We start from the raw sequence: 56,744 nt of genomic DNA, 5'->3' as shown, positions 1-56,744 counted from the left end.
AATACCCGGTCCCGTCGTTCGGGGCCAGCGTCGCGGCCCGGACCCAGTCGCTCAACGCGTTCTCCCACGCCAGCACCGCGGTGAACGCGTTCGCCGCCGCCACCGAGCGAGACGGGATGGAGCGGTGAGCGCCGCGGCCGAGATGACGATGCCGTCGACTGCCGTCGTCGAGCACGGCCAGGCGGTGACGCTGGCCAAGGTCATCGCGCTGCACCCGTCGCGCCCGGAGACCACGACCGAGCAGACCGATCCGGCCGCCCGCATCGCGCAGCTCGAGGCGATGGTCGCCGACCTGCAGGACCGTAACCGCGAGCTTGCCAGCGACTTGGACAACGCCCTGGACCAGTTGGCCGGGCACGCCCTGCACGACCACCAGGAGCGCCTGGTGCGCACGCCTGTCAACGCATTCGCCGCGATCGAGTGGCGGGAAGGACTGGACCGATGAACACCGTGTCTACCGCTGGACAGCCCGTCAAGCGCCCGTCTACCGGCGGTATCGACTGGGCCGAAGGCACCGCATTGGCGATGACAATCGTTATTGCTTTGGGTGCGTTCGCGTGGTCGTTCGCAGCGCTGTCGGATTTGGCGGTCATGGCCGGGATCGACGCCCGTCTAGCGTGGGTCGGCCCGATCTTCGTCGACGGTGCGATTGTCCAGTCGGCTGTCGCGCTGGTGTCGTTGCAGCGCCGGGCCGCCCAGCGCATCGAGATCCCGACCGCGACGAAGGTGTTCTTCTGGGGTGAGCTGTTCGCCGCCGAGCTGATCAGTGTGGTCGGAAATGGCCTGCACGCTGCGGAATCCGGTCAGCGCTTGCTCCCTGCTGCCGTCGCGGCCGCAGTCGCCGGGGCGGCCCCGCTGTTCGGTCTGGCCGCCACGCACGGCCTGACCGCCCTGATCGAGGTACCGCGCACCGCCCCGAAGCCGGTAGACAGCCCCGCGACCGGACTGGACAGCGATTCGACACCGGTAGACGCCGAGTGGACAGCACTGGACACCGACCGGACAGCACTGGACAGCGGCTCGACAACCGGGCTCGCGGCACTGGACAGCGCCCCGGCGCCGGACCCGCTCGCCGAGCGCGATGCGGATATCCGCCGCCGCCACGCAGCCGGTGAGTCCACCCGTCAGATCGGTGCCGCGGTCGGTCTGTCGCACTCGCGTGTAGCGCAGATCCTGGCGTCCACCGAGCCGGTGGACACCGGAGCGGAGGTGCTGACGCTCATTCGCTGACCGATCGCTGACGGGGCGGGCGACCGCGTCCGCCCCGTCGAACTTCCCGACTTCTCAACACACGCACCACTCCGAAGGAGCACCATCATGACCAGCACGCTGACCGACCTGGACCAGATCAACGCCGAGATCATGACCGCGGGCGCGACCAACCCGTTCGGCAAGGACATCGAGCCGGGCACCGGGGTGTCGGGCGAGATCATCGCCGTGATCCGCCGTCACCGCCGCAACAGCAAGGGCCTGCCGCTGTACTGGGTCGACCGCAAGCCGATGGCCGTCGAGGCCGGCGACCCGGTGATCGACTCGCAGCTGGTCGTCGAGATCGACCAGGCCGAGCTCGTCGACGCCCAGGACGAAGGCCTGCGGCTGATCACCCTGGACCGCGACGTGCAGCGCGCCCTGCGCGCGGGCCTGCGTAAAGCGCGCGTGGCCGGTGTCGCGGTCGGCGGCCGGATCGAGGGCCTGCTCTACGTCGGTCCGGTCGAGGGCGGTGGCTACGGCCGGATCTACGACCTGGGCGCCTACGTCCCGCCCACCGCGTAACCGCGGTCCCCTCGAGGAAGCCCCCGACCTACTGGGTCGGGGGCTTTTTCGTGTCCGGAGTCGGTCGGCTGCCGTGGAGCGGCACGCTTTCCTCACCGACTGTTCCCCGGCCCTTCCTCCGAAGGCTTCGTTAGCCCGGTGGTCGGGTCGGTCAAGGGTGGCCGCCAGGCCATCGGCGAAGCCGACGCGCAGCGCCCTTGAGGGGCCCGGGCGCCGGGCGCACAATGTCCGGCCGAGGAAGGGCCCGGCTCGTCGTGTTTTCGACGATCGTGGAGTCGATCTTGCTGCAGGTCAGCAGCGCGAAAAACTAGCCAATCTCTCGGCAAACGCCGAGACAACATGTGTCAGGACTTGTGGTTACCTTTTGGCGCCCACCACCCACCACCTCACCCTCTCTGACCAGCGCGTTCGCGCACAGATTTTCGCTCGATTCCCCCCACCCCCTTCCACATCTCACCGCCACTTCGTGACAGTGAGATGTGGAAGGGGGTGGGGGAAATCAATCAAAAATCTGAAAAAGAAGTCAGAGAGGGTGAGGTGGTGGGTGGTGGAAAAGAGAAAAGAAAAAGACATGGGTTGCGTTGGGGATACCTCGGAAAGTTGGGAGCGTGGTGCTTTGGGCAACGGTGGCGGTGGTGGCGTCAGGTGCGCGTGGCTGCGGTCTAGAGCCGCGGCTGTGGAGGTGGGTGGTGTGGCGTAGCGCGTGTGCCGGTGGGTGCGTGGTGCGCGGGTCGTGCAGCTGCTCGGCGAGGCCGGAGCGGTGGCACGACCGGAAGGGTATCGCGACCTGCGGTCGCGCGGATCATCGCGGGGGACGTGGTGTCTGTCCCTCTCGGCGTGGCCTGATCTGGGGCTATCACACGGTCACCGAGCATCAAGGGCGCCTGCGGCGTCGCTGCGCGATGGCTGCGCCACCCTTGACGCCCGGCGCCCGCGTGATCGAGACGCCCCAGGCCACACCGAGAGGGACAGACACCACAACAGACCAGGCCATCGCTCAGATCCGGAGATCGCGCCCAGGGGGCGCGGAAGGGCATCCGCTCGCCGCGGGGGCAGGCCGCCCAAAAGGGTGGGCAAGGCACCGACCGATAAGCCGGTCTACCGCAGCCACAAGGAGGCGGCCCAGTCGTCGACCGGGCTGGGTAACGAGTCCGCCAGCAACCTTGCAGCGTCGAAGTCAGTTACCGATGGGCGGTCTACCGCAGCTCCGTACATTCGGACAGCAGCCCGGCCGGGTCGCATTTGGCGGCGCGGCCTGCGAATGCCGCCGGCGACGAGATCGTGTGATGGGAGGACTGGTACGACCGCGGCGTCATCGTGGACACGGTGCCGCGCAGTCCGGCCGATCCAACCCGGAGTCTCCTGCGGCGTGTTCGGGACGAGCAAGCTGGGCCGGTACGCGCTCACCATCTCCGTCGCTACCTGGGGCAGTAGCCGGTGCGCGTATCGGAGCATCCGTAGATGACTGGTGCTCCGTGACCCACGACACAGCGCAATTATGACTTGCATCACGCTCCGATAGGCGATGGTCCTCGACTTCTTAGTGGCGCTGGTTCAGCCACTGCCGGTAGGCAGGCGGACTGCGAAGTCCAGGTCACCGCGTGCGGCGCTGGTAGGCACTATTCAGTCGGAGCCGTAGTGAGCGAGCCCACATGCAGGTGTCGGTGGCACCGTCCTTTCACCGCCCTTTGGCGCCTGGCTTGTATACCTTCGCGGCCTGAATCTGCTCCAATATGCGGAGCCGTCCGAGCACGCCTCAATCGCCTCGAAAACGGCGCTGCCCCCGTCCTGCTGGAACAGGACGAGGGCAGCTGGTTCCACCAATAGCAATACATGAGACTGCACGCCACGAGCGCCGAGTGATCACTCGGCGGATAGGAACTTGCCTTGACCATATCGACCTTTCCGGCGGGCGCCAACAGCGAGCCGCCGAGAAATCGACCGAACGCCGATCCGCGTGTCGTTCTCGCGTTGGCCGTCACGCTTGCGGGCGTGTGCGGGGTGGCTGGTGACTGGGCCACGGCCACCTTGGTGTTGAGCCAGGTTCTGGCTCTGTTCACGCTGCCGGCGGCCAGGCGGTAGCCGAAGTCCGCGCCGGACCTGCTGATAGGCGAAGTGACGGTCAGTCACTTCGCCTGCAGTTCTCGGGAGCGGATCATGTTGTCACTCCGTGAGTGCGCCATCAATGCGGAGGACCCGATGCCGATGCCCATTGCCTCGGCGTCTACCCGTGCGCCGCGTGCTGGACTATCGGGGAGTGATCTGAATGGAATTGGGGTCCAGTGTCTTTCGGCCACGCGGTGCGGATGTCAGCCGAACTTCGCAAAGTAGGTCGATGATTGCTCGTTTCGCAACCAGGTCCGCCGCCTCAAAAGCCTCTACAGGAGAAGGTGCTGACAGGATCGCGGAAGCGGTCGGTCCTGCGGTGATGACCATCCGCTCTGCTTCGAGGCGCGCGATTTCTGTTTCGGCCTCATCGCGAATCTCGGAATAGAGATCACCGTCGATGAGTTCAGCCTTATAGTCCGCGCGAGCGCGCTTGATTCGATCACGTTGCGCGGCCACCTGTTCGGCGAGATTGGAGACCTGTTCGTCGTCAGTCTCCACTAGTAGGTCGGCGAGGTCAGTCCGCGCGAGTCGTAGGCGAACGAACCCGAGAACCACCGCATCGACGACCGATCGCGATCGCATGACGTGGCCCGCGCAGCGATAGCGAGTGCCGTGCGACTTCACGAGCGAGTCGCACACTGCGCACATGTAGAGGCCTGAACCGAGGTGCCGTCGATCAGTTCCAACGCGATTCGTAGCGCGGTTCGGATCGTCCAAGCGACGCTGGACCTCGAGCCAGACGCCGTCCGGCACGATTGGCTCCCACTCAGCACGGACTGGTGCGCCGGTTTCGTCGCGAACTATCTCACCGTCAAGCATGCTCCATCCGGCATATCGTGGATTCCGAAGGATTCCGTGAACCGTCGACGGATTCCACGGCTTTCCCGTGCGAGTTGGTAGCACCGGCACGGAGCTGGGAAGGTCTTGGACCAACGTCAGGTCGCCAGCTGCGCGAACGACGGGTTCGGCCCCGGACAGTGCGGCGGTGATCGAGCGCAACGATGCGCCCTCAGCAAATGCCTCGAACACCGCGCGGATGGCTGCGGCTTCCTCAGGCACCAGCTCGCCGTTGAGCGTGTATCCGGTGGCTCGAATTCCTCGGGGTGGCCGGCCTTTCGCAGCCCGCTGCAACTGGGCACGGCTCTGGCGGGCGCCCTTTCGTTCCATCTCGGCTCGGGCTACAGCCGCCTTGATTCGGGCGTACATCCGGCCGCCGTCGGTTTGCAAGTCCGCCTCGCCGTTCGCAGTGACCAAGCGCAGGCCTTGGCTTTCCGCGGCGTCGATCCAGTCCTCAAGCTGACGTGGCTGCCGCGTGAGTCGGTCGAGGTCCCACGTCACCAGGGCGTTGAACCGGCCAGCCGTGAAGTCTTCGACCATCCGGTCATAGGCCGGACGTGACTTGACCTTGTTGAACGCCGAGATGCTGTTGTCGGTGTAGACCTCGACGAGTTCCCAGCCGCGGCTGCTGACGATCTGCATGCAGTCCTCGCGTTGGCGCTCAACGGCCAGACCTTCGCCAGTATGGTCGAGGCTTACGCGCAGGTAGATCGCCGCACGGACGGGGATGAGAGGCATAGAGGTTATTCTACTTCGCGACTCGGTCGAGTTCCGCTTCAACGTGTAATCCATTGCGCCTGAGCTGACTGAAGGAGACCGGCGTCGATCATCGACGCCGGCCTCGGATAGATGCGCTGAATCAGCGTGCGTTTACGTGCGCCTTCTCGCTCGCCTGTTGCCGACGCTGCGCCATCAGAACCACGGCCACCGCCGCGCTTGTGAAGACCGCGCTGCACAGCCATGCCGTGGCGGGACGGGCGGTGAGGTCGACGACGAGGCCGGCGGTGATCGGGCCGAGAACCGCGCCGACGTTGAATGCGGTGGTTGCCAGGGCGCCTGCGATGCGCGGCGCGGTGGGGGCGGCGGTTCGCACGATTGTGGCGATCAGCGTCGATCCCACGCCGAACGCGACCGCGCCGGTCACCACTGCCATGATCATGACCCCGATCAGCAGGTGCGCGGTGAGTGCGGCCAGTAGCCAGACCGCGAGGAGCGCAATTGTTCCGGTGGTGATGATCCGTTGGCGATGGGTGTCGCTGTAGCGGCCCGCGATCGTGACGCCGGCGAACGAACCGAGGCCGAACAAGGCGAGGCCGAGGGGAACCCACCGGCCGTTCGCGGCGGCGTCGTTCGTGATGGTGCCTAGGTAGGTGAACCCGGCGAAAGTCGCTGCGTTGACGAGGATTCCGGCGGTGACAGCTACCTGGACCTCTGGCAGCCGCACGACCGACCATTCATGACGCATCGACAGCGCTTGCGGGTCGGGCCGGTCGTCGCGACCGAGCATGAACCACACCGGAACCAATGCGGCCGCGCTGATCACGGCAACAGCCCAGAACGTCGATCGCCAGCCCCATGCCTGGCCCAGAAGAGTGCCCGCGGGCACACCGGCGATGCAGGCGACCGTCACTCCTGAGATCACCACAGATGTCGCTCGGCCGACCGACGCCGGGCCGACCAAGCGCGGCAACGCGGCCAGGGTGACCGCTAGGAACCCGGCGTTGGCGACGGCGGCGACCACCCGCGTCACCAGCAGCACCCCGAACCCGGTCGCGACCGCCCCCACCACGTGGGCGGCACAGAACAGCGCCAGGAACGCGGTGACCGAATACCTGACCGGCATCCGGCCCGCCGCCGTCGCCATCACCGGTGCGCCCAGCACCATGCCTGCCGCGAACAGGGAGGTCAGCAGACCTGCGGCGCCGAGGGAAATTCCCACGTCACCCGCAATCTGCTCGAGCAATCCCGACACCATGAATTCGGATGTGCCCTGCGCGAACACCGCGACAGCCAGCACGAAAACCACAACGGGCATAAGAGAAGACTCCCCGGAAACAAGGGCACCACCATCACCACGACGGCACCCGGGATGAGTGCGGAAGCGGGTGATCGGTCACCCGTCCGCGAGAAGCGACATCATCCGGCGTCGCGAGATGGGCGAATACCGCCGGGCGCACGGCGACCAGCGGGAACCACACTCACAACGCCGCCCGGCACAGGCCGAGCGGCTACCGTCTTGACGCCTCCGGGGAATTCACGCCGCCACCTTAGCAATCGGCGAGCCGGCCTGCCGAAGACGACGTCGAGGAATTCCGTTTCGTCGTCAAGCGTTGACAGGCGCTGTGGAATCCGAACGCTTACCTCGTTACCGCTTGCTGACCGGCCCCGACGACTCGAGTTTCTGCCGACGGGTCAGTGAAGCGCTGGATATGGGCTACGAGTTGCACGGTGGACCGGCCGCGACGCATGACGGGGAGCGCGTCGTCGTGGCTCAAGCTGTCATCTGGACGCGCGACGAGCCGACGCCTGGCGCGTGACTGCCAGGGCACCATATGGCCGAGACGCGTCGAAAGCGTGTGGGGTGAGGCGGTCGAGTTCGGTGAAGCCTGCGGAGGTGAGGACCTCGGCGAAGGTGTCGACGGGCCAGCGGTAGGCGGTTGTCACCTTGTGTGGAAACGGTTCGACAGCGGTTTCATCGGTGAAGAAGCCGACGACGAGTCGGCCCCCGGGGCGAAGAATTCGCCGGAGTTCCGCCAGCACGCCAGGGATTTCGTCCGGCGGCAGATGGATGAGGGAAAACCACGAGAGCAAGCCGGCAACGGATTCGTCCGGCGCGTCCACGGCGCGGATCGAGCCGACCTCGAACGGAATCCCGGGGTAGGTCGCGCGGGCGTGCTCGATGAATTCGGGGACCATGTCGAGGCCCTCGGCCGCGATACCGGCTTCGGTGAGGATGTGTGTGAAATGCCCCGGCCCGCAGCCGAGGTCGAGGACGGGACCCTCGGTGAGGTGGCGGAGGACGAAAGCGGAGTCGTCGGGGTCGACGGCGGCGGGAGAGCCGCAGACCTCGATGTAGAGCTCGTGCAAGTCGCTGTAGGCCGCGCGGACGGTGTCATCAATCACGATGCGACCGTATCAACGCGAAACAGGGCGGTCGGTCTGTTGTTCGTTTGTGCGGAGGGGGACAGGGTAAGGCGGGAAGCGAGGAACCGACAAGCCAGACGAAGGGACCCGACCATGCCGATCAGGCCTGTCCGCCGCATTGCCCGCACACTGCTGGGGACGACGTTCATCGCCACCGGAGTGAACGGTTTGATGAATCCGAAGCCGCGTGCCGAGGCGGCCGCCGCCCTTGCCGACAAGGGGCGCGACAGCCTGCCCGACGCGCTGGCCGCCAAGGTCCCCGACGACCCCGGCAAGATGGTGCAGATCAACGCGATGGTGCAGGTGGCCGGTGGTCTGCTGCTGGCGAGCGGCCGCGCACCCCGCCCCGCCGCCTTCCTGCTCGCCGCGACCGTCGTCCCGGGCACCGTGACCGAACAGGACTTCTGGTCCGAATCCGACCCCGATCGTAAGGCGGTGAAGCGGGCGGGGTTCCTGAAGGACCTCGGCCTGCTCGGCGGCCTGATGATCGCGGCGGCCGACACCGAGGGCAAGCCGTCGCTTAGCTGGCGGGGTCGCCGTGCCGCCCACAAGCTGATGGATCGCAGCCCGAGCCTGGCCGAGCAGGTGCGCGACGAAGGAGTGGTTGTCCTCGACGCCGCCAAGACGCGCGGGTCGCAGCTGGCCGAGGTCGCCAAGGAACGTGGCCCCCAGCTGGCGGAGCTGGCTCGCGCCCGCAGCGAGCAATTGGCCGAGCTGGCCAGGGAACGCGGCCCGCAGATCGCCGAAGCCGCCCGCGAACGTGGTGCGCACCTCGCGGAGGTCGCCCGCGACCGGGGGCCGGAGGTGGCCGACGAGGCGCGCGGTCGAAGCTCGCACCTTGTCGAGATCGCCAAGGAGCGCGGGGCACAGCTGGCCGAGGTCGCCAGGGAACGGGCCGAGATCGCGCGCGAACGTGGCGCGGAGGCGGCCGAGGTCGCGCGTGAACGTGGCGAGGAAGCCAAGGTTCGCGGCAAGCGCGCCGCCAAGCTCGCGCGCAAAGAGGCCAAGATCCGCGGTAAGTACGCCGCCGAGGTTGCCCGTGAACGCGGTGAAGAAGCCAAGATCCGTGGCAAGCACGCCGCCGAACTGGCCCGCGAACGCGGTTCGGAGCTGACCAACGGCAAGCGCCGCCCGCTTCCCTCCGCAGCCGCCGACCTCGCCGACCTTGTCGAAAAGACCACCGCCACAACGGCATCCGCCGTCCGCGAGCGCTCCGCCCGCCGTTAGAATCCGGCGAAGGCCGTAGCGGCGACGGCTGGCTGCCGCTCGACTACCGCACCGCAGCACCCAACCGCCGCACCGCCCCGAGCCGGTGCGGCGGTTGTGTGTTGCCAGCTGTTGGAGACCGAACCCGCGTGGCAGTTGGTTGCACCCCGATCCGACCGCCTTGCCGCCGTGAACCTTTGGGACAACGCACAACGATCTGCCCCGATATCCGTGGTCTGTCGGACCGGTCCCGCATGGCGGACCATGGAACTCGCGCGGGAGATCGGGTAATCCCGGCGAATCGGGTTTGATGCCGCGCTCAGGTGTGAATACTGGGCTTTCGCAGTTGTTTTCGGAGAGTGGGATTCATCAGATGTTGTCCGGTCGTGAAACGTCCAAGCCGTATGCCGTTCGAGTCGCGTTGGTCGCGGCGGCGGTGACGATCGGGGTGCTCGGTTCGGCGGGCCAGGCGGCCGCGCTACCGGGCTCGGGTTCGGCGAGCGGGTCGGCCGATCTGGCGACCGGGTCGGCCACCGGTTCGGCGAACCTGGCGACGGGTTCGGCGGCGGGCTCCTCGGATACCGGTGCCGCGGGCGGCTACTTCGCCTGGCAGTCGTCGCAGTTCCTCAACAACACCCTGCGGTTCCTGCTGTCGCTGCCGCAGGGAAACCTGCGGTAGGGGCCACCTACTTCCAGGCCTTTTCCCAGCGCTCGGCGGCCCAGTCGCGCACATCGGGGCTCACCAGGATCGCGGGTAGCAGCAGGGCGAAACCGATCGCGAGCACCGCGAGCCGCACCCACACGCTGAGTTCGGCGAGCGCGCGCAACAGCGCGGGCAGCACGCACAGCGCCGCGAGGACGACCAGGATGATCGCGGCGAGGTTGCGGCCGGGGCCGGCGATCAACGCCGCGCAGGTACCGAAGCACAGTCCGAGTACGAGCCCGACGACGCCGACGAAGTAGTTGTCCCAGGCCAACCAGCCTGGGCGCGCTGTTCGTTGCGTGGCCACGGCCGCAGCTTAACTCGAGCAGCTATTGGTTTGCGGCGTCTCGGACGGAGCCGTCGAGAAGCGGGCAGAAGGTGACGAGCGACCATTCCCGCCGGGGCACGATCGAGTCGTGCACCTGCATGGTCATCGCTACGGCCGCGCCGGTGTCGGGGTGCCGGAACCGCTGCACGGGCCGGTCGAGGTGGGAGGGCACGTCGGGCTCGGTGGTCCAGAACCGTTCCCATTCCTCGGCGACCGCGCAGGCCGCGAAGAGCCGGTCGATCCGCTCCTTGGGCACGACGCCGGGACTCATCACCCGGAATCCGTAGACGCACAGGTGAACCTGCTTGTCCCAGTCGAGCATCACCTCGCGTGAACGCGGGTCGAGCAGCATCCATTCCAGCAGCGTGGTGCTGGTGTCGAGGCCGGGAAAGTACCGTGTCCAGGCCGAATTCGTGGCGACCACGTCGTAGGTCGTGTACATCTGCAGGCTGGCGGGATACGAGATCGAGTTGAGCAGCACGAGATCGGCGGTGGGGATGTCGCTCGGAATGTCGACCGCCGGGCTGCCGTAGCGGTCGGCCAGCGACAGCGACACCAGGTGATCGCGGAAAAGAGCCGGCACGTCGAGTGCGTCGAACAGCGCGGTGAGCGCCTCGAGGGTCGGTGTGCGCGAACCCTGTTCGATCTTCTGGATCAGGGCGGGGGAGATGCCCGCCCGCGCGCTGAGTGCGACGCGGGTGAGTCCTGCCGCCTCGCGACGTTCGCGCAGGTACCTGGCGATCGCCAGGTGCGGGTCTTCCACGTCCGATCCTCTTTCCTGCGGTGGGACAAACTGGGACAGTCGTCTAGCTTGACCGACCGTACGGCGTTCGCGAAAATTCTCACAGCCGGGCGGGGCAGCGCCGGGCCGACTAGTTCCGGAGCGGAACGGTCGCCGGAGGGGACGGCACGCGTGGTTGTCGCGCGCGCCGAGAGCGCCGTTGCCTGTCGAGGCGTCGATACCCGGGTGGCGCAGGGGTCCACCCGGTGATCACGATCCGCGTCCGCTCCGGGACCACGCCGCGAGATTCTTCCGTATACAGGGAACCGTCGGCCCTCGCGATTCGTCTAATGAAGCAGAGACCGATGAAAGCGGGGGGCGATGACGCAGCTGCAGACCGGGCGGACCGGGCGCGGTTCCAGATGGATCCTAGGTATTTCCGGGGTGCTCGCGGCCACGGCGGTGCTGGTCGCCGGGCTGGTGTGGTGGCAGCACGACTGGGGTGAGCCGTTCCCGGCCCTCGACAGCGAACACCTCGACGAACAGCAGATCGCGCTGGTCGACGTGTTGCGCCGCGAATACGAGAAGCCAGGTGACGGGCCCAAGTACGCCGAGGGCGTGAAGGAGGCGTGGTGCGCCGACTTCGTCAGCTGGACCATGCGCGAAGCGGGCAGGCCACTGAGCAACCCCAACTCCGGTTCCTGGCGCATCCCCGGGGTGTACACGCTGCAGGAGTACTACGAGACCGTCGGCCGATTCACCCGTCCCGACGTGGGGTACCGGCCGCGCACGGGCGACGTGGTGCTCTACGGTCCCGACAGCCCGCTCGGTCAGCACACCAACATCGTGTTGAAGGCCGAGGGTGACACGATCACCACCATCGGCGGCAACGAGATGGGCACCATCCGGATCCGCACCATCGAGGTGAGCGAAACGCCCGACCTCGTGGGGTACGGGCGATTCTGAAAGTTACTGTCGCGCAAGGTAACCGACCCCACCGACGCGGCACGACCGGGCCGGTGCACGTACGATGGACCACGCGGCGCCCGGCAGCGCCGCAGCCGACCCCTCCGTCCTGCTTCCCCCTCATCGGCAGGACGGGGGAGTTGCGCCGACACCTGGCCGCGCACTCCGATCACGTACCGTGTTCGATGTGCGTGTGAAGGTGACCGGAGAAGCACGTCGTGACCCGAAGCGAATCGAGTACGCCGATTTCGGCGAGCGATTCGTCAGGTACGCGGTGACCGAGGACCGGATCGCCGCCGCCGTCGCGGGCATGACCGGGCGTGGTGTGCAGATCGGCCCGTTCTCCCTCGGCCCGGCGGGATTGGCCGGCTTCGCCGCCGAAGGCACCCTGGGCACCCCGGTGGTCACCCGCAATCCCGGTGACGCGCTCACCTTCGGCGTGAAGGTCCCCCTGAAACTCGCGGTGAACCTGATTCTCGGCGGCCGCAAACTCGGTGTGGCCGCCCTCGTCGAGATCGCCCTCACCCTGCACGCCCGCACCGCCGCACCGCTGCTCCTCGTCATGGATGTCGGCACGGTGACGGCCAAGGACGTGAGTTTCACCCTGCGGGCCGAGGCCATCGACACCGCCTGGGAAATGCTGCTCGACCCCATCGCGGGCCTCGTTCAGCGCGAGGTCGCGGGCCGGGTGAACGCCATCATCAGCGATCCCAAGGCGCGAGCCGAGCGCGTGTTCGACATCGAGGCGATCCTCGACGGTTACCGCTCCCCGCACCGCAACGACACCGTGTTCGACTGGATCGACCACCGCGAATTCGGTCTGCGCTTCTTCACCCAGATCGTCACCCGCGACCGCGTGCACAGCGTGGTCGCTCAGATGGCGGGCGGGGAGATCGCGATCGGACCGCTGTCGGAGGGCCCGCGCGGCGCGGCGACGGTGACCGTGCGTGGCGCGATCGAGCAGCCGCGCGTGGTCGAGCGCGGCGCGGCCGTGCCCGGCGAGCTGCGGGTGTTCGACATGACCCTGCCGGTCGGCCTCGACATCACCGTCGACGTGCTCAAGGCCAACCACTACCGCGCCGACCTCGAGATCCCCCTGGTCCTCACGGCGCGCGCCGCCGAACCGCTGCAGATCGTGATCGAGGTGCCGCCGCCCGCCATCGAGGACATCTCGATGGAATTCACCGCGAAGGGTTTGCGCGCCGCGACGCTCGCCCGGCTGGCAGGCATCAAGAAACAGGTGATGGCCCAGGTCGTCGCGGTGGTGAGCACCGAGCTCGCCGACCCGTCGGGCCGCACCATCGACGTCGGCGCCGCCATCGACGGCGCGACCTGAGCTGTGACCGATGGTGCTGCTGTGATTACTGGGTCTAGCGGTGCCGGTGTGGGCTGTGGTGAAATGAGTCGCACGTTCTAGGCTCCCGGCGCGTACGGGGTTGACGCGCCGGGCTCGCTTGCCGGTTGTAGTCGGGTTGCGCGAAGGAGTCCTGTGATGCGTTCTGGTTCGGTCACCCGGCGTGAGTTCTTCGGATTCGCCGCCGCCGCGACAACTCTCGGCCTCGGACTGGCTGCCACGCCTGCCGCGGCACAGTCCTACGGCACCCTGGTCGACTACGCGGCGGGCGTTCCGTCGGCCGCGGCGATCAAGGCCGCGGGCCACATCGGTGTGATCCGCTACGTCTCCGACCGCAGGCCGGGCGCCGAGTGGATGGAAGGCAAACCGCTGCTGCCCGGCGAGGTGGAAGACCTGTGGGCGCACGGGTTGTCGATCGTGTCGAACTACCAGTTCGGCAAGGGCCCGACCGCCGATTGGCGCGGTGGCCTCGAAGCGGGCAAGCAACACGCCGAACGTGGCTGGGAACTGCACACCGCCGCAGGCGGTCCCGACACCGCCCCGATCTACGCCTCCATCGACGACAACCCCTCCGAGCAGGAGTTCGACGAGATGATCGCGCCCTACATCGAGGGCTGGCAGTCGGTGCTCGGCCCCGACCTCGTCGGCATCTACGCCAACACACCGACCATCGACCGCGCCCTCGCCGCAGGGCTCGGTTCCTGGTTCTGGCAGCACAATTGGGGCACCCCGAGAGGTTTCGTGCACGACAACGCCCACCTGCACCAGTTCGAGATCGACAAGCGCGCCATCGACGGCGTAGGCGTCGACGTGAACACCGTCCTGGCCTCGGACTACGGCCAGTGGTGACCCCCTGAAACAACGCGAGCCCGGCGCCGTTCGTGAGAACGGGCCGGGCTCGAGTGCTGCTTTGCCTAGACGGTGAAGAAACCGAGGGTCGGCATGAAGTTGCAGGTGCGCGGGGCGGCGCCCTCGGCGGCGGTGGTCAGCGACCCGGAGATCACCGCGACCACCCGGCCGTGACCGGTGTTGGCGATGGTCGACAGCGTGGCGGGCCCACCGGGGTTGATCTTCGCCTCGTCGGTGAGCGTCTGCACGCCCGACTGACGGGTGTCGAGGTTGAGCCACTGCACCGTCATCGGCGGGTTCTGTTCGGTGGTCGGCGCCTTGGTGCCGAGCGCGGTGAACACGAAACCGGCCTGGCCGGCGGCGGGTCCGGGCGGGGGCAGCTGCGCCGGACCGGGGACCGCGAGCGCGGTGCCGACCGAGTCGGCGCCGTCACCGATGCACGCCTTGCCGATGGTCGGGTAGAGGAACTGCGCGATGACCGGGCCGTTCTCGGGGATGTCGGGGCCACCGCCGCCGCTGCCGTCGAGGAAGGTGATGATCCGCTCCAGCGTCGCCTTGATGGCGGGCGGCAGATTCATGGTCGCCAGCAGCATCCGCGCCTGATCGAGCAGGGCGGTCTGCGGGCTCGCGACATCGGCGGGACCGGCGATCAGGCCGGTCACAGCGGGCGCGAAAGCGGCGAGCGCGTCGACCGGGACGCCCTCGGGCACCATCGGCACGCTGACCGGGGCCGCCTGCGCGGCGGGCGCGGCCGTTGTCGACGCGGGCACGGCGAGCATGGCGCCTGCCGCGAGGGCGAGAGCGGTCGTTGCGATCCGCGATGCTCGGCTACGAAGCACTTGTCCAGCCGTCCTTACCTCGGTGTTGCGATGGGCGAGGGTTGTCGGTCCCCATGACGGGGTCACTCTAAGGACAACGCTGCCGTGTTGTACAGCCGCCGGGCCCGTGGAGACTTCCCGGCCGAAAATACTCTGCATCGAAGCTAGCCCTGTGAAGTGTTACACATGGGGACGTTGATGCAACTGTGACCAGCGGTGTCGCGCAGGAGCATCACTGGATCCGGTTTTCGGCCCGCCTCGATTCTGGAGCGACGGAGCGAAGGAGCGAAGCGACTGAGCGGAGGAGTGAAGAATCGAGGCCCGCCAGGGCCGAAAACCCGCGGCGCCAGCCGCACATCCAACACAGCTATTGTGATCTGGCACCGCGTACGCGCCATTTCATACGACCGAAAGCACGGCCTTGAACCGACACCTCCGATGGGCTCTCGCGCTGCTCGGATTGTCCGTGCTCGCCCGGCTGGCCTGGATGCTGTTCGCGCCCAACGGGCTCAACGTCGTCGACCTGCACGTGTACGTCGATGGTTCGGCCTCGCTGCTCACCGATCGTCTCTACGACTTCACCTACGCGGAGAAGACACCCGACTTCCCGTTGCCGTTCACGTATCCGCCGTTCGCCGCGCTGGTCTTCTTTCCCCTGCACTACCTGCCGTTTCCGGTGGTCGCGGTCGGTTGGATGCTGGCGACGGTCGCCGCGCTCTACGGCGTGATCGCGATCGGTTTCGAACTGCTGCTGGGTAAGGAGACGGCGCGGGAGACGAAGTGGGTCACCGCCGCGGTCGGCTGGACCGCGCTCGGTGTGTGGCTCGAGCCGGTGCGCACGACCATCGATTACGGCCAGGTGAATGTGTTCCTGGTGTTCGGGGCGATGCTCGCGGTGCGCAGCTCGCGGTGGTGGGTCTCCGGTGGGCTCGTCGGTGTGATCGCGGGGATCAAATTGACGCCTGCGATCACCGGCCTCTATTTCGTCGCTCGTCGCCGATGGGCGACCGTGGTGTGGTCGGCGGCGGCGTTCGGTCTGACGGTTGCTGTGAGTTTTCTCATCAATGCACACGAGGCGAAGCGCTATTTCGGCACGCTGCTCGGTGACGCCGACCGGATCGGCCCGGTGGGTTCGGTGTGGAACCAGTCGTTGCGCGGCGCGCTGAGCCGGATCCTCGGTTACGACGTCGGTTCGGGCCCGTGGTGGATCGCTGGTGTGCTGCTCACCGCTGTGCTGGGGTTCCTGGCGTGGCGCACGCTCGGCCCCGACGACCGGCTCGGCACCCTGGTGCTCGTGCAGTTGTTCGGCCTGATGATCTCGCCGATCTCCTGGTCACACCATTGGGTATGGCTGATCCCCACTGTGTTGTGGCTGCTCTACGGCCCGCTGAAGGCCGAGCGCATGGCACGCGCGCTCGCCGCGTTCTGGGTGCTGACGATGCTGGTCGGCGTGCCGTGGGTGCTGTCGTTCGCACAGCCGACGATCTGGGAGATCCCGCGTCCGTGGGCGCTGGCCTGGCTCGGCGCGGTGGATGTGATCGGGGTGTTCGTGTTGCTCGGCTGGTTGGTGTGGCACGGCCGCGACACGCTCGCCGCGCAGGTGCGTGGCCGTCGCGCGGTGGAGGTCCGGGCGGGCTGATTCAGCCCGCGACGATGTCGTCGATCGTGTGCGCCATCGCCGTGTCCTGCCCGGTGAGCCCGCCCGCGGAATGCGTACTGAGCGTGAAACGGATTGTGCGCCAACGGATATCGATGTCGGGATGATGATCGGCCTGCTCGGCGGCGGTGGCGACCCGGCGGACAAGTTCGATTCCGTCGAGGAAGCTCGGGGCTTTCACTGTCCGGGTGATGGCGTCGCCGTCGCGCGACCAGTCCGGCAGCGTGGCCAGGGCGATGGTGATCTCGGGGTCGGAGAGCAGCGGAGTACCCATAACTGCAGTTCTACGCCTCATCGGGGCACGGCGCATCGCCCGTCGTCGGATGCTCAGGCGGCGCGCGCCTGTTTCAGGGCCTTTTTGAGATCTTTACCGCACATACCGGCGGCTTCGGCCTTCTTCATACGCATGATGACGACGGGGCATTTGAAGCAGCGCGTCTTCTTCCTGCAGCACTTTTTCTTCGGCTTGAGGCTGGAAACCTTCTTCGCCTTTACCTTGCCCACGCGGGTTAGCTTACCCTAAGTACAAAGGCTGACACGTGCCTGCCACTTCGGTACCGGTAGTCTGGAACAGGCCGCGAGCAAGATTCATGCGTGCCAAATACATCAACAGCAGGAGGATCCAGGCGTGTCGTCTACACGCGATTTCCGCAACGTCGCCATCGTGGCCCACGTCGACCACGGCAAGACGACCCTGGTCGACGCCATGCTTCGTCAGTCGGGCGCGTTCGCTGAGCGAGCCGAACTGGTCGACCGAGTCATGGACTCCGGTGACCTCGAGCGCGAGAAGGGCATCACCATTCTCGCGAAGAACACCGCCGTCCATCGGCACCACCCCGACGGTTCCGTCACCGTCATCAATGTCATCGACACCCCGGGCCACGCCGACTTCGGTGGTGAGGTCGAACGCGGCCTCTCCATGGTCGACGGTGTCGTCCTGCTCGTCGACGCGTCCGAGGGCCCGCTTCCGCAGACCCGCTTCGTGCTGCGCAAGGCGCTCGCGGCCAAGCTGCCGGTGATCCTGGTCGTCAACAAGACCGACCGGCCCGACGCCCGCATCGCCGAGGTCGTCGAGGAGTCGCACGATCTGCTGCTCGACCTGGCTTCCGACCTCGACGACGAGGCCGCCGAAGCCGCCGAGCTGGCGCTGGACCTGCCGGTCCTGTACGCCTCGGGCCGTGAGGGCAAGGCGTCCAAGGAGCAGCCGGAGAACGGTTCCGCTCCCGCCGCCGAGAACCTCGACGCCCTGTTCGACGTGCTGCTGGAATACATTCCGGCGCCGAAGAGCAACAAGGACGCGCCGCTGCAGGCGCACGTCACCAACCTCGATGCGTCGGCCTTCCTCGGCCGTCTCGCCTTGGTCCGCATCTACAGCGGTGAGCTGCGCAAGGGCCAGAACGTGGCCTGGATCAACGCCGACGGCGTCAAGACCGTCAAGATCACCGAGCTGCTGCAGACCGTTGGTGTCGAGCGTCAGCCGGGCGAGGTCGCCGAGGCCGGTGACATCGTCGCCATCGCCGGTATCCCCGACATCATGATCGGTGACACCCTCGCCGACGTGGAGAACCCGGTCGCGCTGCCGCGCATCTCGGTCGACGAGCCTGCCATCTCGGTGGTCATCGGCACCAACACCTCGCCGCTGGTCGGCCGGGTGCAGGGCCACAAGCTCACCGCCCGCATGGTGAAGGCGCGCCTGGATCAGGAACTGATCGGCAACGTGTCGCTGCGCGTGCTCGACATCGGCCGTCCCGACGCCTGGGAGGTGCAGGGCCGTGGTGAGCTGGCGCTGGCCATCCTGGTGGAGCAGATGCGCCGCGAGGGCTTCGAGCTCACCGTCGGCAAGCCGCAGGTGGTCACCAAGCAGGTCGACGGCAAGACCCACGAGCCGTTCGAAGAGCTGACCATCGACTGCCCCGACGAGTACCTGGGCGCCATCACCCAGCTGCTGGCCGCCCGCAAGGGCAAGATGGTGCAGATGAGCAACCACGCCGCCGGTTGGGTGCGCATGGAGTTCATCGTCCCCTCGCGTGGCCTGATCGGCTTCCGCACCGTGTTCCTCACCGAGACCCGCGGCACCGGCATCGCCAACGCCGTGTCCCACGGGTACGCCCCGTGGGCCGGTGAGATCCGCGCTCGCCACACCGGTTCGCTGGTGTCGGACCGCGCGGGCACCGTCACCCCGTTCGCGATGATCCAGCTGGCCGATCGTGGTCAGTTCTTCGTCGAGCCGGGTGCGGACACCTATGAGGGCATGGTCGTCGGTATCAACCCGCGTGCCGAGGATCTCGATATCAATGTGACCCGCGAGAAGAAGCTGACCAACATGCGCAGCGCGACCGCGGACACCTTCGAGACCATGGCCAAGCCCCTACAGCTCGATCTCGAGCTGGCGATGGAGTTCTGTGCCGGCGACGAGTGCGTGGAGGTCACCCCCGAGGTGGTCCGCGTGCGCAAGGTCGTGCTCGGTGCCAACGAGCGGGCGCGTGACCTGTCGCGCCGCAAGGCCCGCGACAAGGCCGCCGCCTCGAGCTAGCGGTCGGTAGGTGTTTCACGGCGTCGGCCGGGTACCGGAAACGGGCCCGGCCGACGCCTTTTGTGCAGTCCGGCAACGGATCGAGGGGTCAAGTAGAGTGCGCAGGGTGAATTCGGGGTGGCGCGCGATGTGGCGCGCGATGGTGCTGGCGATGATCGCCTCGACGGTGGTCGTGGCCGGGTGCACCGCGAATCCGCCGCCGCCGATCGAGAGCACCGATTCGCCCAAGACCACCCAGGCCAAGCCGGGCAAGAACACCGTCGTCGTCGCCATCGACGACATCGGGATCGGGTTCAATCCGCATCTGCGTTCGGATCAGTCGCCTGCGACCAACGCGGTGAGTTCGATGGTGTTGCCGAGCCCGTTCCGGCCGGTGCCCAATCCCGCGCACCCCGGTGTGGTGGATTTCGTGCCCGACTCGGCGCTTATCGTGTCGGCCGATGTGACCTCGCAGGAACCGTTCACCATCACCTATACCCTGCGTAATCAGGCGAATTGGTCCGACGGCGCGCCGATCGCCGCTGAGGACTTCCGGTTCCTGTGGCAGCAGATGATCTCCCAGCCCGGTGTTGTCGATCCGGCGGGGTACCGGCTGATCTCCGACGTGGCGTCCTCGGGTGGGGGCAAAACGGTCACTGTGACGCTGACCCAGCCGTATCCGGCATGGCGTGAGCTGTTCGCGAACCTGCTGCCCTCGCATCTGGTGAAGGACTCCCCGGGGGGATTCACCAGCGGACTCGTGGACCGGATTCCGGTGTCGGGCGGCAACTTCACGATCAAGTCCGTGGATCGCGGGCGCGACGAGATCCTGCTCGAACGCAACGACCGGTTCTGGGGCACCCCGGCCGCACCCGACCAGATCCTGTTGCGCCGCGGCGGATCTCCCTCCCAGCTCGCCGAATCCCTGCGCACCGGCGACGCGCAGATGGCGCTGGTGCACGGCGGTGTCGCCACCCAGGCGCAACTCGCCGCCATCCCGTCGGTGCGGACGACGATCATGCCGCAGGCGCGGGAACTGCAACTCACCCTCAACGGCCGCTCCGGCGACCTGATCGACGTGCGGGTGCGCAAGGCGCTGCTCGCCCTGCTCGATCCCGCCCTGCTCGCCACTGTCGGCGCGCAGAGCGGTGGCTGGGTGGAACCCGCTCGCGCCCAAGTGCTTCCACCCTCGAGCCCCGGCTATCTGCCGACCGCCCCGCCCCGGCTCAGCGCCGACGAGGCGTTCGCCCTGCTGGCCGAGGCCGGTTTCGGGCGGGCCCCGGAGACGCCGCAGACGAGTTCGCCCACTTCGCCCGCACCGCAGCCACGTTCGGTGGCGCGCAACGGCAAGGGTTTGTCGGTGCGCATCGGCGCGGTCGCCGAGGACGAGGCGGCACTGGCCGTCGCCAATACCGCCGCCGACCAATTGCGCAGTGCCGGAATCGATGCCACCGTGCGCGGCATTCCCGCCGACGAACTGTACGGTCGCGAACTCACCGAGTCGTCGGTCGACGCGATCATCGGGTGGGAACTCGCGGGCGGTGACCCGGCGACGGTGCTCGCCTCCCGGTACGGATGTCCGCCGGTCGAGCCGCCGGGTGCCGAGGGCCCGGTGCTGGCCGCGGCCGAGGCCTACCGGCAGGCGCCGAGCAATGTCGGCGGCGTCTGCGATCCGGGCTTGCAGCCGTCGATCGACGAGGCGCTGCGCGGAATCGATGTGGGCCGGATCGTCGCCGAGGCCGAGCCGAAGCTGTGGGAACTGTCGACGGTGCTGCCGATCGTGCAGGACAACGTCGTCGCGGCGGCCGGCCCGCGCGTGGACGGTGCGTCGCTGTCGGGCGCCATCCAGGTCGGCATCTTCGGTGATACGGCACAGTGGCGGAGGATCCCATGACGCGCGAGACCGGCGGCCTGCTCCTGGTGCACGCCCACCCCGACGACGAAACCCTCACCACCGGTGGCACTATCGCGCACTACCGTCGTCGCGGTGTGCCGGTGACGGTGGTGACCTGCACCCTCGGTGAGGAAGGCGAGGTCATCGGCGAACGCTGGGCGCGCCTGGTCGCCGCGGAGGCCGACCAGCTCGGCGGTTACCGCATCAGCGAACTCACCGCCGCCCTCGCCGCGCTCGACGCGGGCGAACCGCTGTTCCTCGGCGGGCCGGGCCGCTGGCGGGATTCCGGGATGGCGGGCACGCCGTCGGCCGAGCATCCGCGCGCGTTCGTGAACTCCGGTGACGCGGCGGTCGACGAACTCGTCGCGGTGCTGCTGGAACTGCGCCCGCGCGTGGTCGTCACCTATGACCCGCGCGGTGGCTACGGCCATCCCGACCACATCCGGGCACACCACGTCACCACCGCCGCCGTGGCCGCGGCCGCCGAACAGGGCTACGACGTGCCCAAGTTCTACTGGACCGTGACCGACGCCGACCTGCTGCGCCAGCACACCGCCGCCCTCGCCCGCCGCACCGTCGACGGGCTGCCCGGCGCCCTGCCGGAAGGGTGGCGGTTGCCCGTGGAGGCGGAGCTGGCGGCGATGTCGACCACCGCCGGGGTGAGCACCGTTGTCGACGTGTCGGACGTGCTCGCCGCCAAGCGTGCGGCCATGCGCGCGCACGCCACCCAGGTGACCCTCGCACCGAGCGGCCGGGAGTTCGCGCTGTCGAACAACATCGCCCTGCCGGTGCTGCCGGAGGAACATTTCACCCTGGTGCGTGGCACCCGGGGGCCGGTCGGCGACGACGGGTTCGAGCACGACCTGTTCGCCGACCTCGAATGAGCCGACCGGCCGAATAGACTCGCCCGCATGGTGACCTCCGACCAGTCCAGCGCGCGCCGTGGCGTGCGTCTGCCCGCACCGCCCGATCCCCTCGTCGCCGGGCTCATCGTCGTGTTGCTCATGGTCGACGCGCTCATCACCCTCGCGCTCGAGGTGCTGTTCCTGCCGCTGTACATCGGGTCGGTGCCGCTGCCGATCGCGGCGTTGGTGGCCGGAGTGGTGAATGTCGGTCTGGTGTACGGGATGGCGAGCGTCACCGATCGGCTCGGTTTCGTCTTCGCGCCGATCGTGTTGTGGCTCTTCGGTTTTCTGCTGTGCGCTTCCCGGGGTCCGGGTGGTGACGTGATGCTCGGCAACGACGGTCGCACCCTGCTGTTGCTGGCCTGCGGGGTGCTCGCGCCCATGGGTTACCTGTATTCCCGGGCGAATTCGCCCCGCGCCCGCCGAGCGGGCTGATCACCCTCGACGGGTCTCGATCCCGTCGAGGATGAGGTCCAGTTCGCGGGTGAACTTGTCGAAGACGGCCGGATCGGGCTTGTCCCGCAACCGTGCGAGCTGGTCGGTGTAGCGCTGGTGCAGGCGGGGGAACGGGCGGGCGGCGGCCTCGCTGGCGGCCAGCACCTGGGTGGCCCACTGTTCGCTGGATAGGCCGCTCTGCGCGATCGTCATCAGCATGGCGGCCTCGCCGCCGCAGGAGCCGACGACGAACTGGAAGACGGCGTTGCCCGCGATGTCGACCACGTCGTCGGGCAGGCCAGCGGCGTCGAGGATCGCGATCATCGAGTCGGTGAGTCGCATCATGTTGGGGCCGAGGTACATCAGCGCGGCGGTGCTGAGCACGACGGTGATCCACGGGTGCGCGAGCAGCGTCTTGCGCACTCCGGCGGCTTGTTCGTGCATCACCTCTCGCCAGCGGTCGCCGTCGGGGGCGGGGACGGGAACCTCGCCGATCACCTGGTCGACGACCAGTTCCAGTAGCTCGTCCTTGTTGGCGACGTGGGTGTAGAGCGAGGTGGCGCCCGCGCCGAGCCGGGCGCCGAGTTTGCGCATGCTCAGGGCATCGAAACCCTCCTCGTCGAGCAGGCGGATCGCCTCCGCCACGATCTGGTCGCGGCTCAGCGCGGGTTGGTCGCGGCGTTCGCGGGGCGGCCTGGTCCACACCGACGGGATCCCGGTCGGGCTCGCTGCCATCGCTGCCTCCTCTTCTGTGGCGGGTCTCGTTCAGCATAGCCGGTTCATGAACAGTGTTCGGTTGCCGTACAACGTTCCTCTTGCGCACATCGATCTCCCATCCGTACAGTGTTCGCAACGACCGCACAGTGTGCGGAGAGCTTCGGAAAGGGGAGCAAAGATGTCAACGCTCACGAAGGTGCGCGATCCGCGCCGGTGGCTGATCCTGATCGTGCTGTGCCTCAGCAGCCTGGTGCTGGTCGTGGACAACATGGTGCTCACGGTCGCGATCCCGCAGATCGCCACCGACCTCGGCGCGAGCGCCCAGCAGATCCAATGGATCATCGACGCCTACCTGCTGGTCTTCGCGGGCCTGCTGCTCACCTCCGGCAGCCTCTCCGACCGGTTCGGCCGCAAGCTGGTGATGATCATCGGACTGGTGATCTTCGGCGCGGCCTCCCTGCTCGCGGCCTACGCGGGCAGTCCGGAACTGCTGATCGCCGGGCGCGCGCTGATGGGCATCGGCGGGGTGCTCATCATGCCGAGCACGCTGTCGATCCTGATCACCGTCTTCGACGACGACGAACGGCCCAAGGCGATCGGCGCGTGGAGTGCGGTCGCGACCGTCGGTCTGGTGGGCGGCCCCGTGGTCGGCGGCGTGCTGCTCGAACACTTCTGGTGGGGTTCGGTTTTCGTCATGAACGTGCCGATCGTCGTGGTCGCTCTCGTTGCCGCGCTCGTGCTCATGCCCGAATCGAAGGGGCCATGGCGCACGCCCGATTTCCCCGGCATGCTCACCTCCATCGTCGGCATGACGGCGCTGGTCTGGACGATCATCTCGGTGCCGCACGCGGGCTGGACCGATTCCGGTGTGCTCGCCGGTTTCGCGGTGACGGTCGTTGCCCTCGCCGCCTTCGTCGTCCGTGAGATGCGCACCGACTGCCCGATGGTTCCGCTGCACTTGTTCCGCGACCGCACCTTCACCGGGTCGAGCTTCTCGCTGGTGCTGGTGACCTTCGCCAACGGCGGGCTCGTGCTCGTGCTCACCCAGTACCTGCAGTTCGTGCTCGGCTACACCCCGATGCGCACCGCGCTCGCCTTCACGCCGATGGCGGTGACGCTGCTGCTCGCCAACGGGATCGGCGCGGTGCTGGTCGGCAAGCTGGGAGCGCGGATCGTCACCATCGCCGGACTCGTGGTGGTCGCCGCCGGTTTCGCGGTCCTCGCCACCCTCGACGCCGGGGCGAGCTTCACCCTGCCCGCCGTGGCGATGGCGCTGCTCGGCGCCGGTGGCGGTCTGGCCATGCCCGCCGCGATCGGCGCGCTGATGAGTGCGGTTCCCGAGGACCACGCGGGTGTGGGTTCGGCGCTCAACGACACCATCCAGCAGGCGGGCGCCGCGCTCGGTGTCGCGGTGCTCGGCGCCATCCTGGCGGGCACCTTCGCCGGCGCCATGCCGGACTCCGCGCCGGACGCGGCGAAGGAGTCCATCGCGGGCGCTCTCGGCACGGGCGACACCGGGCTGATCGGAGTGGCTCGCGACGCCTTCTGCACCGCCATGCAGGTCACCTTCGGTGTGGGCGCGCTCGCCTCGATCGCTGCCGCGGTACTCGCGGTGGTGCTGATGCGGGACGTGAAAAAGCCTGAGGCCGAGACTGATTCGGCGCCGGAGGCGGTGGGCGTCTGACGCAACGGGCGCATTGCACGACATCACCGCGCGGCCGGAAGTCCTCCGACTTCCGGCCGTTGCCGGTGTCTCGAGTGTTCAGCGGCGCGTTTGCAGCGAAGCGCTCAGGTTCTCGGCCGCTGCAGTGTCACTGTTTCAGCGATTCCCTTGCAGCCCGGGGGTGACGGCGTCGATCAGGGCGACCGCGTCGTCGTAGGGAATGTCGACCACCGAGTACGCCTTCTTGCCCGCGGCCGTCGCGGCGACCACCGTGGCCAGGCCTGAGCGGCGCTGCCAGAAGGTCTGGCGGATGGTCCAGCCGATGATGCCTGGGGCTTCGAGGCAGTCGCGATTGCGGTCGAGGCTGCCGCGGCGGGTGATGAGCCAGGTGGGGCCGGTGTCGGCGGGGAGGACGCGGTGACCGAGGCTGCGGTACCTGTCCTCGGCGAGCGCCGCCATCAGCCCGGCGAACACCACGGGCACGACCCAGATCCACACAGGTAGTGGGCCTTCGACCAGTGCGAGCACGATCATGGCGACCAGCAAGATGCCGACCGGCCAGGCCGCCCTGACATACCGACGCCGATGCGCCGCGCGACCGTGCGAGATCAAGTCGACAGTTCCCAGCATGGTGCCGGAAATGCCTTGCGACACAGCAGGGTCGGGCTTGGTGAGCTGTGGTCGTCGATGAGTGCGCAGGAGTTCGTCGAGGGTGCGTTCGACGGCCGCGCGCGGCGCCTGGGGGAGCACCTTCTGACGCGGATTCTCCCCGGTCATGATCATTTCCAGCTGGGCGGCGCGGGCCGCACGCAGCAGCAGCGGATCGTTGAGCGTGGCGCCACGGAAGCGGGCGAGGTCGAGGGTGATCTGGCGGGTGGTGAAGAGCCCGTGTCGCAGGTGCAGCGTCGAACCGTTGTCGAGCACACGCAGTCCGTACCACGTGGCCAGGTACTGCCCGCAGGCGGCGAGGCTCACCAGCAGCAGGGTGAGGACGACCATCGCGGCGATCACGAGAGCGACCACGGCGACGCTGTCGTGCCCGATCTCCTGTGCCGGAGCGGATTTCACGATCCACTCGAGCACCCCGTACTGCGCCGCCAACCCGGCGATCGGGGCGACGATGGCCAGCCCCGTCAGCGACAACGGCGCGTACCGAACCCACGCGGGTCGCCAATGCCCGATCTCGACACCGGATTCGTGGACTGGCGTGGCGTCGTCGGTCGGCCGTTGTTCGGATCGTCCGGTGTGCGAGAGCAATTCGGTGCGCAAGGTGGGAATCCGGCTCGTGTCGAGCGCGTCGAGCTTGAACTCCTCGTCCTTGGCGGTATCGGTTCCGGTGCCGATGGTCAGCACCGCAAGACCCAGAACCCGGTGCAGCAGATCGGCTTCCACGTCCACCGAGCGGATCCTGGGCCGTGGCACCGACAGCGTCCGGCGGCCGACGACCCCGGTGCGCAACTGCACGTGGTCGGCGTCGATGCGATAGGTCGTGGTGAACCACCGCAATACGCCGAACGCGGCGACGAGCAGCACCGGGATCAGGCTCCACAGCGGATTGCCGCTGGTGGTACCGACGATCACCGAACCGAGCAGGACCGGAATGTATTTCACGATCTCGGTGACGGGATACACCAGCAGCATGCGCGGATCGAGCCGCTGCCACGGTGTCTCGCTCATGTGGCGTCTCCGCGATGCTGGGCGGCGATGGCGGTCAACCGAAGCACCGTCTGCTCGGCGACGGGCAGGTCGAGCGCGCTGATCTTCACCGCCCCGGCCGACGACGCCGTGGTGACCGTGACCGTGGCCAACCCGAGTATCCGCTCGAGCGGGCCGCGCTCGGTGTCCACCGTCTGCACCCGCGAGATCGGTGCCACCCGGGACTCCTGATCCAGCCAGCCCACCCGCGTGTACACGGCCTCGTCGGTGACCTCCCACCGGTGCACCGCGAACCGCCACAGCGGAACAACGACCAGCCCGAGCACCGCGAGCGCGACCAGCGCCAGCCCGGCGACCAGCTGCCAGCCGCGCCGGTCGTCGACGAATATCCACACCGCGAGTGCCACCGCGAGCACCACGATGCCGACCGCGTTCTCCAGCGCCCACAGCAGTTTCGCCTTGGGACTGGGCCGCCAGGCCGGGTTGGCGAGGATGGTTGAACGCGGCAACGACATGCTGACATCGTGGCACGAGGGTGCGACGAGTTCGCCCGGCTCGGGAATATGTGCCCGCGCGGCCGAGGTTGTGGCCGAGGAAGACGACCCTCGCGCGCCCGCAACGGGCGGCGTGACCAGCCCACCACACGTTCGGGAGAGAAGTAGCGCATGATCGACGGGGTGAGCGACCTTCCACTGCCGAGCGTTCCGCCGAACCCGCCGAGTGCCTCGGCCATGCGCCGGGCGCTGCGACGGGCCCGCGACGGCGTCACGTTGAACGTCGACGAGGCAACCGTCCTGCTGCACGCCACCGGCGACGACCTGGCCGATCTGTGCGCCAGCGCCGCCCGGGTCCGCGACGCCGGGCTCGAATCCGCGGGCAGACCACGCACCATCACCTACTCGCGCAATGTGTTCATCCCGCTCACCCGCCTGTGTCGCGACAAGTGTCACTACTGCACCTTCGTGACCGTGCCGGGCAAGCTGCGGGCCGAGGGCAAGGGGATGTTCCTCGAACCCGACGAAGTGCTCGAGATCGCCAGGCAAGGCGCGGCGCTCGGCTGCAAGGAAGCCCTGTTCACCCTGGGCGACCGCCCCGAGGACCGCTGGCCCGAGGCCGCACAGTGGCTCGACGAACGCGGCTACGACTCCACCCTCGACTACCTGCGCGCGGTGTCGATCCTCGTGCTCGAGGAGACGGGGCTGCTGCCGCACCTGAACCCCGGCGTGATGAGCTGGAACGAGATCGCGCGGCTCAAGCCGGTCGCCCAGTCGATGGGCATGATGCTCGAGACCACCGCCACCCGGCTGTTCACCGAGAAGGGCGCCTGCCATTTCGGCAGCCCCGACAAGGACCCGGCGGTGCGGTTGCGCGCCATCACCGACGCGGGCAGGCTCTCGGTGCCCTACACCACCGGCATCCTGGTCGGTATCGGTGAGACGCTCGCCGAACGCGCCGACTCGATCATGGCGATCCGCAAGCTGCACCGCGAGTTCGGGCACATCCAGGAAGTGATCGTGCAGAACTTCCGGGCCAAGTCCGACACCGCCATGCGCGACACGCCCGATGCCGATGTGGCCGAGTTCCTCGCCACGGTCGCGGTGACCAGGCTGCTGCTCGGCCCGGATGTCCCGGTGCAGGCGCCGCCGAACCTGGTGTCGCACAGCGACTGCCGCGCCCTGATCGACGCGGGCATCGACGACTGGGGCGGTGTGTCGCCGTTGACGGTCGACCACGTGAACCCCGAACGTCCCTGGCCCAATCTCGACACGCTGCGCGAGATCACCGAGGCGGCCGGGTTCACCCTCGCCGAACGCACCTCGGCGCATCCGAAGTATGTGTGCGCGGGCCATCCGTGGATCGATCCGCGCATCGGCGCGCACGTCGCGGCGCTCACCGATCCGGCCACCGGGCTGGCCAGGTCCGAGGCGATGCCCGTCGGGCTCGCCTGGCAGGAACCCGACGAGTCGTGGGACTCGGCGGGCCGGGTGGACCTCAACACCGCCATCGACTCCGAGGGCCGCATCACCGACAGCCGCAGCGACTCCGGCCTCGGCCAGGAGGTGGTCGGCGCGTTCGGCGACTGGGAGACCATTCGCGAACACGCCCGCGACCTCGCCGTCACCGCACCCGAACGGCTCGATTCCGAGGTGCTCGACGCGCTGCGTGCCGCCGAGAACGACCCGGCGGGGCTGACCGACGACCAGTACCTCGCACTCGCCACCGCCGACGGTGTGGCGCTGGATGCCGTTGCGGCCCTTGCGGATCAGCTGCGGCGCGAGGTGTCCGGCGACGAGGTCACCTATGTGGTGAACCGCAATATCAACTTCACCAACATCTGCTACACCGGCTGCCGGTTCTGCGCGTTCGCCCAGCGCAAGGGCGACGCCGACGCCTTCACCCTGAGCACCGACGAGGTGGCCGACCGCGCCTGGGAAGCCCACGTGGACGGCGCCACGGAGATCTGCATGCAGGGCGGCATCGACCCCGAGCTGCCCGTCACCGGGTACGCCGACCTGGTGCGTGCCATCAAGGCCCGGGTCCCGTCGATGCACGTGCACGCCTTCAGTCCGATGGAGATCGTCAACGGCGCCTCCCGTGGTGGCCAGAGCATCCGCGACTGGCTCGCGGCCCTGAAGGAGGCCGGGCTCGGCTCGATTCCCGGCACCGCCGCCGAGATCCTCGACGACGAGGTGCGCTGGGTGCTCACCAAGGGCAAGCTGCCGACCTCGGCCTGGATCGAGGTGATCACCACCGCTCACGAACTGGGCATCCCGTCGAGTTCGACCATGATGTACGGGCACGTCGACAACCCGAAGCACTGGGTCGGTCACCTGCGGGTGCTGCGCGAAATCCAGGACCGCACCGGCGGTTTCACCGAGTTCGTGCCGCTGCCGTTCGTCCACCAGAGTGCCCCGCTGTACCTGGCGGGCGCCGCGCGTCCCGGCCCGACCAACCGCGACAACCGCGCCGTCCACGCCCTCGCGCGCATCATGCTGCACGGCCGCATCCACAACATCCAGACCAGCTGGGTGAAGCTGGGCACGGTCGGCACCCAGATGATGCTCTCGGGCGGCGCCAACGACCTCGGCGGAACGCTGATGGAGGAAACCATCTCCCGCATGGCGGGCTCCCAGCACGGCTCGGCCAAGACCGTCGCCGAACTCACCGAGATCGCGGCGGGCATCGACCGCCCGGTCCGCGAGCGAACCACCACCTACGGAACGGTCGACCACACGCCCCACGCTCTCCCGTTGACGGTGAGCTGACCCTGGTCAACGGAGCGCACGGAGAGTATCGTTGGCGCCAACGACCACATTGGCGCCAATGACTGCATGCCGGGAGGTTGCGATGGCGAGATTGACGGTTCGCGATCTACCGGACGACGTCCGGGAAGCGCTGCGAGTGCGCGCGGCGCAGCACGGGCGCAGCACCGAGGCCGAAGTGCGTCAGATCCTCATCGACGTGGTATTTCCCGGCACCCAGGTGCAGATCGGTTCACTGCTCGCCGACATCGGTCGCGAAGCGACCTTGACCGACGACGAGGTCGACCAGCTCGCCGCACGGGACCGGACTCCCGCCACCCCGCTGGAGCTCGGATGATCGTCCTCGACACCAACGTGGTGTCCGAGCCGCTGCGCGCCGCGCCCGATCCGCGAGTCGTCAAGTGGCTCGATACCCAGCAGCTGCACACCCTCTACCTCTCGGCGGTGACTGTCGCCGAACTGCGCTTCGGCATCGCGGCCATGCCTGCGGGGCGCCGTCGCGAATTGCTGGCGGAACGGGTGGAGTCGAAGGTGTTGCCGCTGTTCACCGGTCGTGTGCTGCCCTTCGACCCGGCCGCATCGGCGGCGTACGCCGAGCTCATGGCGACGGCTCGCACACGCGGATGTGCGATCGCTGCGGCCGACGGCTATATCGCGGCAATCGCCGCCGCGGCGGGAATGTCTGTCGCCACCCGGGACGGCTCTCCGTTCGTCGCGGCCGGAGTGCCGGTGGTGGACCCATGGGCCTGAGCAAGTTCGATGAACTAGTTAGGGCAGGCTGACCTGGGGGTAGCGTGTAGTTCGGGATAGGGTTCGGGGGGCGGAGTTGGCCCCCGCAGCTGTGGACAGACTAGGAGAACGGCAGTGCCGTACATCATCGCTGAACCGTGCGTTGACGTGAAGGACAAGGCGTGCATCGAGGAATGCCCCGTGGATTGCATCTACGAGGGTGGCCGCATGCTCTACATCCAACCCGACGAGTGCGTTGACTGTGGTGCGTGTGAGCCGGTCTGCCCCGTGGAGGCGATCTTCTACGAGGACGACACTCCGGACCAGTGGAGCGGCTACATCAACGCCAACGTCGACTTCTTCGACGAACTCGGGTCGCCCGGCGGCGCGACCAAGGTGGGCAAGGTCGACTACGACCCGGCCTTCATCAAGGCGCTGCCCCCCATGGCCGAAGAATGAGCGCAGGGGTGCCGACCCGTGGCCGGGTGAGCAGCCTGCTGCCCGACTTCCCGTGGGACACCATCGCCGCGGTCAAGCAGAAAGCCGCCGCGCATCCGGGCGGGCTGGTCGACCTGTCGGTGGGTACACCGGTCGACCCGGTCGACCCGCTCATCCAGGCCGCACTCGGCTCAGTCGCGGCCGTCCCCGGGTACCCGACCACGCACGGCACCCCTGAACTGCGCGCCGCGGCTGTCGCCGCGCTGGCGCGCCGGTTCGGGATCACCGGTGTCGACCCGGCGGCCGTGCTGCCGGTGATCGGCACCAAAGAGCTCATCGCCGGGCTGCCGCGCCTGCTCGGCATCGGCGCCGACGACCTCGTCGTCATCCCCGAGATCGCCTACCCCACTTACGAAGTGGGCGCCCTGCTGGCCGGTGCGAAGCCGTGGCGCGCCGACGGCCTCACCCAGATCGGTCCGCAGAACCCGGCGCTGATCTTCGTGAACTCCCCGTCCAACCCCACCGGCAAGGTGCTGCCCGTCGAGCACCTGCGCAAGGTGGTCGCCTTCGCCCGCGAACGCGGCGCGGTCGTCGCCTCCGACGAGTGCTACCTGGGCCTGGTCTGGGAGGGCGAGGCGGTCTCCATCCTCGACCCGCGCGTCTGCGACGGCGACCACACCGGCCTGCTGGCCATCCACTCCCTGTCGAAGACCTCGAACCTGGCCGGCTACCGCGCCGGTTTCGTCGCCGGCGACCCCGAACTGGTCGCCGAACTGCTCGAGGTGCGCAAACACTCCGGCATGATGCTGCCCTTCCCCATCCAGGCCGCCATGACCGCCGCCCTCGCCGACGACGCCCACGAGGCGGCGCAGCGCGAGCGGTACCGCGCCCGCCGCGACACCCTGCGAAAAGCCCTGGAGCAGGCCGGTTTCCGCATCGACTTCTCCGAGGCCGGCCTCTACCTGTGGGCCACCCGCGGCGAAGCGTGCCGGGTCACCCTCGACTGGCTCGCCGACCGCGGCATCCTCGCCGCCCCCGGCGACTTCTACGGACCCCGCTCCCCGGAGCACGTCCGGATCGCCCTCACCGCCACCGACGAACGCATCGCCGAAGCGGCCGCCCGGCTCTCCTGAGACGTCCGGGTCCGGTTGCCCCGCATGCTGTCTCGCGCGCGAATCGGTTAGTGTCCGCACAGTCGGATTCGGCGCGAACAGGATCGAAAGGCTCGCAACACATGCACGGGGTGGATTTGGTCGCGGGCACGGTGTTCGCCGGATATCGGATCGAGCGGGTGCTCGGGCGCGGTGGGATGGGCACCGTGTACCTGGCCGCACATCCACGCCTGCCGCGGCGGGTCGCGCTGAAACTGCTGAATCGCGACCTGTATTCGGACCAGGAGGTGCGGGCCCGGTTCGAGCGCGAGGCCGACGTGTCGGCCCGCCTCGACCATCCCGGCATCGTGTCGGTGCTCGATCGCGGTGTCGAAGACGGGCTGATGTGGATTTCCATGCAGTACGTGGACGGCACCGATGCCTCGGTGTTCCGTGGTCGCCCGCTGGACCCCGTTCGCGCGGTCGACATCATCGCCCAGACCGCCGAAGCACTCGACTACGCCCACGAGCGCGGTGTGCTGCACCGGGACGTGAAACCCGCCAACATCCTGCTCTCGGCGGGCCGGGGCCGGGATCGCGTGCTGCTCACCGATTTCGGGATCGCCCGCCTGCGCGGCGACGCCCGCCAGCTCACCCGCACCGGCGACTTCCTCGCCACCCTCGCCTACGCCTCGCCCGAACAATTGTCCGGTGCGACTGTGGATCACCGATCCGATCAGTACTCGCTCGGTTGTTCCCTGTACACCTTGCTCACCGGCGAAAGCCCCTTCCCCGCAGACAATCCCGGTGCTGTCGTCGCCGCGCATCTGACCAAGCCCGTGCCACGGGCCTCCGACCGGGTAGGCGGTCTGGCGCCCGGCCTGGACGCGGTGATCGGCCGTGCCATGGCCAAGGATCCGGCTGAAAGGTTCGGCAGTTGCGCCGAATTCGGTCAGGCGGCGGCCGCGGCATCGGACGGCACGGCTGTCGCTCCGGCGCTGATCGGCGCCCCGCAGCGCACCGGACCGGCGCTGTCTCCCGGCGAAACGCGGCGCTACCCGGCCATGAGTGCTTCCGCCGCACCGTCGAGTGCTCCCGCCGGAGCTTCTACCTCTCCAGCCGACCTGCGAACGGTTGCCGCGGCTCACCCGGGTTCTCGCGCGACGCGTCCGCGCGCGACCGACGCTCCGGGCAAAGCCGTCTCGTCTCGATGGCGGGCGCTCGCGGTGAGTCTGCTCGTACTCGCGATGATCGCCGGTGTCGGCGTTGTCGGTGCGGGCGCGGTCTACTGGAAATTCGTTCGGCCGCAGCGTATTCCACCTCCGCCGACCTGGGGCGAACACTCTTCGATCGCCTCGGCGTTCCCGAGCTTGATCGCCTCGAATCCGGCCGGTCGTGGCTGGCGCGATGCCGCCTGTTCGCCGACGTCCACGTTCGTGGTCGCCCCCGGCGACCCCGCGCCCCTTCGCCAAATCTCGTGCACCGACGCCGACGGCGTCATCACCTGGTTCACCGCGTACCCGTCCGCCGCCGACGTCGAGAACTATTTCTCCCGCCACACCGTCGTCCACGACGTCCGGACCCACCCAGCGCGAAATTCGGCCGTTGCCGTCGCCCGCCCGAGCGACCCGGGCGCCCCCTTCACCCTCGCGGTGCGCGAACGCGATCACAGCGCCACAGCCGACATTCTCGTCGAGGTCTCCTGGCCCGGCCACACCTTCTACGAGACCTACGCATCCTGGTTCGAACAAGCCCCACTCTGAGCCGGCGGATCAGCTCAGGGGACCAGCCATGCCCCTACATCTGAAACATGCGTTGGTCAATGCCCCTCAACGCGGGACGGCGGTCCCGTAAGCGGCGAACCTGGAGCGATGACGTTTCCGGTGGCGAAGCGGTCGGCGAGGTGACGGCGGGGTGCGGCGTTCTGCGATCACCCAGGTGAGTGGCTCGGTATAACAGGTTCTCATTTGCAGTCTCGATGAGGAGCCGCACGGTGCGTGAATTCTTGTATGAAAACCCAGGTCGAACCCGATACGCGGGAGGGTTCACGCGGCGGCGGTTCCTAGCTGCAACAGGTGTCACTTTGGCGGTGGCGACCGTGGGGAGTCGGGCGCTCGCCTCCGCCGCACCGCTGGCCGACGGGGATACGGTTCCCGCATTGGTGATCGGCAGCGGGTACGGCGGGGCCGTCGCCGCGTTGCGATTGGCGCAGGCGGGCGTGGACGTGGCGATCGTCGAGATGGGGATGTCGTGGGATGCGCCGGGCCCCGATGGGCGGGTGTTCTGTCCGGTGCTGAAACCGGACGGGCGGTCGTACTGGTTGCGCGAGCGCACCGATCAGCCGGTCGGGTACTTCATGGGCGGCTCGTACAACAAGGACATCGACAGGTACACAGGCGTTCTCGACTCCGAGGACTTCGGCGGGATCCGGGTGTACCAGGGGCGCGGGGTCGGCGGCGGATCGCTGGTGAACGGTGGGATGGCGGTGACGCCGAAACGGGAGAATTTCGCCGCGATCCTGCCGTCGGTGAATGCCGAGGAAATGTATTCCACCTATTACCCGCGCGCGAATACCGCGCTCGGCGTCAATCACATCGACAAGACGTGGTTCGAATCGGCGGAGTGCTACCAATTCGCGCGCGTGGGCCGCAAGCATGCCGAAAGATCCGGTTTCGGTTGGACTTTCGTACCCAATGTCTACGACTTCGAGTACATGAAAAAGGAGCAGGCGGGCACGGCGACCCGCTCGGCCCTGGCGGGTGAGGTGATCTACGGCAACAACTACGGCAAACGCTCGCTCGACCGCACCTACCTCGGTGCGGCCGCCGCCACCGGCAAGGTGCGGATCAGTCCGCTGCACAAGGTCACCACGGTCACGCCCGGCGCGGGCGGGTACCGGGTGGAAATGGCCCAGCTCGATTCGAGCGGCCAGACGGTCGCCGTCAAGAACGTGACGGCCCAACGGGTCTTCTTCGCGGCGGGCAGCGTCGGCACGAGCAAATTGCTGGTGGCGATGCGGGCGACGGGCAAACTGCCCGACCTCCCGGGCGCGGTCGGTCAGAAATGGGGCAACAACGGCAATGTGATGGTCGGCCGCGCCAACCACATGTGGGACGGCACCGGCAGCCTGCAGTCCTCCATGCCCTGCCTCGGCATCGACAACTGGGCGGACCCGGGTGGGCCCGCCTTCGCCGAAGTCGCGCCGTTCCCGGCCGGCCTGGAGACTTACGTGAGCCTGTACCTGGCGATCACCAAGAACCCGAACCGTGCGGCGTTCAGCTTCGACTCCGGCACCGGAAAGGTGAACCTGAACTGGCAGAAGTCGTGGAATCAGTCGTCGATCAACGCGGCGAAACGCATCTTCGACAAGATCAATGCCAAGGAAGGCACCATCTACCGGACCGACCTGTTCGGTGTCACCAAGACCTGGGGTGACGACTTCACCTACCACCCACTCGGCGGGTGTGTGCTGAACGAGGCCACCGACAACTACGGCCGCCTGCACGGGTATCCGGGCCTCTACGTCATCGATGGTGCCCTGATCCCCGGCAATACCAGCGTGAACCCGTTCGTCACCATCACCGCGCTCGCCGAACGCAATATCGAACGGATCGTCGCCGACGACCTCTGAGCCCGCGCGAGCTGCCCGGCACCGGGCAGCTCGCGATGCCCTCAGATCAGCGGCTTGCCCCGGCGCCGCCTGCGCCGCATGTCGGCGAGGGTGGCGTTGAAGGGGAAGCTGCGGATGGGGCGTGGCATGCGGCCCCAGACCGCGCCGGTGGTGCGCAGCAGGCGGGCAAGGCGGCGTTCGTCGCGCTCGGTCCAGGTGAGTCCGAGTTCGTCGCGCAGGTGCTCGGGGAGCAGGCCGGTGGTGAACCAGCGATGGAAACGGGCGAAGACCACGCGCAGGGGTGGGTAGAGCATCCGCAGGTCGAGCAGGCCGTCGAAATAGGCCTTGATGGTGTCGTCGACGGTGGTCTTGGCCAGGTTCTCGGTCCAGTACGCCTCGAAGGCCGCGCGGTCGGCGGGCCACATCTCGCGCGGCACCTGCAGGGTGGTGCCGAAGCGGTGGGCGTACTCGTAGAAGGAGTCGGCGGTGTCGTCGTCGATGGGGCCGTGCAGGCGCTCCATCAGGTCGACCGAGCCCCAGTACAGGCAGGCGGCCACCCACATCTGCAGGTTCTTGTCGAAGGCGTTGTACTTCACCGGGCTCTCGGGCGTGGAGTGCACGTGCCGGTGCGCGCCGTTGATCGCGGTGCGGTAGGCGGCCCGGTCCTCGTCGGTACCCATCATCGCCACCGACAGATAGGTGATGGTGGTCCTGGTTCGCTTGAAGGGGTGCAGCATGATGCTTCCGCTGTGCACGCGCGATTCCGCGACGCCGTAGCCGACCGGGGCCAGACTGAGCTGCATGATCACATTCGCCGTTGCGCCGAAGAAGACGGCGGCGCCGTCGACGTGATCCCGGATGTCGAAGTCCGCGGGTCCGGTGTGGCTGGACCGCGAATGCGCGAGGCTGGTCATCGTTGACCCCAATTCGTCGGTGAGAGAGTTGTAGGTTGAATGTCTCATTCTGTCGTCGGGGTGTCAACGGGCGGTGCCGCGTGCCGTCGGAACGCGCCGGGCTAGCGTGGACGGATGTCCTACGGTCCGCCGCTGCTGCTCGCCTCGTTGAATCCGCTCGCCGTCGCTGCCGGGGACGACCTTCCCGATGCCGTCACCATCGATGATGCCACCGTCTCGCGCAGTGATCTGCTGGGTGCGGCCACCTCGGTCGCCGAACGGATCGGGCGCGCCGAACGGGTCGCGGTGCTGGCCGAGCCGACCCTGCGGACCGTGCTCGCCGTGGTCGGCTGCCTGATCGCCGGGGTGACGGTCGTCCCCGTCCCGCCCGACGCGGGAACCGCTGAGCGTGAACACATCCTGCGTGATTCCGGTGCCCAGGCCTGGCTCGGAGCCGCGCCGGCGGACGCCGATCTGCCGGTGGTTCCGGTGCGCCTGCACGCCCGGTCCTGGCACACCTACCCCGAGCCCGACCCGGCGGCCATCGCCTTCATCCTCTACACCTCGGGCACCACCGGCGCCCCCAAGGGCGTGATGCTCAGCCGGGGCGCCATCGCCGCCGGGCTCGACGCGCTCGCCGACGCCTGGAACTGGACGCGCAAAGACACACTCGTACACGGACTTCCGCTGTTCCACGTGCACGGCCTGATCCTCGGCCTACTTGGACCCCTGCGTTTCGGCAGCCGTTTGATCCACACCGGCAAGCCGACCCCCGAGGCCTACGCCGCCGCCGAGGGAACGCTGTACTTCGGGGTGCCGACGGTATGGTCACGCATCGCCGAAAAGCCGGAAGCGGCCAAGGAATTGAGCCGGGCACGGCTCCTGGTTTCGGGCAGCGCGCCGCTGCCGGTTCCGGTCTTCGAGAAGCTCGCCGAACTCACCCTGCACGCGCCGGTGGAGCGGTACGGCATGAGCGAAACCATGATCACTCTGTCGACCAGGGCCGATGGTGAACGCAGGCCGGGCTGGGTCGGTACGCCGGTGCGTGGCGTCGAGACCCGGCTGCGCGACGAAGCGGGCAATCCCGTTCCGCACGACGGCGTGAGCATCGGCGGCCTGCAGGTTCGCGGCCCGATGCTGTTCGACGGCTATCTCGGCCGCCCCGACGCCACGGCCCGTGACTGGACCGAGGACGGCTGGTTCCGCACCGGTGATGTGGCCGTCATCGACGCCGACGGTTTCCACCGCATCGTCGGCCGCGAGTCCATCGACCTCATCAAGTCCGGTGGGTACCGGATCGGCGCGGGGGAGATCGAGACCGCCTTGCTCGGGCATCCGGCGGTCGCCGAGGTCGCGGTGGTCGGACTGCCCGACGACGATCTCGGACAGCGGATCGTCGCCTTCGTCGTCGCCCGCGACACCGGCTCCGACGACCTCGCGACCGAACTGATCGCGCATGTGGGCGACCAGCTTTCGGCCCACAAGCGGCCGCGCGAGATCCGCTTCGTCGACGCGCTGCCGCGCAATGCGATGGGCAAGGTGCAGAAGAAGTCGCTGACCTAGCGGTTCGTGCTGCCCCGCGCGCTCAGCCGGCGAATCGGCCCGATCAGGGCGTGATACACCGGGCGAACCACGCGCCCCGGCAGATACCGGTGCCGTTCCTCGGCCCACACCCGTGCCCTGGCGTGTGAGGCCAGCGGCGACCACTTGTCCGGGTCCGGCGGGGCGGCGGTGTGAACTTCGATGCGGCACAGGTGTTTTGTGTTGACGAACCCGTACTGCTTCGGGCTCACCAGCCGGATCGGGGCGCCGTGGTCGCTGTCGAGGGGTTCGCCGTCGAGGCGATCGGCGAGGAAGACGTCGTCGGCGAGGGCGTCTTCCAACTGCACGACCGAGCGGAACTCGTCCAGGCCCTCGAAGCTGAGGTGGGTGATCGTCGCACCCGGTGCGAGCGCCGGCTCGATCACCAGGCGGTAGAAGTCGCGGAACGGTGTGCCCTCCCACAGCAGGTCGGTCGCCGACCATCCTGCGACGCAATGGAAGTCGGCTTTCTGCTCGCGCCGGGGCAGCTGCGCCAGCTCGGTGAGCGCGATGGTGACGGGCTCGACCACGGCCCCGCAGACCTCGATCACGGGGTGCTCGGGAACCGGCGGCGGCGGGTGATGCAGATGCGTACCGAAGCGGGGGAACCCTTCGACGGCGCGTTGGCCCGGGGGAAGAAGTGCCATGCCGATCCTCCTGTTATACGACTCCGTATAACAGCTGAAACTACTCCGTGCCGGTGGCCGCGTCGAGTATCGGCTTCGTCACCTGGGCAACGAAAAAAGCCCCGCACTCGAGCGAGTGCGGGGCCTTTTCGGTTCAGCGGATCAGGGCTGGCCGGTCGCGAACGCGATCACCGCGTCCAGGAACTCCTGGCCACCCATCACGTAACCACCGATCAGCATCCCGGCGGGGATGGTGAACAGCCACAGGAACGGGAAGAACGCGCCGATGATGCCACCGATCGCGATGCCCGGCAGGTTCTTGTTGACCTGGGCCATCAGGCGGTCGTAGGAGCTGATGTCCTTCAGTTCGGCGATATTGCCGAGCTTGGCGGTGTCCTCCGGCGTCATCGAGGCGGCCAGCTTCACGCTACGACCGTCCTCGGCGATCTGCGGGGTCACCGAGATCGGCAGACCCGCGACCTCCGAGCGCAGCGCCGTCTGGTCGACGGTGACGCCCTCGGCGTTGCGCAGCAGCACGGCCGAGCCGTCGGCGGCCAGCTCGAAGCGGCCGTTGTCGACCGCCCAGGTGATGGTCTTGTCGGTGGGCGACACCGCGGTGGTGTAGTCGATCCCGTTGCTCACACCCGAAGTCACGCCCCCCGCAGCCACCACCGCGGGCTGTTCGGTCGCCACGGCGGGCTGACCGTTGGCGGTGGCCGCGGTAATCCCCACCGCGACAACCGACATCACAACAGCAGTAGTGAACTTTCCGAACTTCATACTTGAATCCCTCCACATTCGAAAGCCCCCCGACCGGGTGGGCGAATTCAAGCTAGCGGACCCGAAAAGCCTTGCCGCACCGGGATACCCGTCGTCAACAAACCGCAATAAATGCGATATTGCCGAATGCGGGATTCAGTCGTTGGCGTGCAGCGCGGCATTGAGCTCGATACCGGTGCCCGAGCGCGGCACCACTTCCACCGCACCGGTGGTCGAATTACGGCGGAACAGCAGATTGTTCTGCCCGGCCAGGGTGGCGGCCTTGACGACGGTGCCGTCGGGTGCGGTGACCTTGGTTCCGGCGGTCAGGTACAGGCCCGCCTCGAGCACGCAGTCGTTGCCGAGCGGAATGCCGAGACCCGCGTTGGCGCCGAGCAGGCTGCGCTCACCGACCGAGATGACGGTGGTTCCACCGCCCGACAGCGTGCCCATCGTCGACGCGCCACCACCGATATCGGAGCCGTCGCCGACCACGACACCGGCCGAGATACGGCCCTCGACCATCGAGTTGCCGAGGGTGCCGGCGTTGAAGTTCACGAAGCCCTCGTGCATGACGGTGGTGCCAGAGGCCAGGTGAGCGCCGAGGCGGACGCGGTCGGCGTCGCCGATGCGCACACCCGAGGGCACCACGTAGTCGACCATGCGGGGGAACTTGTCGATGCTGTACACGGTCACCGGGCCGCGGGCGCGCAGCTTGATCCGGGTCTGCTCGAAACCCTCCACCGCGCACGGGCCGTGGTTGGTCCACACCACATTGCTGAGCAGGCCGAACTGGCCGTCCAGGCTCAGGCCGTGCGGCTGCACCAGGCGGTGCGAGAGCAGGTGCAGGCGCAGGTACACATCGTGGGCGTCGGTGGGGGCCGCCGAGAGGTCGGCGATGGTGGTGCGCACCGCGACCACCTCCACGCCGCGCGCCTTGTCGGGGCCGAGCAGGTCGGCGAACTCCGGCGCGTCGGCCGCGTCGAGGCGCTGGGAGCCGGTCTCGGTGAACTCGCCCAGCTCCGGGCTCGGGTACCAGGTGTCGAGGACGGTGCCGTCCGAGGTGATGGTGGCGATACCGACTGCGCTTGCTCCTTGAGTGCTCACGAGACCACATTTTGCCGCCTCGATCCAGGTCGAGGTGGCGCGGGGGCTGTGCGATGGACCACCCGGTCCGATTCCCGCACCCGGACACGGCGTCGTACGCGCGTACTACTGTCGAGATGTGACTCTCGATTTGCGCGCCGACCCCGTTCAGTTGACCGCCGCCCTGGTCGATGTGCCGAGCGTTTCCCGCGACGAGGCCGCCATCGCGGACCTGGTCGAGCAGGCGCTGCGCGATCAGACCACCGGTTTCGAGATCAAGCGGCACGGCAATGTGGTGCTGGCGCGCACGAACCTCGGTCTGCCCACCCGGGTGATCCTGGCCGGGCACCTGGACACGGTGCCCATCGCCGACAATGTGCCGAGCAGGCCCGCCGAGGTGGACGGGGAGCCGGTGCTGTTCGGCTGCGGCACCGTCGACATGAAGTCCGGGGACGCGGTTTTCCTGCACCTGGCTGCCACCATCACCGACCCGGCCCATGACCTCACGCTCATCTTCTACGACGGCGAGGAGATCGCCGCCGAGTTCAACGGCCTCAACCACATCGAACGCGATATGCCCGAGTGGCTCGACGGCGACCTCGCCGTGCTCGGCGAACCCTCCGGCGGCTGGATCGAGGCGGGCTGCCAGGGCACGCTGCGGGTGCGGTTGAGCACCTCGGGTGTGCGCGCGCATTCGGCCCGGGCCTGGTTGGGGGAGAACGCCATTCACGCGCTGGCGCCGGTGCTGGAACGGCTGGCCGCCTACCAGGCGCGCCAGGTCGACATCGACGGCTGCGTGTATCGCGAAGGGCTCTCGGCGGTGCGCGTCTCCGGAGGCGTCGCGGGCAATGTGGTGCCCGACGTGGCCGAGGTGGACGTGAACTTCCGCTACGCCCCCGACCGCACCGTCGAGCAGGCCATCGCCCACGTGCGCGAGGTCTTCGATGGGCTCGACGTGGGCTTCCAGGTCACCGACTCCTCGCCCGGCGCTCTGCCCGGTCTCACCGCGCCTGCCGCGCGCAGCCTCATCGACTCGGTCAACGCCCACGGCGGCGGCGGAGTGCGCGCCAAGTACGGCTGGACCGACGTCTCGCGCTTCGCCGCCCGTGGCATCCCCGCCGTGAACTTCGGCCCCGGCGACCCCAACCTCGCTCACAAGCGCGACGAACACGTCCCGCTCAGCCAGATCACCGCCGTCACCGCCATGCTGCGCACCTACCTCACCGCGGGTGCCCAGTAGCGTGGAGGACATGTCGAGCGAATCCGTGGATGAACAGGTGGGGAAGGCCAAACCGAAGTTCCGTGGGCCGGTGATGTTCCGACGCGAACGCAAGCCGGGAGCACGGACCGCGGACCGCAATCTTCTCGACACCCGTCAGGACAGCGAGTGGGTGCACACGGACCCGTGGCGGGTGCTGCGGATCCAGGCCGAGTTCGTCGAGGGCTTCGGCGCGCTGGCCGAGGTGCCGCCCGCCGTCACGGTGTTCGGCTCGGCGCGCACACCGGTCGACCACCCGGAGTACGCGGCGGCACGGGCGATCGGGTCCGCGCTCACCGACGCCGGTTTCGCGATCATCACCGGCGGCGGACCGGGGGCGATGGAGGCGGCCAACCGCGGGTCCTCGGAGGCGGGCGGCTACTCGATCGGCCTCGGCATCGAGTTGCCGTTCGAACAGGGTCTCAACGACTGGGTGGACCTGGGGATCAACTTCCGCTACTTCTTCGTCCGTAAGACGATGTTCGTGAAGTACTCGCAGGCCTTCGTCTGCCTGCCCGGCGGTTTCGGCACCCTCGACGAACTGTTCGAGGCGCTCACCCTGGTGCAGACCCGCAAGATCACCCGCTTCCCGATCATCCTGTTCGGCACCGCCTATTGGTCCGGACTGGTGGAGTGGATGCGTAATTCGCTGGCCGGGTCGGGCAAGATCTCGCCGGAGGATCTCGACCTCATCCAGGTCACCGACAGCGTCGAAGACGTGGTGCGCATCGTCAAGGAGGCGACCGGCGGACGCGGCGGCGACATCGAACGGCTCGGCACCGAGGACGAGTGGTGAGCTACTCGATCTGCGTCTACTGCTCGGCAAGCACCACCGAACCCGAACTGATCGACCTGGCCGCCCAGGTGGGCACCGAAATCGCCCGTCGCGGTTGGCAACTGGTGTCCGGCGGCGGTCGGGTGTCGATGATGGGTGCGGTCGCGGCGGCCGCGCGAGCGGGCGGCGCGCACACCGTCGGGGTGATCCCCAAGCATCTGGTGCATCGCGAGGTCGCCGATACCGCCGCCGACGAACTGCTCGTCACCGACACCATGCGCCAGCGCAAACAGCTGATGGAGGAACGCGCCGACGCCTTCCTCACCCTGCCCGGCGGCGTCGGGACGCTCGAGGAATTCTTCGAAACCTGGACCGGCGGTTACCTGGGCGAACACACCAAACCCGTGGTCGTGCTCGACGCCGACGGTTTCTACAGTGGGCTGTTCGGCTGGTTGGACGAGCTGTTCGAGCGCAAGATTGTCACACAGCAGGCGCGCGACCGCATCGTCGTGGCCGCCGACCTGCCAGCCGCGTTCGCCGCGTTGACACCGGCCGCGGCCCGAGGGTAGGAGATCGACGTGAGCAACGACGCCCGCGACACCGTCAGCGTGTTCGACCTGGCCAAGAAGCTGCCCGGCATGGCCATGGACGCACCGCGCATGCTGCGCAACGCACCGGGAATGCTGGTGGGGCCCAAGGACAAAGCCTCGATCGGCAAGTACTTCCAGCGGCTCGCCCACCGGCGGCCCGACCGGGTGTTCCTGCGCTTCGAAGGCCGTTCCTACACCTATCGCGCCGCCAACAGCGAGGTGAACCGGTACGCCGCAGTGCTTTCCGCGCGCGGAGTCGATCGCGGCGACGTGGTCGGCGTGCTCATGACCAACCGTCCCGAGACGCTGTTCACGGTCCTCGCGGTGCTCAAACTCGGCGCCACCGTCGGGTTGCTCAACTACAACCAGCGCGATCAGGTGCTGGCCCACAGCATCGGTCTGCTCGACAGCGTGCTGGTCGTGGTCGGCGAGGAATGCCTGGAAGCGCTCGATTCGCTGCCCGAGGCACCGGCGAACGTGCTGATGTCCGAGGAACTCGCCGAATCCGCGCGTGGCGCAACGGCTTCCGACCCCGCGGTCTGTGAGCAGGTGACGGCGGGCGAACGCGCGTTCCTGATCTTCACCTCCGGCACCACCGGCATGCCGAAGGCCAGCGTGATGACCCACCTGCGCTGGACCAAGAGCATGGCCGGGCTCGGCGGGCTCGGTGTGCGGTTGCGTGGGGACGACGCCCTGTACTGCTGCCTGCCGCTGTACCACAACAACGCGCTCACGGTGGCGCTGTCGGCGGTGCTGGCCGGTGAGTCGACCTATGTGCTCGCGCGTAAGTTCTCGGCCTCCGGTTTCTGGGCCGAGATCGCCCGCGAAGGGGCGACGGCGTTCATCTACATCGGTGAGCTGTGCCGCTACCTGCTCAACCAGCCCGTACACCCCGAGGAGAAGAACAACCGGGTACGGCTCGTCGTCGGCAACGGGCTGCGGCCGGAACTGTGGGACGAGTTCCGGCGCCGCTTCGGCATCGACCGGGTGGTGGAGTTCTACGGGTCGAGCGAGGCGCCGCTCGCCTTCGTCAACGCCTTCGGTGTCGACCGCACGGCCGGGCTGTGCCCGCTGCCGTACGCGGTGGTCGAATACGACGACGAGACCGGTAAGCCGCGTCGTGGACCGGACGGGAAGCTGCGCAAGGTGCGCTCCGGTGGCGTCGGACTGCTGCTGGCGAAGGTGAACAACCGTCAGCCCTTCGACGGTTACACCGATGCGAAGGCCTCCGAATCCAAGCTGGTCCGCGACGGGTTCAAGAAGGGCGACTGCTGGTTCGACACCGGCGACCTGGTGCGCGACCAGCACTTCTGGCACATCGCGTTCGTCGACCGGCTCGGTGACACCTTCCGCTGGAAGGGCGAGAACGTCGCAACCACCGAGGTGGAGGGCGCGCTCGATCAGCACCCGAGCGTCGAGCAGGCGGTGGTGTTCGGTGTGGACATCCCCGGCACCGACGGCAAGGCGGGCATGGCCGCGATCACCCTGCACCCCGATGCCGAATTCGACGGCAAGGGGCTGGCCGCCACCGTCTACGAGCGGCTGCCGCTCTACGCGGTCCCGCTGTTCGTCCGGGTGGTCGCCGAACTCGAGCAGACCTCCACCTTCAAGAGCCGCAAGGTGGAACTGCGCAAGCAGGGCTACGCCGCCGACGCCGAGGGGCAGCTGTACGTGCTCAGCGGACCGACCGAGGGCTACGTCCCGGCCTACGACGGCTACGCCGACGACGTCGCCGCGGGTAGAGCTCCGCGATAGCGATGCCTGAACCCACCTTCTGTGGTCGGCCCGTGCCGACCGATCGCGCGCTGGTGATGGCGATCGTGAACCGCACCCCCGACTCGTTCTACGACCGGGGCGCCACCTTCACCGACCGGGCCGCGATGGACCGGGTGACGCGGGCCGTCGACGAAGGCGCCGATCTGGTCGACATCGGCGGGGTGAAGGCCGGGCCGGGCGACACGGTCGACGCGGCCGAGGAAACGCGACGGGTGGTTCCGTTCGTCGCGGCGATCCGGGCGAAGTACCCGGAGCTGTTGATCAGTGTGGACACCTGGCGCGGCAAGGTCGCCAGGGATGCCGTGGCGGCCGGCGCCGACCTCGTCAACGACACCTGGGCCGGGGCCGACCCCGAGCTGGTGCACGTGGCCGCCGACCTGGGTGCCGGGATCGTCTGCAGCCACACCGGTGGCGCCGTGCCGCGCACCCGTCCGCACCGGGTCCGCTACACCGATGTGGTCGCCGAAGTGACCGCGACCGTGTCCGCCGCGGCCGAACGCGCGGCCGCCGCCGGGGTGCGTCGCGACGGAATCGTGATCGATCCCACTCACGATTTCGGAAAAAACACCTATCACGGGCTCGAGTTGTTGCGTGGAATCGACAGTCTCGTAAAAACCGGGTGGCCAGTGCTGATGGCCCTGAGTAACAAGGACTTTATCGGGGAGACTCTAGGTGTCGGTCTGACCGAGAGGGTCGAGGGCACACTGGCGGCAACCGCGTGGGCAGCCGCCGCGGGCGCTCGGGTCTTCCGGGTTCACGAAGTCGCCGAAACCCGGCGGGTCGTGGACATGATCGCCGCGATCCAGGGCATCCGGCCCCCCGCACGAACTCTGCGAGGTCTGGCATGAAAATCCAACACCGCGAGCCCGCCTGGGCCACTACCCACACCTGGGACACCCCTGACTGGACGGTCGGCGACCTGGTCGCCGCCAAAGCGGGTCGCACCGTTTCGGTGGTGCTGCCCGCCCTCGACGAACAGGACACCGTCGCCGACGTGGTGGCCAGTATCCGGCCGCTGCTCGGCACCCTCGTCGACGAACTGATCGTGCTCGACTCCGGATCCACCGATGCCACCGCCGAACGTGCGCGGCGCGCGGGCGCCGAGGTGGTGACCCGCGAGGAGGCCGTGCCCGAGCTCGAACCGGTCGCGGGCAAGGGCGAGGCACTGTGGCGGTCGCTGGCCTGCACCTCCGGTGACCTCATCGCCTTCGTCGACTCCGACCTCATCGATCCCGATCCGGCGTTCGTGCCCAAGCTGCTCGGCCCGCTGCTGACCATGCCCGGCACCCACCTGTCCAAGGCCTACTACCGGCGCCCGCTGCGGCAGGGCGAGTCCGTCGACGCCAACGGCGGTGGCCGCGTCACCGAACTGGTCGCCCGTCCTCTGCTGGCGGCGCTGCGCCCCGAACTGGTCCAGGTGTTGCAACCCCTCGGCGGTGAATACGCGGGCACCCGCGAACTGCTCACCGCCGTCCCCTTCGCCCCCGGCTACGGCGTGGAGATCGGCCTGCTGCTCGACACCTACGACCGCCTGGGCCTCGACGCCATCACCCAGGTGAACCTCGGTGTCCGCACCCACCGCAACCGCCCCCTCTCCGACCTCGGCGTGATGAGCCGCCAGATCCTCGGCACCGCCCTGCGCCGCAGCGGCGTCCCCGACTCCGGCGCCCCCCTCACCCAATTCCCCCTCATCGCAGGCGAATTCATCCCCCACACCACCGAGGTCTCCCTCGAAGACCGCCCCCCGATGAAAACCCTCCGCCCCGAACAGGTCGCCGCCTGACAATTCCCCCCGACCGCCTCGTCGTCCTGCGATGAGGCGGTCATCGGCGCGCCCACACCCCTTGCCGCGTGGCTCGACTGTGCGGGGCTGCCGACGACGCTGTCCGCCCACTCCGAGCGGGAGTTCCTTGTGTGTACCGGTCCACGTAACCGAGTGGGCGCGGTCGACCTTTCCCGCGCGACCGACGCCGAACTCGACGACCTACGTACCGATCGGCCGCGGCGCGGTTATCGGAAGCGGAGACGGTCCGCGCGGGATCAGTGGCGAGGGGCTCAGGGTGTGCGGGGGTGGATGGGGCCGGTCAGGGTGGTGAGGGGGCGGGCCGAGGTGTTGGTTCGGGTGGCGAGGATCTGGGCGAGGATGGAGACGGCGGTTTCCTCGGGGGTGTGGGCGCCCAGGTCGAGGCCGAGGGGGCTGTGGATGCGGGCGATGGTGGTGGGGGAGAGGCCGTGGTCGCGGAGGCGGGTGGTGCGGTCGCGGTGGGCTCGGCGGGAACCGAGGGCGCCGATGAAGGCGACCGCGGGCAGGTCGAGGGCGGTGGCCAGCATGGGGACGTCGAATTTGGGGTCGTGGGTGAGGACGCAGACGACCGTGCGGTCATCGATGCGGTCTGCCGCGGCTTCGGCGGCCAGGTAGCGGTGGGGCCAGTCGACGACCACCTCGTCGGCGGCGGGGAAAAGTGCAGGGGTGGTGAAGGTTTCGCGGGCGTCGACGACGGTGACGCGGTAGCCGAGCTGAGTGGCGGCGGTGGTGAGGGCGCGGGTGTAGTCGTTGGCGCCTGCCAGGATCATGCGGCCGGGCGAGCGGAACACCTGGACGAAGGTGCGGGGGCGGGTCGCGGCCGCAGGCGTGCAGTCCTGGGCGCCGACCATGCCGTTGTGGCCCGCGGTGAGCAGCGCGGCCGCATCCTGGTCGAGGTTGCGCCACGGCGTGACCTGCCCGGGCCGCAGCAGCCGGCGATCCGGGGTGGATTCGAGAGTGGTGGCGTAGGCGATGGGCTGGTGTGCGGTGAGCGCGGCACGCAGCTCGCGAAGCAGCGAAAAATCGGCGTGGTCGAGCCGTTCGACGAAGACCTCGATCTCCCCGCCACACGGCAGTCCGACGGTGAGCTCGTCGGCTGCCGCGAACCGCTCCACACAAGCAGAGCCGTCGGCGAGCACCTGTTGGGCCGTCACCAGTAGCGCCGCCTCCACGCATCCACCCGAGAGCGAGCCGACGACCCGACCACCAGGGGTGACCACCATCGCGGCCCCGGTATCGCGCGGCCCCGCCCCGATCCGGTCGACGATCCGGGCCAGCGCCACCGGCCCCTCGGCGAGCAGATCGAGCACCTGCCCGAGCAGATCGCGCATCGCCCACCGGCCTCTCCACCGACTGTGACCTTTCGGTCCAGCCTAGCTAACCGCGAGCATCCCGGCGCGCTGAAAGCTCAGTCGAGGATCTCGCGGTGCTGCAACCCGGCGGGCACGGCGCCCTGATGGAAGAACTCGTGGAAGATCTGGGCCGCGTATTCGGCGGTGAAGACCTCCTCCGGGTAGACGTAGGTGTCGTCGTCGCCGTGCGGCACGTACACCGTGGGCAGCCCGAGGCGGCTGCCGGGGAACCCGAGGGTGTAGCGGCGCGGCAGATGATCGACCGTGATGCGCAGCTGCAGCGTCATCGCGTTGGCGGAGCCGGTGCAGCGCAGCGCCAGATCGCCGCGGGCCGCGCTCACCGATGCCGTCACCTCGGTGGCGGGCATGGGCTCGGGCAGCACCGTCAGATCGAGCGCGAAGCGCTGATGACCGTCCATCCGGCGCAGCGGGCGCAGGAAGCTGTCCACGTCCTCGTGCGGGCCGATGAAGACCTTCAAACGGTCGCTGTAGGTCACGCGGTGGGTCGTCACGACCACCTCACCGCCGACGGAGTCGATGTCGGACGTGGATACAGGCCGGGGGCCCGCGACGCCTGCCGCGCGCACGGGCAGGACCCGGCAGGCATTGGCCTCGGGAGACGAGAACATGTGAAGCTCACCTACTCACACTCGGTTACTCGCTAGCAATCTAACCATCGGGCTCGGGTTGTGATCCATAACATTACCGTGATGCAGATCACAAAGTGCCCGTTGTTTAGATGCAGTTATGGGCGAGTCCGGTTCGCAGCGGACTTTTGGTCGGTTTCGTGCCGATAAACCGGGGTGAGTAGGTCCGCATCGACCGGTTCGCCGGTCGTGCGGTCGTATCGCACGGCGATGAGAACCGAGAACAGATGCGTGCTCGCCCGCTCGTGCAGCGTCGCCAGCCGGGTGGCCAGCAACCGGATCGCACCCAGGGAACCCGGCGGGTGCAGCCCGTCGATGAGCATCACGGTGCCGCGCCGGTCGGGGCGGGGCAGCCTGGCCAGGTAGGCGATGTCGTGTGGTTCGGTGCCGCCGGGCCTGTAGACGCGGCGCGCGGCCCGGTCCTCGATGCCGCGCCGGGTGTCGCCCGCGCGGGTGACGGTGCGCCGCAGTCGTGGGTCGGCCGCCACCAGCTGGCGCAGGCTCGGCGACAGCTCGGGCCCGCCGAGGATCACCAGGCCGTCACGGTTGAGATCGATGGGTCTGCCCGGCAGGAAAGTTTCGACCGTCGCCACGAAACCGAGCTGGCGCAGCAGCTCGGCCAGCCGTTGCGCGGCCGCCGGATCGGGTGCGCCGAGCAGCCTGCCCGTGCGGACCTCCGGGGCCAGCACGGTGAGCGTGCCGTGTCCGAAGAACAGCCCTTCGGGCACCGGGCCCTGGGTGCTCACCTGGTGGATGCGCGCCCGCGACAAGCCCGCGGCGGCGCCGATGCGGGCGAACGTCCAGCCCTCGGCATGGAGTTCGCGGATCACGGCGCGGCGGATCCTGGTGAGTTCGTTGATGGTCTGCTGGGCAGCCGCCACCCCGTCGGTGGCTGCTTTGAGTCTCTCGACCTTGTCTTCGATCGCGAAGACTCGTGCCACGTCATCGGCCGACATGTGCGAAGTCTAGACAGCTGGACGGCGATTCGTGTCTATAACGATTGACATCGAATGTCTTGGCGCACAACGCCGATGGCGATATGCCTGTCGGCAACCACAAAGACGGCGAGGTCGGCGCGGACATCGGCGGTACGCGCGATCGGGTGGCAAATGACGACCGTGTGGTCTGTTCGCCGGAATCAGGTGGCGTCGGAGTCGATCGGCGGCCGCTCGTTGTGCTCCAACGGCTTCGGCGCCTTCGACAACGAGGGCCCGCTGCCGGGCATTCCGCTGCTCGTGCCGAACAGCTCCTTGCGGTCCGGCACGGCCTTCTCCAGATCGCGCAGCACCGAGTCGTCGCCGCCCAGCAGGTGCTTGGTGACCGCGGCACGCGGTGTCATTCCGCGCAGCTCGTTGAGTTCGGCGAGCGGTTTGCGCAGCTCGTCGAACTCCGGGCCGAGTTCCTGCTTGAGCGTGGAGGTGGCCCCGCTGGCGTAGTCGCGTACCTGACGCAGCGACGACGTGGTCCAGCGGATCGCCCCGGGCAGGCGCTCCGGGCCGAGGATCACGAGGGCGGCGACGAGCAGGATCATCATCTCGCTCCACCCGATGTTGCTGAACACGATCCCAGGTTACCCGGCGCGCGTCGTCGCAGCTCAGTCGGATTCGAGGGTGACGGGCACGTCCACCTGCCTGCCATCGCGGATCAACTGCACGTTCACCCGCTCGCCGATCTTGTGCGACTGCACGGCGACGACCAGTTCGTCGGGGCCCTCGACGATGCGGTCACCGACCTTGACGATCACGTCGCCCTCGACGATGCCGGCCTTGGCCGCAGGTCCGCCCGCCACCACGTCGGCCACGGCGGCGCCGCTGCGCAACTCGTTGGCGACGGCCTTGGTGCGCGCGCTGAGCCCGAGTTGCGGGTGGTTGACCTTGCCGTCGCGGATCAGGGTCTGCGCGATGGAGGTGACCACGTCGATCGGGATGGCGAACCCGAGACCCACCGAGTTACCGGTGTTGCTCTTGATAGCGGTATTGACGCCGATCAGCCTGCCGTCCATGTCGACGAGGGCGCCACCGGAGTTGCCGGGGTTGATCGAGGCGTCGGTCTGCACCGCGTCGATCACGGCATTGGTGTCGGTGCCCTCGCCGCCGAGGCTCACCGGACGGTGCAGCGCGCTGACGATGCCGGAGGTGACGGTTTTCTCCAGGCCGAGCGGCGAACCGATGGCGAGCACGTCGTCGCCCACCTGCACGTCGTCGGAGCGGCCGAGGTTCGCCTCGGTGAGGTTGTCGGCGTCGACCTTGAGCACCGCGAGGTCGGTCTTGGGATCGCGCCCGACGATCTGGGCAGGCACCCGGGTGTTGTCGGAGAACTCGATCTGGATCTTGGCGTTGCCGGACTTGTCGGTGGCCGCCGCCGAGATCACGTGGTTGTTGGTGACGATGTAGCCCTCCTCGGCGTCGAGGACGACACCCGAGCCGGACGGCCCGCCGTCACCGATGATGACCTGGATCGACACCACCGACGGCAGCACCGCGTCGGCGACGGCCGCGATCTTGCCGTGCGGCGAATCTGAGCTCTCGCTCTGCTGGAGGGTGACCTTGCGCGAGGTGAGGGTGGACGCGGTCTCGGCGGTGATCCGCCCGACCAGCCCACCGACGACGGCGATACCGAGCGCGATCACGGCCAGCAAGGCCAGTGCCTTGGGCGCGACCCGGGAGCCGAACAGCACCTCGCGGGCCGATAGTTTGGGAGCGACAGGCAGCGGGGCGGGTTCGGGTGTCTCGATCGCCGGGGCGCCGAGGCGCGCGCCCGCGGCCGGGTCACGCCAGGGGTCGACCGGACCCGCGACGACGATCTTGCGTTCGCCGGAATCGGGTTCGCGCTGCAACAGTTCGTCGGAGCCCTCGGGGCGGGCGAACGCCTCGGCGAGCACACCGTCCGGCGGCCGGCGATCGATCAGCTCGCCGTCGTCGGAACGCTTGCCATCGCGCATCGGGTCGTGCGGGGCGAACGAACCCGTCTGGCCGTTCGGGCGGCGGAACGCGTGCGCGGTATGGCTGTCGATGTGCGGCCGGTACACCGGACGCGGGCCGAGGGTCGGCGCGTCGGAGGGCCGCAGATTCCCCCGTGACGCCGCCGAATCCGAGTTGTCGGTCGATCCGGGATTCGTCGATTCGCCTGTCACGCCCGTGACTCTACTTGCGCCGCCATGTAGTCCACCGGGCTGCGGGGAACGAATCGGTCAGGAATCCGAGAAATGCCTCGTTACGGCGGGGAGGTTCGGGTGCGGCGGCGGGCAGTTCGGCCAGCGGGATGCGGCTGAGACTGTCGTGCAGGCTGCGTGGAACGGCGATTTCGCCCGCCCGGCGCAGCGCGATCCGCGCCTGCTGCTGGGCGTCGACTTCGGCGGCGCATTCGGGGCACACCGAGAGATGCTGGGCGGCACGCAGATAGGCGTTCATGCGCAGCTCGCCGTCGACGTAGGCCGCGATCGCCTCGCTGGCCAGATGCTCGGTGGGCTGAAAGCGCGGTGTGCGACCTGAGGATGCTGGATCCACGCTCATGCGGAGTTCTTCCTTCCGACCGACATCAACCCGACCAGGCCGGGTGTGGCCGCTCGCGGCCGTCACCCTGCGTAGGCGTCAGCGGAGTATCGCTGCTCTATTCCATTATGCGCAAGGTAGTCGCGCAGTGCCTGGCGCCCGCGGTGGATGCGGCTGCGCACAGTGCCCAGCTTGACGCCGAGCGTGGCGCCGATCTCCTCGTAGGACAGGCCCTCGATGTCACACAGCACCACGGCCGCGCGGAACTCCGGCGCGAGCGCGTCGAGCGCCTTCTGCAGGTCCGGGTCGAGGCGCGAGTCGTGGTAGGCGTCCTCGGGTGTCGGTCCCTCGGCGGGCACCCGGTCGTAGTCCTCGGGTAAGGCCTCCATGCGGATGCGATTACGCCTGCGGACCATGTCGAGGAACAGGTTCGTGGTGATGCGGTGCAACCAGCCTTCGAACGTGCCCGGCTGGTAGCTCTGCAGGGATCGGAACACCCGGATGAAGGTTTCCTGGGTGAGGTCCTCGGCGTCCTGGGCGTCGCCGGACAGCCGGTAGGCGAGGCGGTAGACCCGGTCGGCGTGCTCGCGGACCAGTTCGTCCCACGACGGCATCACCGTGCGGTCACCGGTGGCGTCGAAAGCCGCGGTGCCGGTGAGTTCGGCATCGAGATCGTCCTCGACGGACGGCGGAAAGTCGGTGGGAAGGGTCTGGGCGGGCAGTGTGGCGTCGGAACGCGCCGTGTCTACCATCGGGATGGGACACCTCCTACTCGGGACCGCCGGCACGAAACCGAACCGGTCCGGGTCAGCGGACCTTGTCTTGTCAGAAACAACCGCCGGATGTCTGCGGTTGTTCCCGCGTCTCGTACCCGCCGCGATCGGCTGGTGTGGCAACTATTTCCTGTCGCGATATGGGGCACGTGTGGAGACCCTGAGTGGCGCCTGAGAATCCTGATGTGCCCCGACACTCACCCCGCGTGGGCTGAATACACAGACCCGGTCGGTGACATAGCCTCTTAGCTGTGGCATCGAACGTGGAGCGGAACCTGGCCTATGTGGAGGAGTCCGTCGTCGAGGACGAAGTCCTCCTCGACGCGCGCGAGCGGGCCACCGAATTGGGCGCCGCGCCCGTGCCCGCCTCGGTCGGCGCGCTGCTGAGCATGTACGCGCAGATGCTCGGCGCCCGCTCGGTCGTCGAGGTGGGCACCGGCGCGGGGGTGAGCGGATTGTGGCTGCTCGACGGCATGCGTGAGGACGGAACCCTCACCACCATCGACTCCGAACCCGAGCATCAGCGGGCCGCCAAGGAGGCCTTCCGCACCGCCGAGATCGCGCCCGCGCGCACCCGGCTCATCAACGGCCGCGCCCTCGATGTGCTGCCGCGCCTGGCCGACGGCGCCTACGACCTGGTGTTCGTCGACGCCTCGCCCATGGAGCATCCGCTCTACGTGGAGCAGGGGGTGCGATTACTGCGCGAGGGCGGTGCGTTCATCCTGAACAACGCGCTGCTCGGTGGCCGCGTCCCCGATCAGTCCCAGCGCGACCCGGCCACCCAGGCGGTGCGTGCCGCGACCAGGGCGATCGCCGAGAATCCCGAGCTCACCAGCGTGCTCATCCCGATCGGCGACGGGTTGCTCTGCGCGTCGCGTGGGTAGTCAGCCCACCCAGATGCCCTTGCCGACGGTGACGACCCCACCGTTGCTCACGGCGAATCGTTCCCGGTCGCGATCCAGGTCGACGCCGATGATCTCGCCCTCGCCGACCACCACGTTCTTGTCGAGGATGGCGTGGCGGACCACCGCGCCACGCCCGATACGCACACCGGGCATCAGCACGCTGCCCTCCACGGTCGCGCCGTCGTCGATCATCACGTTGGAACTGAGAACCGAGTTGCGCACGGTGGCGGCCGACAGGATCGAGCCCGCCCCGACGATCGACTCCTGAGCGAGCCCGCCGCGCGCGAACTTGGCGGGCGGCAGGTTCTCGGCGGCGCCGCGGATGGGCCAGTGCTTGTTGTAGAGGTTGAACACCGGGTGCACCGAGACCAGGTCCATGTGCGCCTCGTAGAAGGCGTCGATGGTGCCGACATCGCGCCAGTAGCCCCGGTCGCGAGCGGTGGCACCCGGTACGTCGTTGTCGGCGAAGTCGTAGACGGCGGCCTGCCCGGCCGCGACAAGCGACGGGATGATGTCGCCGCCCATGTCGTGATCGGAATCGGAGTTCTCCGCGTCGGCGCGGATCGCGTCGACCAGCACGCGAGTGGTGAACACGTAGTTGCCCATCGACGCGAAGGTCATGTTCGGGTCGTCCGGTGTGCCGGGCGGATGGGCGGGTTTCTCCAGGAACTGGGTGATGCGGCCGGACTCGTCGGAATCGATGCACCCGAACGCGCTCGCCTCGCTGCGCGGCACCCGGATCCCCGCGACGGTGACGCCCGCGCCCGAGGCGATATGGCTGGCCACCATCTGTTCGGGGTCCATCCGGTACACGTGATCGGCGCCGAAAACCACGATGTAGTCGGGGTCCTCGTCGTAGATCAGGTTGAGCGACTGCATGATCGCGTCGGCGCTGCCGGTGTACCAGCGCGGTCCGAGCCGCTGCTGCGCGGGCACCGGGGTGATGTACTCCCCGGTGAAACCCGACAGCCGCCAGGTCTGGGAGATGTGGCGGTCCAGCGAATGCGATTTGTACTGGGTGAGGACGCACAGGCGCAGATATCCCGCGTTGACCAGGTTGCTGAGCACGAAATCGATCAGCCGGTAGGCCCCACCGAACGGAACCGCGGGCTTGGCGCGGTCGGCCGTGAGCGGAAACAGTCGTTTGCCCTCGCCACCGGCGAGCACGATCCCGAGTACGTGCGGCTGGCTCCTCACCCTGTCAAAGTACAGGCCCCGGGCCCACCCGGTGGCCCATGTCGACCCGAGCGTCTAATTTGGACCGCGTGAGTGATGGCACCGACGGGGAACGAGCGATCGCGGATCCGTTGCGGGTGGCCATGCTGACCCGGGAGTATCCGCCCGAGGTGTACGGCGGTGCGGGCGTGCACGTCACCGAGCTCACCGCGCGGCTGCGCGCGCTGTGCGAGGTGACCGTGCACTGCATGGGCGCGCCGCGCACGGGCGCGGTGGTGCACCGGCCCGATCCCGAGCTGTACGCCGCCAACGCCGCGTTGCAGATGATGTCGGCGCAGCTGCGGATGGCCGACGCCGTCGGCGCGGTGGACGTGGTGCATTCGCACACCTGGTACGCGGGCCTGGCCGGCCATCTCGCCGGTGCGCTGTACGGCATTCCACACGTGCTCACCGCGCATTCGCTCGAACCGCGCAGGCCGTGGAAGGCCGAACAGCTCGGCGGCGGATACCGCCTGTCGTCGTGGTCGGAACGCAACGCCATGGAACAGGCCGACGCCGTGATCGCGGTGAGCGAGGGCATGGCCCACGACGTCCTCGACGCCTATCCCGCCATCGACCCCGGCCGGGTCCACGTGGTGCACAACGGCATCGACGCGGGCGTATGGCATCCAGGCGCCCCCACCGGCTCCGAGCAACCGGTGCTCGACCGCCTCGGCGTACGTGCTGATCTGCCGATCGTCTCGTTCGTCGGCCGCATCACCCGGCAAAAGGGTGTCGGCCACTTGCTCGCCGCCGCAGCCGATTTCGACCCCGACATCCAGCTGGTGTTGTGCGCCGGTGCGGCGGACACGGTGGAACTCGAACAGGAAGTGGCCGCCGCGGTCGACGAGCTGCAGAACCAGCGCGGCAATGTGTTCTGGGTGAAGGAGATGCTCCCCACCGAACAGGTGCGTCAAATCCTCACGGCATCAACAGTTTTCGTCTGCCCATCGGTATACGAACCCCTCGGCATCGTGAACCTGGAAGCGATGGCATGCGCCACCGCCGTCGTCGCCTCGGACGTGGGCGGGATCCCGGAAGTCGTCGCCGACGGTGTCACAGGGCAATTGGTGCACTACGACCCGGTCGCCTCGGGCGACTACGAACGCGCCCTCGCCGACGCGGTGAACGCGGTGGCGGCCGACGCCGAACTGGCGACGCGCTACGGGCAGGCAGGCCGCGCGCGAGCCATCGCGGAGTTCGATTGGGCGAGGATCGCGGAGCAGACTGTGGAGGTCTACCGCGGGGTCATCCGCTGAGAGGGCCCGGCTGGCCGTGCCCCACCCGCCTCGGATACCTGGACAGCCGATCACCACGCTCTGGTGGCGGGAGCTACTCGGCCGGTGCCGCCATCACCGCGTGGTGATCAACGGTCCAGGTCTGCTCGGTTTTCGGGAGCATGACTTAGTTCGCCGCCTGTGCTTTTCGGCCGCCCGGCGCCAGCCGCGGTTCGCCACCTACCGCGTTCCTAGCCGCACGGCATAACCCAAGTGCGCCGCTCACCGCATTCACAGCCATTCTGAACCGCTTAAGTCCGCCATGACCTCGTTCTCAGCCACACGGCTCAACCCAAAGTGCGCCACCTGTCGCCTTCCCAGCCGCACGGCACCACTCAAGTCCGTCACCTTCCGCACTCCCAGCCGCTCGGCACCACTTAAGTCCGCCACCTACCGCACACCCAGCCGCTCGGCACCACTCGAGTCCGCCATGACAGCATTCCCAGCCCCGCACGACCCGACCTCGAGGAGGGTCCGCCGCGAAGCGGCGCAGCGGCCCGGCCGCGCGAACAGCGCTCGAAGCGCACGCGCGAAGCGCAAGTCTCGAGCGCTGAGGAA

General features: G+C 68.3%; 55 protein-coding genes and 1 pseudogene (1 of these 56 running past the window's edge). 33 read left to right on the top strand and 23 right to left on the bottom strand.

Annotation, left to right across the window (positions count from 1 at the left end; genetic code table 11):
* The 5 genes from AB0I19_RS27250 to AB0I19_RS27230 form a co-directional block, all read left to right on the top strand.
* Nucleotides 1–128, top strand: partial view of a hypothetical protein gene (locus tag AB0I19_RS27250; RefSeq protein ID WP_357152462.1) — the 3' portion only. 985 nt of this gene lie to the left of the window's left edge; the window shows 128 of its 1,113 coding nt (coding positions 986–1,113); the start codon falls outside the window, past its left edge; the stop codon is at nt 126–128.
* The gene (locus tag AB0I19_RS27245; protein WP_357152459.1) at nt 125–445 is read left to right on the top strand and encodes a hypothetical protein; all 321 of its coding nucleotides are present in this window, start codon (nt 125–127) and stop codon (nt 443–445) included. The genes AB0I19_RS27250 and AB0I19_RS27245 overlap by 4 nt, the downstream gene beginning before the upstream one ends.
* A complete protein-coding gene (locus tag AB0I19_RS27240; protein WP_357152456.1) occupies nt 442–1,230 on the top strand; it encodes a DUF2637 domain-containing protein in 789 nt (262 codons plus the stop codon). Before AB0I19_RS27245 ends, AB0I19_RS27240 begins: the two co-directional genes overlap by 4 nt.
* 87 nt (nt 1,231–1,317) lie before the next feature.
* The gene (locus AB0I19_RS27235; protein ID WP_357152453.1) at nt 1,318–1,773 is read left to right on the top strand and encodes a hypothetical protein; all 456 of its coding nucleotides are present in this window, start codon (nt 1,318–1,320) and stop codon (nt 1,771–1,773) included.
* A 1,887-nt stretch (nt 1,774–3,660) separates the two neighbouring features.
* The gene (locus AB0I19_RS27230) at nt 3,661–3,855 is read left to right on the top strand and encodes a hypothetical protein (RefSeq protein ID WP_357152450.1); all 195 of its coding nucleotides are present in this window, start codon (nt 3,661–3,663) and stop codon (nt 3,853–3,855) included.
* A 165-nt stretch (nt 3,856–4,020) separates the two neighbouring features.
* On the opposite strand, the gene AB0I19_RS27225 is transcribed toward AB0I19_RS27230, so the two are convergent.
* Nucleotides 4,021–5,457, bottom strand: a complete 1,437-nt coding sequence (locus tag AB0I19_RS27225) for a recombinase family protein (protein WP_357152447.1) — start codon at nt 5,455–5,457, stop codon at nt 4,021–4,023.
* 121 nt (nt 5,458–5,578) lie between these two features.
* On the bottom strand, nt 5,579–6,754 hold the full coding sequence (locus tag AB0I19_RS27220) for a Cmx/CmrA family chloramphenicol efflux MFS transporter (RefSeq protein WP_357152444.1): 1,176 nt from the start codon (nt 6,752–6,754) through the stop codon (nt 5,579–5,581).
* A gap of 307 nt (nt 6,755–7,061) precedes the next feature.
* Here AB0I19_RS27220 and AB0I19_RS27215 point away from each other — a divergent pair, with 307 nt between their 5' ends.
* On the top strand, nt 7,062–7,256 hold the full coding sequence (locus AB0I19_RS27215; protein ID WP_357152442.1) for a DUF1737 domain-containing protein: 195 nt from the start codon (nt 7,062–7,064) through the stop codon (nt 7,254–7,256).
* Here the strand turns inward: AB0I19_RS27215 and AB0I19_RS27210 are convergent.
* Nucleotides 7,219–7,842 carry a class I SAM-dependent methyltransferase gene (locus tag AB0I19_RS27210; RefSeq protein ID WP_357152440.1) on the bottom strand — a complete coding sequence of 208 codons (624 nt, stop codon included), beginning with the start codon at nt 7,840–7,842 and terminating at the stop codon, nt 7,219–7,221. The two genes, AB0I19_RS27215 and AB0I19_RS27210, sit on opposite strands and share 38 nt — an antisense overlap.
* 114 nt (nt 7,843–7,956) lie before the next feature.
* Between AB0I19_RS27210 and AB0I19_RS27205 the strand changes: the two genes are divergently transcribed.
* Nucleotides 7,957–9,090, top strand: coding sequence for a DoxX family membrane protein (locus AB0I19_RS27205; RefSeq protein ID WP_357152437.1), 1,134 nt, complete (start codon nt 7,957–7,959; stop codon nt 9,088–9,090).
* 352 nt (nt 9,091–9,442) lie between these two features.
* On the top strand, nt 9,443–9,748 hold the full coding sequence (locus AB0I19_RS27200) for a hypothetical protein (protein WP_067485716.1): 306 nt from the start codon (nt 9,443–9,445) through the stop codon (nt 9,746–9,748).
* 7 nt (nt 9,749–9,755) lie between these two features.
* Here AB0I19_RS27200 and AB0I19_RS27195 read toward each other — a convergent pair whose 3' ends face one another.
* Together AB0I19_RS27195 and AB0I19_RS27190 are read right to left on the bottom strand one after the other, a co-directional pair.
* Nucleotides 9,756–10,079 carry a hypothetical protein gene (locus AB0I19_RS27195; protein ID WP_181696564.1) on the bottom strand — a complete coding sequence of 108 codons (324 nt, stop codon included), beginning with the start codon at nt 10,077–10,079 and terminating at the stop codon, nt 9,756–9,758.
* A gap of 22 nt (nt 10,080–10,101) precedes the next feature.
* Nucleotides 10,102–10,863: a helix-turn-helix domain-containing protein gene (locus AB0I19_RS27190; protein ID WP_357152434.1), complete on the bottom strand. Its 762-nt coding sequence runs from the start codon at nt 10,861–10,863 to the stop codon at nt 10,102–10,104.
* A gap of 339 nt (nt 10,864–11,202) precedes the next feature.
* Between AB0I19_RS27190 and AB0I19_RS27185 the strand changes: the two genes are divergently transcribed.
* The 3 genes from AB0I19_RS27185 to AB0I19_RS27175 all read left to right on the top strand — a co-directional run bounded on the left by AB0I19_RS27185 (nt 11,203) and on the right by AB0I19_RS27175 (nt 13,990).
* A complete protein-coding gene (locus AB0I19_RS27185) occupies nt 11,203–11,787 on the top strand; it encodes a CHAP domain-containing protein (RefSeq protein WP_067485722.1) in 585 nt (194 codons plus the stop codon).
* A 187-nt stretch (nt 11,788–11,974) separates the two neighbouring features.
* Complete coding sequence (locus AB0I19_RS27180; protein ID WP_245655276.1) at nt 11,975–13,123, top strand: hypothetical protein; 1,149 nt, start codon at nt 11,975–11,977, stop codon at nt 13,121–13,123.
* A 156-nt stretch (nt 13,124–13,279) separates the two neighbouring features.
* On the top strand, nt 13,280–13,990 hold the full coding sequence (locus AB0I19_RS27175) for a DUF1906 domain-containing protein (RefSeq protein ID WP_357152430.1): 711 nt from the start codon (nt 13,280–13,282) through the stop codon (nt 13,988–13,990).
* Nucleotides 13,991–14,055: 65 nt separating this feature from the next.
* Here the strand turns inward: AB0I19_RS27175 and AB0I19_RS27170 are convergent, their stop codons facing one another.
* Nucleotides 14,056–14,829 carry a hypothetical protein gene (locus AB0I19_RS27170; protein ID WP_357152427.1) on the bottom strand — a complete coding sequence of 258 codons (774 nt, stop codon included), beginning with the start codon at nt 14,827–14,829 and terminating at the stop codon, nt 14,056–14,058.
* Nucleotides 14,830–15,223: 394 nt separating this feature from the next.
* On the opposite strand from AB0I19_RS27170, the pseudogene AB0I19_RS27165 reads away from it, so the two are divergent.
* Nucleotides 15,224–16,402: pseudogene (locus AB0I19_RS27165) on the top strand (mannosyltransferase); the annotation flags it as partial.
* A 46-nt stretch (nt 16,403–16,448) separates the two neighbouring features.
* Here the strand turns inward: AB0I19_RS27165 and AB0I19_RS27160 are convergent.
* Both AB0I19_RS27160 and AB0I19_RS27155 read right to left on the bottom strand, forming a co-directional pair.
* Nucleotides 16,449–16,739 carry a 4a-hydroxytetrahydrobiopterin dehydratase gene (locus AB0I19_RS27160; RefSeq protein WP_357152424.1) on the bottom strand — a complete coding sequence of 97 codons (291 nt, stop codon included), beginning with the start codon at nt 16,737–16,739 and terminating at the stop codon, nt 16,449–16,451.
* 53 nt (nt 16,740–16,792) lie between these two features.
* Entirely contained in the window at nt 16,793–16,969 is a 177-nt protein-coding gene (locus AB0I19_RS27155) for a hypothetical protein (protein WP_357152422.1), read from the bottom strand.
* A 124-nt stretch (nt 16,970–17,093) separates the two neighbouring features.
* On the opposite strand from AB0I19_RS27155, the gene typA reads away from it, so the two are divergent.
* From typA to AB0I19_RS27135, 4 genes are all read left to right on the top strand, one after another.
* Entirely contained in the window at nt 17,094–18,998 is a 1,905-nt protein-coding gene (gene typA / locus AB0I19_RS27150; protein ID WP_357152419.1) for a translational GTPase TypA, read from the top strand.
* A 127-nt stretch (nt 18,999–19,125) separates the two neighbouring features.
* Complete coding sequence (locus AB0I19_RS27145) at nt 19,126–20,871, top strand: ABC transporter family substrate-binding protein (RefSeq protein WP_357152505.1); 1,746 nt, start codon at nt 19,126–19,128, stop codon at nt 20,869–20,871.
* Entirely contained in the window at nt 20,868–21,755 is an 888-nt protein-coding gene (gene mshB, locus AB0I19_RS27140; protein ID WP_357152416.1) for an N-acetyl-1-D-myo-inositol-2-amino-2-deoxy-alpha-D-glucopyranoside deacetylase, read from the top strand. The genes AB0I19_RS27145 and mshB overlap by 4 nt, the downstream gene beginning before the upstream one ends.
* Nucleotides 21,756–21,782: 27 nt before the next feature.
* Nucleotides 21,783–22,211 carry a hypothetical protein gene (locus AB0I19_RS27135; protein WP_357152413.1) on the top strand — a complete coding sequence of 143 codons (429 nt, stop codon included), beginning with the start codon at nt 21,783–21,785 and terminating at the stop codon, nt 22,209–22,211.
* On the opposite strand, the gene AB0I19_RS27130 is transcribed toward AB0I19_RS27135, so the two are convergent.
* The gene (locus AB0I19_RS27130) at nt 22,212–22,946 is read right to left on the bottom strand and encodes a TetR/AcrR family transcriptional regulator C-terminal domain-containing protein (RefSeq protein ID WP_067637748.1); all 735 of its coding nucleotides are present in this window, start codon (nt 22,944–22,946) and stop codon (nt 22,212–22,214) included.
* 160 nt (nt 22,947–23,106) lie between these two features.
* Here AB0I19_RS27130 and AB0I19_RS27125 point away from each other — a divergent pair, with 160 nt between their 5' ends.
* Nucleotides 23,107–24,612, top strand: coding sequence for an MFS transporter (locus tag AB0I19_RS27125; protein WP_357152411.1), 1,506 nt, complete (start codon nt 23,107–23,109; stop codon nt 24,610–24,612).
* A 135-nt stretch (nt 24,613–24,747) separates the two neighbouring features.
* Here AB0I19_RS27125 and AB0I19_RS27120 read toward each other — a convergent pair whose 3' ends face one another.
* Together AB0I19_RS27120 and AB0I19_RS27115 are read right to left on the bottom strand one after the other, a co-directional pair.
* The gene (locus AB0I19_RS27120; RefSeq protein WP_357152408.1) at nt 24,748–26,268 is read right to left on the bottom strand and encodes a PH domain-containing protein; all 1,521 of its coding nucleotides are present in this window, start codon (nt 26,266–26,268) and stop codon (nt 24,748–24,750) included.
* Nucleotides 26,265–26,762, bottom strand: coding sequence for a PH domain-containing protein (locus tag AB0I19_RS27115; RefSeq protein ID WP_357152405.1), 498 nt, complete (start codon nt 26,760–26,762; stop codon nt 26,265–26,267). Before AB0I19_RS27115 ends, AB0I19_RS27120 begins: the two co-directional genes overlap by 4 nt.
* Nucleotides 26,763–26,912: 150 nt before the next feature.
* Between AB0I19_RS27115 and AB0I19_RS27110 the strand changes: the two genes are divergently transcribed.
* The 7 genes from AB0I19_RS27110 to AB0I19_RS27080 all read left to right on the top strand — a co-directional run bounded on the left by AB0I19_RS27110 (nt 26,913) and on the right by AB0I19_RS27080 (nt 35,399).
* A complete protein-coding gene (locus AB0I19_RS27110) occupies nt 26,913–29,513 on the top strand; it encodes a bifunctional FO biosynthesis protein CofGH (protein ID WP_357152401.1) in 2,601 nt (866 codons plus the stop codon).
* An 82-nt stretch (nt 29,514–29,595) separates the two neighbouring features.
* Nucleotides 29,596–29,847, top strand: a complete 252-nt coding sequence (locus tag AB0I19_RS27105; RefSeq protein WP_357152398.1) for an Arc family DNA-binding protein — start codon at nt 29,596–29,598, stop codon at nt 29,845–29,847.
* Nucleotides 29,844–30,260, top strand: a complete 417-nt coding sequence (locus tag AB0I19_RS27100) for a type II toxin-antitoxin system VapC family toxin (RefSeq protein WP_357152395.1) — start codon at nt 29,844–29,846, stop codon at nt 30,258–30,260. Before AB0I19_RS27105 ends, AB0I19_RS27100 begins: the two co-directional genes overlap by 4 nt.
* A 114-nt stretch (nt 30,261–30,374) precedes the next feature.
* On the top strand, nt 30,375–30,698 hold the full coding sequence (gene fdxA, locus AB0I19_RS27095) for a ferredoxin (protein ID WP_022566345.1): 324 nt from the start codon (nt 30,375–30,377) through the stop codon (nt 30,696–30,698).
* A complete protein-coding gene (gene dapC / locus AB0I19_RS27090; RefSeq protein ID WP_067637739.1) occupies nt 30,695–31,810 on the top strand; it encodes a succinyldiaminopimelate transaminase in 1,116 nt (371 codons plus the stop codon). The genes fdxA and dapC overlap by 4 nt, the downstream gene beginning before the upstream one ends.
* Nucleotides 31,811–31,911: 101 nt before the next feature.
* Nucleotides 31,912–33,531 (top strand): serine/threonine-protein kinase, encoded by a 1,620-nt coding sequence (locus AB0I19_RS27085; protein ID WP_357152393.1) that lies wholly within the window; start codon nt 31,912–31,914, stop codon nt 33,529–33,531.
* 215 nt (nt 33,532–33,746) lie between these two features.
* Nucleotides 33,747–35,399, top strand: a complete 1,653-nt coding sequence (locus AB0I19_RS27080) for a GMC oxidoreductase (RefSeq protein WP_357152391.1) — start codon at nt 33,747–33,749, stop codon at nt 35,397–35,399.
* A gap of 41 nt (nt 35,400–35,440) precedes the next feature.
* Here the strand turns inward: AB0I19_RS27080 and AB0I19_RS27075 are convergent, their stop codons facing one another.
* Nucleotides 35,441–36,292 carry an oxygenase MpaB family protein gene (locus tag AB0I19_RS27075; protein ID WP_357152389.1) on the bottom strand — a complete coding sequence of 284 codons (852 nt, stop codon included), beginning with the start codon at nt 36,290–36,292 and terminating at the stop codon, nt 35,441–35,443.
* 114 nt (nt 36,293–36,406) lie between these two features.
* Here AB0I19_RS27075 and AB0I19_RS27070 point away from each other — a divergent pair, with 114 nt between their 5' ends.
* Entirely contained in the window at nt 36,407–37,834 is a 1,428-nt protein-coding gene (locus AB0I19_RS27070) for an acyl-CoA synthetase (protein ID WP_357152387.1), read from the top strand.
* Here AB0I19_RS27070 and AB0I19_RS27065 read toward each other — a convergent pair.
* The 3 genes from AB0I19_RS27065 to dapD form a co-directional block, all read right to left on the bottom strand.
* Nucleotides 37,831–38,499 carry a molybdopterin-dependent oxidoreductase gene (locus tag AB0I19_RS27065; protein WP_357152384.1) on the bottom strand — a complete coding sequence of 223 codons (669 nt, stop codon included), beginning with the start codon at nt 38,497–38,499 and terminating at the stop codon, nt 37,831–37,833. The two genes, AB0I19_RS27070 and AB0I19_RS27065, sit on opposite strands and share 4 nt — an antisense overlap.
* Nucleotides 38,500–38,640: 141 nt before the next feature.
* Nucleotides 38,641–39,258: a hypothetical protein gene (locus AB0I19_RS27060; protein ID WP_181696546.1), complete on the bottom strand. Its 618-nt coding sequence runs from the start codon at nt 39,256–39,258 to the stop codon at nt 38,641–38,643.
* Nucleotides 39,259–39,393: 135 nt separating this feature from the next.
* Entirely contained in the window at nt 39,394–40,344 is a 951-nt protein-coding gene (dapD, locus tag AB0I19_RS27055) for a 2,3,4,5-tetrahydropyridine-2,6-dicarboxylate N-succinyltransferase (RefSeq protein ID WP_181696545.1), read from the bottom strand.
* Between the two features lie 118 nt (nt 40,345–40,462).
* Here dapD and dapE point away from each other — a divergent pair, with 118 nt between their 5' ends.
* Genes dapE through AB0I19_RS27025 form a run of 6 tightly spaced genes read left to right on the top strand, consistent with a single transcriptional unit; the run spans nt 40,463 to nt 46,505 of the window.
* Entirely contained in the window at nt 40,463–41,563 is a 1,101-nt protein-coding gene (gene dapE, locus AB0I19_RS27050; RefSeq protein WP_357152381.1) for a succinyl-diaminopimelate desuccinylase, read from the top strand.
* A 10-nt stretch (nt 41,564–41,573) separates the two neighbouring features.
* Nucleotides 41,574–42,377 (top strand): TIGR00730 family Rossman fold protein, encoded by an 804-nt coding sequence (locus AB0I19_RS27045; RefSeq protein WP_357152378.1) that lies wholly within the window; start codon nt 41,574–41,576, stop codon nt 42,375–42,377.
* Entirely contained in the window at nt 42,371–42,925 is a 555-nt protein-coding gene (locus tag AB0I19_RS27040; protein ID WP_357152376.1) for a TIGR00730 family Rossman fold protein, read from the top strand. Before AB0I19_RS27045 ends, AB0I19_RS27040 begins: the two co-directional genes overlap by 7 nt.
* 9 nt (nt 42,926–42,934) lie before the next feature.
* Complete coding sequence (locus AB0I19_RS27035) at nt 42,935–44,701, top strand: long-chain-acyl-CoA synthetase (protein ID WP_357152373.1); 1,767 nt, start codon at nt 42,935–42,937, stop codon at nt 44,699–44,701.
* 2 nt (nt 44,702–44,703) lie between these two features.
* A complete protein-coding gene (folP, locus tag AB0I19_RS27030; RefSeq protein WP_357152370.1) occupies nt 44,704–45,570 on the top strand; it encodes a dihydropteroate synthase in 867 nt (288 codons plus the stop codon).
* A complete protein-coding gene (locus AB0I19_RS27025; RefSeq protein WP_067485770.1) occupies nt 45,567–46,505 on the top strand; it encodes a glucosyl-3-phosphoglycerate synthase in 939 nt (312 codons plus the stop codon). The genes folP and AB0I19_RS27025 overlap by 4 nt, the downstream gene beginning before the upstream one ends.
* A 272-nt stretch (nt 46,506–46,777) precedes the next feature.
* Here AB0I19_RS27025 and AB0I19_RS27020 read toward each other — a convergent pair whose 3' ends face one another.
* From AB0I19_RS27020 to sigE, 7 genes are all read right to left on the bottom strand, one after another.
* Nucleotides 46,778–47,857 (bottom strand): XdhC/CoxI family protein, encoded by a 1,080-nt coding sequence (locus tag AB0I19_RS27020; protein WP_357152367.1) that lies wholly within the window; start codon nt 47,855–47,857, stop codon nt 46,778–46,780.
* A gap of 77 nt (nt 47,858–47,934) precedes the next feature.
* Entirely contained in the window at nt 47,935–48,507 is a 573-nt protein-coding gene (locus AB0I19_RS27015; RefSeq protein WP_357152364.1) for a hypothetical protein, read from the bottom strand.
* A 116-nt stretch (nt 48,508–48,623) separates the two neighbouring features.
* Nucleotides 48,624–49,481 carry a hypothetical protein gene (locus tag AB0I19_RS27010; protein WP_357152361.1) on the bottom strand — a complete coding sequence of 286 codons (858 nt, stop codon included), beginning with the start codon at nt 49,479–49,481 and terminating at the stop codon, nt 48,624–48,626.
* Nucleotides 49,482–49,663: 182 nt separating this feature from the next.
* Nucleotides 49,664–50,086: a Sec-independent protein translocase protein TatB gene (gene tatB, locus AB0I19_RS27005; RefSeq protein WP_067485778.1), complete on the bottom strand. Its 423-nt coding sequence runs from the start codon at nt 50,084–50,086 to the stop codon at nt 49,664–49,666.
* Nucleotides 50,087–50,119: 33 nt separating this feature from the next.
* Entirely contained in the window at nt 50,120–51,658 is a 1,539-nt protein-coding gene (locus tag AB0I19_RS27000) for a trypsin-like peptidase domain-containing protein (RefSeq protein WP_357152359.1), read from the bottom strand.
* A gap of 10 nt (nt 51,659–51,668) precedes the next feature.
* Nucleotides 51,669–52,037: a hypothetical protein gene (locus AB0I19_RS26995; protein WP_067485782.1), complete on the bottom strand. Its 369-nt coding sequence runs from the start codon at nt 52,035–52,037 to the stop codon at nt 51,669–51,671.
* 62 nt (nt 52,038–52,099) lie between these two features.
* Nucleotides 52,100–52,768, bottom strand: coding sequence for an RNA polymerase sigma factor SigE (gene sigE, locus AB0I19_RS26990; RefSeq protein WP_357152356.1), 669 nt, complete (start codon nt 52,766–52,768; stop codon nt 52,100–52,102).
* Nucleotides 52,769–53,040: 272 nt separating this feature from the next.
* Between sigE and AB0I19_RS26985 the strand changes: the two genes are divergently transcribed.
* Nucleotides 53,041–53,673 carry an O-methyltransferase gene (locus AB0I19_RS26985; protein ID WP_067485784.1) on the top strand — a complete coding sequence of 211 codons (633 nt, stop codon included), beginning with the start codon at nt 53,041–53,043 and terminating at the stop codon, nt 53,671–53,673.
* Here AB0I19_RS26985 and glgC read toward each other — a convergent pair whose 3' ends face one another.
* The gene (gene glgC, locus AB0I19_RS26980) at nt 53,674–54,891 is read right to left on the bottom strand and encodes a glucose-1-phosphate adenylyltransferase (RefSeq protein ID WP_181696534.1); all 1,218 of its coding nucleotides are present in this window, start codon (nt 54,889–54,891) and stop codon (nt 53,674–53,676) included.
* A gap of 110 nt (nt 54,892–55,001) precedes the next feature.
* On the opposite strand from glgC, the gene glgA reads away from it, so the two are divergent.
* Nucleotides 55,002–56,168: a glycogen synthase gene (glgA, locus tag AB0I19_RS26975; RefSeq protein WP_357152503.1), complete on the top strand. Its 1,167-nt coding sequence runs from the start codon at nt 55,002–55,004 to the stop codon at nt 56,166–56,168.
* Nucleotides 56,169–56,744 lie beyond the last annotated feature (576 nt).

Origin of the sequence: Nocardia sp. NPDC050413, assembly GCF_040655475.1 — a bacterium.
Lineage (GTDB): Bacteria > Actinomycetota > Actinomycetes > Mycobacteriales > Mycobacteriaceae > Nocardia > Nocardia coubleae.
The sequence above is the reverse complement of the archived record's forward strand: the minus strand, read 5'-3'. Positions and strand labels throughout refer to the sequence as shown.

Bases quoted from the DNA above. Each gene is read 5' to 3' on its own strand.
- AB0I19_RS27220 (WP_357152444.1), bottom strand. From the start codon at position 6,754: ATGCCCGTTGTGGTTTTCGTGCTGGCTGTCGCGGTGTTCGCGCAGGGC.
- AB0I19_RS27105 (WP_357152398.1), top strand. From the start codon at position 29,596: ATGGCGAGATTGACGGTTCGCGATCTACCGGACGACGTCCGGGAAGCG.
- AB0I19_RS27045 (WP_357152378.1), top strand. From the start codon at position 41,574: ATGTCGAGCGAATCCGTGGATGAACAGGTGGGGAAGGCCAAACCGAAG.
- AB0I19_RS27235 (WP_357152453.1), top strand. From the start codon at position 1,318: ATGACCAGCACGCTGACCGACCTGGACCAGATCAACGCCGAGATCATG.
- AB0I19_RS27010 (WP_357152361.1), bottom strand. From the start codon at position 49,481: ATGTCGGCCGATGACGTGGCACGAGTCTTCGCGATCGAAGACAAGGTC.
- AB0I19_RS27120 (WP_357152408.1), bottom strand. From the start codon at position 26,268: ATGAGCGAGACACCGTGGCAGCGGCTCGATCCGCGCATGCTGCTGGTG.
- AB0I19_RS27085 (WP_357152393.1), top strand. From the start codon at position 31,912: ATGCACGGGGTGGATTTGGTCGCGGGCACGGTGTTCGCCGGATATCGG.
- sigE (WP_357152356.1), bottom strand. From the start codon at position 52,768: ATGGTAGACACGGCGCGTTCCGACGCCACACTGCCCGCCCAGACCCTT.
- AB0I19_RS27225 (WP_357152447.1), bottom strand. From the start codon at position 5,457: ATGCCTCTCATCCCCGTCCGTGCGGCGATCTACCTGCGCGTAAGCCTC.
- AB0I19_RS27125 (WP_357152411.1), top strand. From the start codon at position 23,107: ATGTCAACGCTCACGAAGGTGCGCGATCCGCGCCGGTGGCTGATCCTG.
- AB0I19_RS27065 (WP_357152384.1), bottom strand. From the start codon at position 38,499: ATGGCACTTCTTCCCCCGGGCCAACGCGCCGTCGAAGGGTTCCCCCGC.
- AB0I19_RS27110 (WP_357152401.1), top strand. From the start codon at position 26,913: ATGATCGACGGGGTGAGCGACCTTCCACTGCCGAGCGTTCCGCCGAAC.
- AB0I19_RS27130 (WP_067637748.1), bottom strand. From the start codon at position 22,946: ATGGCAGCGAGCCCGACCGGGATCCCGTCGGTGTGGACCAGGCCGCCC.
- AB0I19_RS27070 (WP_357152387.1), top strand. From the start codon at position 36,407: ATGTCCTACGGTCCGCCGCTGCTGCTCGCCTCGTTGAATCCGCTCGCC.
- AB0I19_RS27115 (WP_357152405.1), bottom strand. From the start codon at position 26,762: ATGTCGTTGCCGCGTTCAACCATCCTCGCCAACCCGGCCTGGCGGCCC.
- AB0I19_RS27100 (WP_357152395.1), top strand. From the start codon at position 29,844: ATGATCGTCCTCGACACCAACGTGGTGTCCGAGCCGCTGCGCGCCGCG.
- AB0I19_RS27145 (WP_357152505.1), top strand. From the start codon at position 19,126: ATGTGGCGCGCGATGGTGCTGGCGATGATCGCCTCGACGGTGGTCGTG.
- AB0I19_RS27160 (WP_357152424.1), bottom strand. From the start codon at position 16,739: ATGGGTACTCCGCTGCTCTCCGACCCCGAGATCACCATCGCCCTGGCC.
- AB0I19_RS27135 (WP_357152413.1), top strand. From the start codon at position 21,783: ATGGTGACCTCCGACCAGTCCAGCGCGCGCCGTGGCGTGCGTCTGCCC.
- AB0I19_RS27020 (WP_357152367.1), bottom strand. From the start codon at position 47,857: ATGCGCGATCTGCTCGGGCAGGTGCTCGATCTGCTCGCCGAGGGGCCG.
- AB0I19_RS27015 (WP_357152364.1), bottom strand. From the start codon at position 48,507: ATGTTCTCGTCTCCCGAGGCCAATGCCTGCCGGGTCCTGCCCGTGCGC.
- AB0I19_RS27060 (WP_181696546.1), bottom strand. From the start codon at position 39,258: ATGAAGTTCGGAAAGTTCACTACTGCTGTTGTGATGTCGGTTGTCGCG.
- mshB (WP_357152416.1), top strand. From the start codon at position 20,868: ATGACGCGCGAGACCGGCGGCCTGCTCCTGGTGCACGCCCACCCCGAC.
- AB0I19_RS27185 (WP_067485722.1), top strand. From the start codon at position 11,203: ATGACGCAGCTGCAGACCGGGCGGACCGGGCGCGGTTCCAGATGGATC.
- AB0I19_RS27025 (WP_067485770.1), top strand. From the start codon at position 45,567: ATGAAAATCCAACACCGCGAGCCCGCCTGGGCCACTACCCACACCTGG.
- AB0I19_RS27080 (WP_357152391.1), top strand. From the start codon at position 33,747: ATGAGGAGCCGCACGGTGCGTGAATTCTTGTATGAAAACCCAGGTCGA.
- AB0I19_RS27175 (WP_357152430.1), top strand. From the start codon at position 13,280: ATGCGTTCTGGTTCGGTCACCCGGCGTGAGTTCTTCGGATTCGCCGCC.
- AB0I19_RS27200 (WP_067485716.1), top strand. From the start codon at position 9,443: ATGTTGTCCGGTCGTGAAACGTCCAAGCCGTATGCCGTTCGAGTCGCG.
- AB0I19_RS27075 (WP_357152389.1), bottom strand. From the start codon at position 36,292: ATGACCAGCCTCGCGCATTCGCGGTCCAGCCACACCGGACCCGCGGAC.
- AB0I19_RS27240 (WP_357152456.1), top strand. From the start codon at position 442: ATGAACACCGTGTCTACCGCTGGACAGCCCGTCAAGCGCCCGTCTACC.
- folP (WP_357152370.1), top strand. From the start codon at position 44,704: ATGCCTGAACCCACCTTCTGTGGTCGGCCCGTGCCGACCGATCGCGCG.
- AB0I19_RS27205 (WP_357152437.1), top strand. From the start codon at position 7,957: ATGCCGATCAGGCCTGTCCGCCGCATTGCCCGCACACTGCTGGGGACG.
- AB0I19_RS26995 (WP_067485782.1), bottom strand. From the start codon at position 52,037: ATGAGCGTGGATCCAGCATCCTCAGGTCGCACACCGCGCTTTCAGCCC.
- dapC (WP_067637739.1), top strand. From the start codon at position 30,695: ATGAGCGCAGGGGTGCCGACCCGTGGCCGGGTGAGCAGCCTGCTGCCC.